At 60.8% G+C, this 54128-nt stretch carries 49 protein-coding genes and 2 pseudogenes; 31 read left to right on the top strand and 20 right to left on the bottom strand.

The annotated features are described in order from the left end of the window. Window positions 1-37: 37 nt before the first annotated feature. The 7 genes and pseudogenes from ACI77I_RS22670 (at window position 38) to codA (ending at window position 5564) form a co-directional block, all read left to right on the top strand. Complete coding sequence (locus ACI77I_RS22670) at window positions 38-250, top strand: AlpA family transcriptional regulator (protein WP_094951227.1); 213 nt, start codon at window positions 38-40, stop codon at window positions 248-250. Between the two features lie 63 nt (window positions 251-313). Beyond that, window positions 314-670, top strand: coding sequence for a 6-carboxytetrahydropterin synthase QueD (gene queD, locus ACI77I_RS22665; RefSeq protein ID WP_003237990.1), 357 nt, complete (start codon window positions 314-316; stop codon window positions 668-670). Between the two features lie 138 nt (window positions 671-808). Then, a pseudogene (locus ACI77I_RS22660) lies at window positions 809-994 on the top strand (GNAT family N-acetyltransferase); the annotation flags it as partial. Window positions 995-1003: 9 nt separating this feature from the next. Next, the gene (locus ACI77I_RS22655; protein WP_406998484.1) at window positions 1004-1627 is read left to right on the top strand and encodes an NUDIX hydrolase; all 624 of its coding nucleotides are present in this window, start codon (window positions 1004-1006) and stop codon (window positions 1625-1627) included. Window positions 1628-1818: 191 nt separating this feature from the next. Further along, the gene (gene codB, locus ACI77I_RS22650) at window positions 1819-3087 is read left to right on the top strand and encodes a cytosine permease (protein ID WP_406998483.1); all 1269 of its coding nucleotides are present in this window, start codon (window positions 1819-1821) and stop codon (window positions 3085-3087) included. Further along, the gene (locus ACI77I_RS22645) at window positions 3084-4301 is read left to right on the top strand and encodes a PucR family transcriptional regulator (protein ID WP_406998482.1); all 1218 of its coding nucleotides are present in this window, start codon (window positions 3084-3086) and stop codon (window positions 4299-4301) included. The genes codB and ACI77I_RS22645 overlap by 4 nt, the downstream gene beginning before the upstream one ends. A gap of 27 nt (window positions 4302-4328) precedes the next feature. After that, window positions 4329-5564, top strand: coding sequence for a cytosine deaminase (gene codA, locus ACI77I_RS22640; RefSeq protein ID WP_406998481.1), 1236 nt, complete (start codon window positions 4329-4331; stop codon window positions 5562-5564). 8 nt (window positions 5565-5572) lie between these two features. Here codA and ACI77I_RS22635 read toward each other — a convergent pair whose 3' ends face one another. The 5 genes from ACI77I_RS22635 to ACI77I_RS22615 form a co-directional block, all read right to left on the bottom strand. Beyond that, window positions 5573-7729 (bottom strand): lipase family protein, encoded by a 2157-nt coding sequence (locus ACI77I_RS22635; protein ID WP_406998480.1) that lies wholly within the window; start codon window positions 7727-7729, stop codon window positions 5573-5575. 15 nt (window positions 7730-7744) lie between these two features. Beyond that, on the bottom strand, window positions 7745-8536 hold the full coding sequence (locus tag ACI77I_RS22630; protein ID WP_094951221.1) for a hypothetical protein: 792 nt from the start codon (window positions 8534-8536) through the stop codon (window positions 7745-7747). Further along, window positions 8529-9365 carry a DUF4123 domain-containing protein gene (locus ACI77I_RS22625; protein ID WP_406998486.1) on the bottom strand — a complete coding sequence of 279 codons (837 nt, stop codon included), beginning with the start codon at window positions 9363-9365 and terminating at the stop codon, window positions 8529-8531. The genes ACI77I_RS22630 and ACI77I_RS22625 overlap by 8 nt, the downstream gene beginning before the upstream one ends. Next, window positions 9365-11383, bottom strand: a complete 2019-nt coding sequence (gene tssI, locus ACI77I_RS22620) for a type VI secretion system tip protein TssI/VgrG (RefSeq protein WP_406998479.1) — start codon at window positions 11381-11383, stop codon at window positions 9365-9367. The genes ACI77I_RS22625 and tssI overlap by 1 nt, the downstream gene beginning before the upstream one ends. Before the next feature lie 303 nt (window positions 11384-11686). Continuing rightward, window positions 11687-12673, bottom strand: a complete 987-nt coding sequence (locus ACI77I_RS22615) for a diaminopimelate epimerase (RefSeq protein WP_406998478.1) — start codon at window positions 12671-12673, stop codon at window positions 11687-11689. 360 nt (window positions 12674-13033) lie between these two features. Between ACI77I_RS22615 and ACI77I_RS22610 the strand changes: the two genes are divergently transcribed. Then, the gene (locus ACI77I_RS22610) at window positions 13034-14185 is read left to right on the top strand and encodes an MFS transporter (RefSeq protein WP_094951220.1); all 1152 of its coding nucleotides are present in this window, start codon (window positions 13034-13036) and stop codon (window positions 14183-14185) included. Between the two features lie 24 nt (window positions 14186-14209). Here the strand turns inward: ACI77I_RS22610 and ACI77I_RS22605 are convergent, their stop codons facing one another. The 7 genes from ACI77I_RS22605 to ACI77I_RS22575 all read right to left on the bottom strand — a co-directional run bounded on the left by ACI77I_RS22605 (window position 14210) and on the right by ACI77I_RS22575 (window position 20937). Beyond that, window positions 14210-14758: a type III secretion effector protein gene (locus ACI77I_RS22605; protein ID WP_406998477.1), complete on the bottom strand. Its 549-nt coding sequence runs from the start codon at window positions 14756-14758 to the stop codon at window positions 14210-14212. Window position 14759: 1 nt separating this feature from the next. Then, window positions 14760-15122 (bottom strand): hypothetical protein, encoded by a 363-nt coding sequence (locus tag ACI77I_RS22600; RefSeq protein WP_141240554.1) that lies wholly within the window; start codon window positions 15120-15122, stop codon window positions 14760-14762. Window positions 15123-15297: 175 nt separating this feature from the next. Then, window positions 15298-15639: a type III secretion protein gene (locus ACI77I_RS22595; RefSeq protein WP_406998476.1), complete on the bottom strand. Its 342-nt coding sequence runs from the start codon at window positions 15637-15639 to the stop codon at window positions 15298-15300. Window positions 15640-15792: 153 nt separating this feature from the next. Beyond that, window positions 15793-16746, bottom strand: a complete 954-nt coding sequence (locus tag ACI77I_RS22590) for a hypothetical protein (protein WP_141240553.1) — start codon at window positions 16744-16746, stop codon at window positions 15793-15795. 196 nt (window positions 16747-16942) lie between these two features. Continuing rightward, on the bottom strand, window positions 16943-19348 hold the full coding sequence (locus ACI77I_RS22585) for a TonB-dependent siderophore receptor (protein ID WP_406998485.1): 2406 nt from the start codon (window positions 19346-19348) through the stop codon (window positions 16943-16945). 108 nt (window positions 19349-19456) lie between these two features. Further along, entirely contained in the window at window positions 19457-20410 is a 954-nt protein-coding gene (locus tag ACI77I_RS22580) for a FecR family protein (protein WP_406998475.1), read from the bottom strand. A gap of 26 nt (window positions 20411-20436) precedes the next feature. Continuing rightward, entirely contained in the window at window positions 20437-20937 is a 501-nt protein-coding gene (locus tag ACI77I_RS22575) for a sigma-70 family RNA polymerase sigma factor (protein ID WP_094951215.1), read from the bottom strand. Between the two features lie 156 nt (window positions 20938-21093). Between ACI77I_RS22575 and ACI77I_RS22570 the strand changes: the two genes are divergently transcribed. From ACI77I_RS22570 to ACI77I_RS22535, 8 genes are all read left to right on the top strand, one after another. Further along, window positions 21094-21894: a glucose 1-dehydrogenase gene (locus ACI77I_RS22570; RefSeq protein ID WP_242155297.1), complete on the top strand. Its 801-nt coding sequence runs from the start codon at window positions 21094-21096 to the stop codon at window positions 21892-21894. Continuing rightward, window positions 21887-23713: a glycoside hydrolase family 15 protein gene (locus tag ACI77I_RS22565; RefSeq protein WP_094951213.1), complete on the top strand. Its 1827-nt coding sequence runs from the start codon at window positions 21887-21889 to the stop codon at window positions 23711-23713. The genes ACI77I_RS22570 and ACI77I_RS22565 overlap by 8 nt, the downstream gene beginning before the upstream one ends. Before the next feature lie 235 nt (window positions 23714-23948). Then, window positions 23949-24428: an isochorismatase family protein gene (locus ACI77I_RS22560; RefSeq protein WP_242155293.1), complete on the top strand. Its 480-nt coding sequence runs from the start codon at window positions 23949-23951 to the stop codon at window positions 24426-24428. Further along, window positions 24425-24973, top strand: a complete 549-nt coding sequence (locus tag ACI77I_RS22555) for a GNAT family N-acetyltransferase (protein WP_406998474.1) — start codon at window positions 24425-24427, stop codon at window positions 24971-24973. The genes ACI77I_RS22560 and ACI77I_RS22555 overlap by 4 nt, the downstream gene beginning before the upstream one ends. A 44-nt stretch (window positions 24974-25017) precedes the next feature. Then, a complete protein-coding gene (locus tag ACI77I_RS22550; protein WP_406998473.1) occupies window positions 25018-25407 on the top strand; it encodes a hypothetical protein in 390 nt (129 codons plus the stop codon). Between the two features lie 13 nt (window positions 25408-25420). Continuing rightward, complete coding sequence (locus ACI77I_RS22545; protein ID WP_406998472.1) at window positions 25421-26053, top strand: BRCT domain-containing protein; 633 nt, start codon at window positions 25421-25423, stop codon at window positions 26051-26053. Next, a complete protein-coding gene (locus tag ACI77I_RS22540) occupies window positions 26053-26412 on the top strand; it encodes a VOC family protein (protein ID WP_406998470.1) in 360 nt (119 codons plus the stop codon). The genes ACI77I_RS22545 and ACI77I_RS22540 overlap by 1 nt, the downstream gene beginning before the upstream one ends. 85 nt (window positions 26413-26497) lie before the next feature. After that, window positions 26498-27403, top strand: a complete 906-nt coding sequence (locus ACI77I_RS22535; protein ID WP_406998468.1) for an alpha/beta fold hydrolase — start codon at window positions 26498-26500, stop codon at window positions 27401-27403. Window positions 27404-27487: 84 nt separating this feature from the next. On the opposite strand, the gene ACI77I_RS22530 is transcribed toward ACI77I_RS22535, so the two are convergent. Further along, window positions 27488-28456: a GlxA family transcriptional regulator gene (locus ACI77I_RS22530; RefSeq protein ID WP_406998467.1), complete on the bottom strand. Its 969-nt coding sequence runs from the start codon at window positions 28454-28456 to the stop codon at window positions 27488-27490. 90 nt (window positions 28457-28546) lie between these two features. On the opposite strand from ACI77I_RS22530, the gene inhA reads away from it, so the two are divergent. After that, the gene (gene inhA, locus ACI77I_RS22525) at window positions 28547-29227 is read left to right on the top strand and encodes an isonitrile hydratase (RefSeq protein ID WP_406998465.1); all 681 of its coding nucleotides are present in this window, start codon (window positions 28547-28549) and stop codon (window positions 29225-29227) included. 50 nt (window positions 29228-29277) lie between these two features. Here the strand turns inward: inhA and ACI77I_RS22520 are convergent, their stop codons facing one another. Then, window positions 29278-29907, bottom strand: a complete 630-nt coding sequence (locus ACI77I_RS22520) for a LysE family translocator (RefSeq protein ID WP_094951207.1) — start codon at window positions 29905-29907, stop codon at window positions 29278-29280. Between the two features lie 506 nt (window positions 29908-30413). Between ACI77I_RS22520 and ACI77I_RS22515 the strand changes: the two genes are divergently transcribed. Genes ACI77I_RS22515 through ACI77I_RS22460 form a run of 12 tightly spaced genes read left to right on the top strand, consistent with a single transcriptional unit; the run spans window position 30414 to window position 45789 of the window. Further along, window positions 30414-31853 (top strand): undecaprenyl-phosphate glucose phosphotransferase, encoded by a 1440-nt coding sequence (locus tag ACI77I_RS22515; protein ID WP_406998463.1) that lies wholly within the window; start codon window positions 30414-30416, stop codon window positions 31851-31853. Beyond that, a complete protein-coding gene (locus ACI77I_RS22510; protein WP_094951205.1) occupies window positions 31853-33316 on the top strand; it encodes a mannose-1-phosphate guanylyltransferase/mannose-6-phosphate isomerase in 1464 nt (487 codons plus the stop codon). Before ACI77I_RS22515 ends, ACI77I_RS22510 begins: the two co-directional genes overlap by 1 nt. 1 nt (window position 33317) lies before the next feature. After that, window positions 33318-34229: a glycosyltransferase family 2 protein gene (locus ACI77I_RS22505; RefSeq protein ID WP_094951204.1), complete on the top strand. Its 912-nt coding sequence runs from the start codon at window positions 33318-33320 to the stop codon at window positions 34227-34229. A 29-nt stretch (window positions 34230-34258) separates the two neighbouring features. Then, window positions 34259-35035, top strand: coding sequence for a polysaccharide biosynthesis/export family protein (locus ACI77I_RS22500; protein WP_094951203.1), 777 nt, complete (start codon window positions 34259-34261; stop codon window positions 35033-35035). Window positions 35036-35049: 14 nt separating this feature from the next. Next, the gene (locus ACI77I_RS22495) at window positions 35050-37041 is read left to right on the top strand and encodes an exopolysaccharide transport family protein (protein ID WP_242155290.1); all 1992 of its coding nucleotides are present in this window, start codon (window positions 35050-35052) and stop codon (window positions 37039-37041) included. Then, window positions 37041-38231, top strand: coding sequence for a glycosyltransferase (locus ACI77I_RS22490; RefSeq protein ID WP_406998461.1), 1191 nt, complete (start codon window positions 37041-37043; stop codon window positions 38229-38231). The genes ACI77I_RS22495 and ACI77I_RS22490 overlap by 1 nt, the downstream gene beginning before the upstream one ends. Further along, entirely contained in the window at window positions 38221-39549 is a 1329-nt protein-coding gene (locus ACI77I_RS22485) for a GH39 family glycosyl hydrolase (RefSeq protein ID WP_406998460.1), read from the top strand. The genes ACI77I_RS22490 and ACI77I_RS22485 overlap by 11 nt, the downstream gene beginning before the upstream one ends. 8 nt (window positions 39550-39557) lie before the next feature. Then, a complete protein-coding gene (locus tag ACI77I_RS22480) occupies window positions 39558-40775 on the top strand; it encodes a glycosyltransferase family 4 protein (protein ID WP_406998459.1) in 1218 nt (405 codons plus the stop codon). Continuing rightward, the gene (locus tag ACI77I_RS22475; RefSeq protein WP_406998458.1) at window positions 40766-41869 is read left to right on the top strand and encodes a glycosyltransferase family 4 protein; all 1104 of its coding nucleotides are present in this window, start codon (window positions 40766-40768) and stop codon (window positions 41867-41869) included. The genes ACI77I_RS22480 and ACI77I_RS22475 overlap by 10 nt, the downstream gene beginning before the upstream one ends. Continuing rightward, window positions 41866-43299 (top strand): O-antigen ligase family protein, encoded by a 1434-nt coding sequence (locus tag ACI77I_RS22470; RefSeq protein ID WP_406998457.1) that lies wholly within the window; start codon window positions 41866-41868, stop codon window positions 43297-43299. Before ACI77I_RS22475 ends, ACI77I_RS22470 begins: the two co-directional genes overlap by 4 nt. 2 nt (window positions 43300-43301) lie before the next feature. Beyond that, window positions 43302-44711: a murein biosynthesis integral membrane protein MurJ gene (gene murJ, locus ACI77I_RS22465; RefSeq protein ID WP_406998456.1), complete on the top strand. Its 1410-nt coding sequence runs from the start codon at window positions 43302-43304 to the stop codon at window positions 44709-44711. Between the two features lie 43 nt (window positions 44712-44754). Beyond that, window positions 44755-45789, top strand: coding sequence for an acyltransferase family protein (locus tag ACI77I_RS22460; protein ID WP_406998455.1), 1035 nt, complete (start codon window positions 44755-44757; stop codon window positions 45787-45789). 109 nt (window positions 45790-45898) lie between these two features. Here ACI77I_RS22460 and ACI77I_RS22455 read toward each other — a convergent pair whose 3' ends face one another. The 4 genes from ACI77I_RS22455 to ACI77I_RS22440 form a co-directional block, all read right to left on the bottom strand. Then, window positions 45899-46480 carry a DUF4174 domain-containing protein gene (locus ACI77I_RS22455; RefSeq protein WP_406998454.1) on the bottom strand — a complete coding sequence of 194 codons (582 nt, stop codon included), beginning with the start codon at window positions 46478-46480 and terminating at the stop codon, window positions 45899-45901. Window positions 46481-46643: 163 nt separating this feature from the next. After that, window positions 46644-47276 (bottom strand): glutathione S-transferase N-terminal domain-containing protein, encoded by a 633-nt coding sequence (locus ACI77I_RS22450; protein WP_094951193.1) that lies wholly within the window; start codon window positions 47274-47276, stop codon window positions 46644-46646. A 13-nt stretch (window positions 47277-47289) separates the two neighbouring features. Continuing rightward, the gene (locus tag ACI77I_RS22445) at window positions 47290-47868 is read right to left on the bottom strand and encodes a GNAT family N-acetyltransferase (RefSeq protein ID WP_406998453.1); all 579 of its coding nucleotides are present in this window, start codon (window positions 47866-47868) and stop codon (window positions 47290-47292) included. Between the two features lie 74 nt (window positions 47869-47942). Next, complete coding sequence (locus ACI77I_RS22440) at window positions 47943-50300, bottom strand: DNA polymerase II (protein ID WP_094951191.1); 2358 nt, start codon at window positions 50298-50300, stop codon at window positions 47943-47945. A gap of 157 nt (window positions 50301-50457) precedes the next feature. Between ACI77I_RS22440 and ACI77I_RS22435 the strand changes: the two are divergent. Continuing rightward, window positions 50458-50833: pseudogene (locus ACI77I_RS22435) on the top strand (hypothetical protein); the annotation flags it as partial. Between the two features lie 54 nt (window positions 50834-50887). Here the strand turns inward: ACI77I_RS22435 and ACI77I_RS22430 are convergent. Then, window positions 50888-51355: an SRPBCC family protein gene (locus ACI77I_RS22430; RefSeq protein ID WP_263274827.1), complete on the bottom strand. Its 468-nt coding sequence runs from the start codon at window positions 51353-51355 to the stop codon at window positions 50888-50890. A gap of 96 nt (window positions 51356-51451) precedes the next feature. Between ACI77I_RS22430 and ACI77I_RS22425 the strand changes: the two genes are divergently transcribed. After that, entirely contained in the window at window positions 51452-51853 is a 402-nt protein-coding gene (locus ACI77I_RS22425; RefSeq protein ID WP_094951189.1) for a GFA family protein, read from the top strand. 1 nt (window position 51854) lies between these two features. On the opposite strand, the gene mrdA is transcribed toward ACI77I_RS22425, so the two are convergent. Further along, window positions 51855-53747 (bottom strand): penicillin-binding protein 2, encoded by a 1893-nt coding sequence (gene mrdA / locus ACI77I_RS22420; RefSeq protein WP_406998452.1) that lies wholly within the window; start codon window positions 53745-53747, stop codon window positions 51855-51857. Between the last annotated feature and the right edge of the window lie 381 nt (window positions 53748-54128).

Here is a 54128-nt window from a genome sequence, read left to right as displayed (position 1 = left end):
TCATTGACTCACGCCGCCCGCGGCACGGAGAATCAACATGGCAGCAGCAGAGAAAATTGATCGCTTCCTTCGCCTCGACGAGGTGCTTTACACCACAGGCCTGGGCCGCAATACAGTTTATAGGCGGATCAGGGAGGGCACATTCCCAAAACAGGTTAGAATAGGCCCCAATTCGGTCGCTTGGCGCCAGTCGGCAATCGCTGAATGGATGACCTCAACAGCGCCCAGCAACGACCAATCAGTACATTGATCAGTACACCATCAACTGACAATATTCCCAAAGCCACGCAACACAAGCCCTACAGGTCACACCGTGGAAATCTTCAAAGAGTTTACCTTCGAGTCCGCCCACCGCCTGCCCCACGTACCGGAAGGCCACAAATGCGGGCGCCTGCATGGGCATTCGTTCAAGGTGGCAATCCACCTGAGCGGCGACCTGGATCCCCATACCGGCTGGATTCGCGACTTCTCGGAGATCAAGGCGATTTTCAAGCCGCTCTATGAACGCCTCGACCACAACTACCTCAACGACATCCCAGGCCTGGAAAACCCGACCAGCGAAGTGCTGGCCAAGTGGATCTGGACTGAGCTGAAACCTCTGCTGCCGGAACTCAGCGCGATTCGCATCCATGAGACCTGCACCAGCGGTTGCATTTATCGCGGCGAGTAAGCCGCTGCGGTAAAAAAACCACCCTTGCGGTGGTTTTTTTATGGCCGCCTACCTTACAGTCGTGGCTCCCCACCAAAACGAGCACGCGTGGATGCGCCCTTCAATACGCCCCGCCACTGCCGGGCCGTCGCCCCTGATTTCGGGCGGCTGTTGATGGGCTTTGCGCAGCAACAGGCGATCGACGCGGGCTACGAAGCGATCCGCCTGTACACCCATGAAACCATGACCGAAAACATCACGCTGTACACCCGCCGCGGCTATGTCGAAACCCATCGCGCGCAAGAGCATGGCCTGCGCCGCGCGTACATGACCAAACGCCTCTAGGAGAAGCCCATGGAAACTATCTGGCTGGCCCAGGCCAAGCGCCTGCAGGCATTGGCGTCCACGGGGCTGCATTTTTGCACCGACGCCTTTGAGCGCGAACGCCTTGAGGAAATCGCCGAGATTGCCCATAGCATGCTGGCGCAACTGGCGGATGTGCCGCTGGAACGTATCACCGGGCTGGTGCCGGATTTCGCCAAGCGCTATTCGACGCCCATGATCGATGTGCGCGGCGCGGTGATCGAGGGCGAGCGCATTCTGCTGGTGCGTGAGCTGACCGATGGCGGTTGGGCGCTGCCGGGTGGCTACGCCGATATTGGTTTGTCGGCGGCGCAAAACATCGTCAAGGAGATTCGCGAGGAAGCCGGGCTGAACGTTACTGCGCGGGCGCTGTACAGCGTCACGCACAAGGCCAAGGGTTTGTACCGCCCGGATGTGCGGGACTTCTACAAGTTGTACTTCCTGTGTGAACGCGTGGATCAGCTAGCACCGATGGCCGGATTCGAAACCACAGACGTGGGCTTTTTTGCTTTGGATGAGCTGCCGCCCCTGTCCCGTGGGCGCACCATCGAAAGTGATCTGCAGGCTGCGTTTGCGTTTCATCGCGGCGAGACCACCCAGACGCTGTTCGACTGATCCAATTTGTATCACTGGCGCACCGCTTTCGTGCCCGACTGGGCACAAAGACCACCCCTTCCGGCCATTCACCCCTGTTTGGCTATAAATACTGTGCACAGTGCACAACGCCCACCGTGCGTGCGCCACTGCTGCTGATTTGGCACGCGCGGTGCAATAAGCCTGCGTCACTCATTCAGGGAGCAAGGCACATGACGCAGCAAGAACCGGGCAACGATTATCCCCTCAGCGAAGTGCCGATGCATGCGCGCAAAGGCTTGGCGTCCACCGCCATGGTGCTGCTGGGGTTTACGTTTTTTACCGCGACCATGTTTGCCGGCGGCAAGCTGGGCGTAGCGTTCAGTTTCACCGACATGCTCGGCGTCGTGGCCTTGGGTAACCTACTGCTGGGCATCTACGCCGCTGGCCTGGGTTACATCGCCTTCAAGAGTGGCTTGAATTCGGTGTTGATGGGCCGCTTCTGCTTTGGCGAAGTGGGCAGCAAGCTCAGTGACTTGATCCTCGGCTTCACCCAGATCGGCTGGTACGCCTGGGGCACCGCCACCGCCGCGGTGGTGCTGGGCAAGTACTTCGAGCTGAGCCAAGGCAGCGTGCTGGGGTTGATGGTGCTGTTCGGCATGGTGTTCTGCGCCACCGCGTATGTGGGGTATCGCGGGCTGGAGATCCTGTCCTACATCGCAGTGCCGGCCATGGGCATTTTACTGTTTGTGTCGATGTGGGTCGCCACCGTTAAAGTCGGCGGCCTGGATGGCCTGCTGGCGGTGGTGCCCACGGCTGAACTGGACTTGTCCACCGCGATCACCCTGGTGTTCGGCACCTTTGTCAGCGGCGCGACCCAGGCCACCAACTGGACGCGATTCTCCCGCTCGGCCAAGGTCGCGGTGCTGGCCAGCCTGATTGGATTTTTTGTCGGCAATGGCTTGATGGTGCTGATCGGGGCGTATGGCGCCATCGTCTATCAACAACCGGACGTGGTCGAAGTGTTGCTGGTGCAAGGCTTCGCCATGGCGGCAATGGCCATGTTGCTGCTCAATATCTGGAGCACCCAGGACAACACCATCTATAACTTCGCCGTCGCCGGCTGCAACCTGCTACGCACTAAACGCCGCAAGACCGTGACGCTCGCCGGTGCAGTGATCGGCACCCTGCTGGCGCTGCTCGGCATGTACGACATGCTGGTGCCCTACCTGATTCTGCTGGGCACGGTGATCCCGCCCATTGGCGGGGTGATCATGGCCGACTTCTTCTACCGCTATCGCGGCCAGTACCCGCGCCTGGCCGAGACACGCCTGCCCGCCTTCAATTGGCCTGGGCTGGTGGCCTATGCGGTGGGCACCGTGCTGGCGTTCCACTCGCCATGGGTAGCGCCGTTGGTGGGGATTGTGGCGGCGTCGCTGACCTACATAGTGCTGACATTAGTACTGCGCATACGTGCGCCGCTGGCTGACGCCCCGGTATGAGCCTGACGGTCGCGGATGTGCTGGCCTTGCCGGGCCTGGAATCGATGCGCCTGCGCGCCGGTGACACCGGCCGCGATAACACCGTGCGCTGGCCCTATGTCGCGGAAAACAGTGGGATCGCCGAATGGGTACTGGGTGGCGAACTGGTGTTCGTCACCGGTATCAACCACCCGCGCGATGAGGCCAACTTGCTGCGTTTGCTGGATGAGGCCTGTCAGCGCCAAGTCGCCGGGTTGGTGATTCTTACAGGGCCTGCCTATATCCAGGCGATTCCCCAACGCTTATTGGACGCCGCCGAAGCCGCCGGTATGCCGCTGATCGAGCAACCTTATTCGCTGAAAATGGTGCTGGTGACCCAGGCGATTGGCTCGGCGTTGATCCAGTCCGAGCAACTGGGCCGTTCGCGGCATGATGTGCTGGAGCGCTTGCTGGCCGGTGATTATCAATCCTTGGAGGTGTTGCTGCATCGCGCCGCGCAACTGGGCATGTCGCTGGCAGGGCATTGGCAGATCGTCCAGTTGCAACTGGAGGGTGGCGAGGCGTTATTTGCCCAAAACGACACGGCGCAGGTGGAGGCGCAGTTGGCGCGCCAGCACGACAGTATTGGCCGTCGGCTGCGGCAGTTTTCGGCGCAGCGTCATGCGCTGTTGCCGGTGCTGGGGCGGGCTGGGCAATGGACCTTGCTGCTGCCGGCCACCGATGCTGTTGCGGCGCTGGCCAACCGTGAGCAATTGGCCGCTTGGCTTAACCCCTTGAACCTGCGCCTGGCACCCTTGAAGCTGTTTATCGGCCTGAGCGCCGCTGCGCACCCTCCTGCGCGCCTAGCCCAGGCGCACGATGAAGCACGCCAGGCGCTGACGGCGGCGCGGCGTTTCAGCGACCGCAACGGGCTCTGTGTGTATGACGAACTGGGCGTGTTGAAACTGCTCAGCGGCGTGCGTGATCGCGCCCTGCTCGACCAGTTTCTTAACGAGCGCTTGGGGCCGTTGCTGCGTCACGACCTGCACCATGGCCCAAGCCTGATGCCGACCCTGGAAGCCTGGTTTCACGAGAATGGTAATCTAGTCGCCGCCGCCCAGCGCCTGGCCGTGCACCGCAACACCCTGACACACCGCGTCCAGCGCATCGAAGCCCTCTGTGGGCTGACGCTGGACAACTCATATGACCGCCTGGACATCGGCATCGCCCTGATGATCTGGCGGCTATCTGCCTGACTGTCTTTAGCCAAGAGGAACTTGCCCATGCATATCATCAACGCCCGCCTGCGCAACCGTGAAGGCCTGCATGATCTGCACCTGGAACACGGCCGGATCGCCAGCATCACCCCACAAACGCGGGTGCCTGCTTTAACGGCCGGCGACTTGGACGCCGCCGGCAACCTGGTCATACCGCCTTTTGTTGAGCCGCATATTCACCTCGACGCCACCCTGACCGCCGGCGAGCCGCGCTGGAACATGAGCGGCACGCTGTTCGAGGGCATCGAGTGCTGGGGCGAGCGTAAAGCCACCATCACTCAAGAGGACACCAAGACCCGCGCCAAGAAAACCATCCAGGCCCTGGCCGCCCACGGCATCCAACATGTGCGCACCCACGTCGACGTCACCGACCCCGACCTCACAGCGCTCAAAGCCATGCTCGAGGTGCGAGAAGAAAGCTCGCACCTGATCGACCTGCAAATCGTCGCGTTTCCCCAGGAAGGCATCGAGTCCTACCGCAATGGCCGCGAACTGATGGAAGAAGCCATCCGCCTGGGTGCCGACGTGGTAGGGGGCATTCCCCACTTTGAATACACCCGCGACCAAGGCGTGAGTTCGGTGAAGTTCCTCATGGACCTGGCCGAACGCACCGGCTGCCTGGTGGACGTGCACTGCGACGAAACCGATGACCCGCACTCGCGGTTTCTCGAAGTGCTCGCCGAAGAAGCCCGCAGCCGTGACATGGGCGCGCGCGTGACCGCCAGCCACACCACGGCCATGGGCTCTTACGACAATGCCTACTGCGCCAAACTGTTCCGCCTGTTGGGGCACTCGGGCATCAACTTCGTCTCCTGCCCCACCGAAAGCATCCACCTGCAAGGGCGTTTCGACAGTTTCCCGAAACGCCGCGGCGTGACCCGCGTCAACGAACTGCTCGAAGCCGGCATGAACGTGTGCTTCGGCCAGGACTCCATTGTCGATCCCTGGTACCCCCTCGGTAACGGCAACATTCTGCGTGTGCTGGAGGCCGGTTTGCACATCTGCCACATGCTCGGCTACCGCAACCTGCAAAGCGCCCTGGACCTGGTCACCGACAACAGCGCCAAAGCCATGGCCCTGGGTGAGCGTTATGGCCTGGAACCTGGGCGCCCGGCCAACCTGTTGATCTTGTCGGCCGACAGCGACTACGAGGTGATCCGCAGCCAAGGCCTGCCGCTGTACTCGATCCGCAATGGCAAGGTGCTGATGAAACGGCAACCGGCGCAGGTGGCGTTTTTATAGGCGCCGTTTCAGACAATCGAATCGAGGTCCAACGGTTGCGCACGCCCTGGGCCGTTATGAGTCGGTGAAGGAATACTGGCAACTTGCGCCAGCACACGGTTTTCGTGGTGGCTGAACCAGCGCTTCAGGCTGGGTTGCAAATAGTTGGAGGACGCGTGACTGCCGTATACGTCGCGCGCTTCCAGACGTCGCCAGCGTAGGGTTTCCAGGCGCTGGCGACTGGTGCGCAACCGATCGATTTCAGCATTCAACGCCTGGTTATGTTCGTGCCCATATCCGCGCTGGTTTGAAGGGCGGCGGCGATCAAGCTCGCGGTTTTTGTCGCGCAGTTGTTGAGTCATGGTTTCGAGCGCATGGTCCAGTAACTCGAACTCTCTTGGCGTGACCAAAGGCCCTTGCCTATCCACGGTTTGTTGCCAGCGACGAAATGTGGCCCAGGCTGCTGGAATATAGCTGGCGGTCATGGAGTGTTGGCTGGCCTGGAACAGTTGTTTCAGCAGGTTGGCGCGGTCGGGCATGTCGCCCTGCAGTTGCAGCGCCCGATTACAGCCGGCCTCCAGGATGGACTCACACGCGGGCCGCCATAACACCGAGGAGTGCGTGCCATCCGGAAGCGTGATCGGCATGAAGTGCTGTTGTTCACCATGATGCTGGTAAGGATTGCCAACGACGCGCACCAGCCCGGCGGCGAATAACAAGCCGCCCGACGCTGGGGCACTGAACAATATCACGGCCCCAGGAACCCAGAGTTTGGCGGTGGTGTTCATCCATGTGGCGGGAACACTGGGGACCGGGTCGTTGTGGTTGACGATGCGGTGGTGGACCAGGGATGAGGCGCCTTCGGTGAACTCGGTGTCGGCGCCGCGAGGCGCACCGTAGGTGTAGAGAAGAATGTTGTAGTGGGCGCTGGAGACTCGACGCAGCCCTTCTGCCAGTAGCAAGGCGATGGCGCCACCAAGGCTGTGCCCACAAATGATAATGCGTTGGCGGTCGTGAAATTTATCGAGGTATTGCAAGACAAATTCGCGCATCGCTCGATAGGCCAGATAGAAGCCTTCATGGGCTTTACCTACGCCATCGGCAAACGGCACTTGGTGAGCGTTTGCGTCTCGCAGTGCGTCAGCGCCACTGGCGGTGCCTCGCACAGCAATCAGGATGACTTCATCGTGGTGAGTAATAAATGCCTGCGTATCAGTGCCGAAATTTTTATCGTCGAAAAAGTGCACGAGAGCAGGATGCTCCTGTTTCGCTCCAAGCTGCGTACGGTTCTGCGAATACAACTCCGGATCGAAGGGCACAATTTCAAAGCGCTGTGAGTAGGCGACTTCCTCATAGAGCGGATAAAAGCGTTGAACCTGCTTACCGTCGACCTTCCAGGCTTCCTGATACCCCGAGAGTTTTTCCGCAAACAAATTCCCTATGCTTGGATCCCGCGGAAAGCTGACTTTATCCACTGGTCGGGTTGGAGGCTCCTGGCCAAATTCGCAGTAACTCAACGTAGACATGAGCGCCAGTTGATACAGGTTCAAGGCACAAAACCGATCCCCCCCGGACAGCATCGGGCGTAGCGCACGCAACGGTCGTACTTCCAGCACTGTGTGCAGGTTAGGGAACAGCACAACGCCTGACAAAGCCGGCTGAGGCGGACCGAACCCAAGCTCAGCCATCATTCTTAGCGCGTGCCGCTGAGGTGCGAAGATCCGGGGCGCCAACGGCGGCAAGTGGGCAACATGTCGGACCAAGTCGCGTACTTCAACCTGATAAAACCGATCCGCTTGCCGCTGTGCGGGGTTACCCTCAATGCGCTGACCATCAGCCGCAACAAAGCGGGTTTGTTCAGCGCGAATTTGGAGTTCGGTGATAGGTAATCTGTAACTCTGGCGCGTACTCAATTCAAAATACGGCTCCTCTTTCCCAGAATACAGCCCTTCCAAAGCAAGCACGACGGGACCGCAGTAAAACCCTTGCAGCTTGGCAAATCCCTCCCCCGTCAGCCTTCCGTTGTACTGCTGCCCTGTACTGTCGCAGATGCTGTACGCGAGCCCGCCGTACGCCTTCCCACAGCCCGTTTCATCAACCAGACAAAAGCTTGCCCAGTGCCCTTTCAACGCGCAAGCAGGCATCTTGCTACTAAAAAAAGGTTGCTTCCATGCTTCCTGTTTCATGAACCAGTTCCCTTGTTATTTACACGTGGGATAGACATCACAAGAGCGTCCATCCGGCATTATTATGGGTTTAAAGTCTGTTGTATCGCTGTCGCAAATGCCCCGCGTATCCTCATAACTTTCCCCCCGGCAGCGTTTCCAGCCGCCTGGTACAGCTATCCACCGTCGGTCAAAAGCCGGCGCCTCCTCGTCTGTAAATGCCAGCACCAGCCTGAGTGTCTTTCCGGGTAGCAACTCGCGCTGTACAAGCCCACCCGCCCGGACTTTTTGCCGCTGTCCCATTGCGTCCAATGCTTTGCATTCCAGCAGTTTCCTGATCGCATGCGACCGCCCCACCGTCCGAAAAAACCACATACATTGCCCAGGTAATTCCTGTACGCCCGAATCCGGCATCCCCGCCACATCCTCAGACTCAATAGGATCCATAAAGTAGATCCCCCCCAGATCCCCACCGACATCACTGCTGCGCTCGCCCCACTTCGCATAAAATTCGAAGATCACACGGTGTAGCGTCGTAGGGCACCCCTCAATGGTTTGAGTCAACGGCAGGTCATAACTCATCCTTCCAGCCACGGGTTTGTATTCAGCAATAATGATCTTGCGTTCAGGCCTGTTGCCTCGACGCTGTGGCAACTTGCACATTTGGTACCTGGCGGGTTCATAGTAAGCCGCGCCTACAAATCTGAATTGCGCCGGCAAGTCCACCTCCAGCGTAAAGTGATTCACCGGCCCCGACGGCACCAGTGCACACCCCGAAAGCCATCCCGTTACAAGCGCAATCAAGGCGCCACGCAGTCGCTTACTCATGCTTACTCCTCAACGTGCGCCACTGCTGCGACACTCGCTCAAAATGATCGCCAGGCGCCTCCTCTTGCAGCGGCTGCCACTGGATCACACTGCTTCGCGTCGCCTCCTCCAACCTCCGAACCACCAGGAATTCAAGTTGCTGCGGCCCACGCCATTGCCAGCCGCGTGCTTGTTCCAGCACCTGGGCCAGCCAGATTCTGGGCTCCTGAAATTCGACCAAGGCGGCCAAGCCCTCGCCGTGCTCGGTCAGCAGGTAGCGCAGGATATTGGCGTGCAGGATGGCGTCGGCCAGGGGGTTGGGCGTGTTCAGCCAGGGCGCGGGCACAGGCGTCGGATACTCACCGGGGGCAGGGTTTTCGCCCTCGCACCAGTGGCCCTCATGCCAGTAGTACACGTTGATCAGTGGCCCGAGAAACACCGGCCAACGTTCGATCGGCAGGTGGGCTAAAGCGCGGGCCACGGTACGGTTATCGTGAAAGCGATACAGCGCCTGGCTGCCTGCGGGCCCTACCAACATTCGCTCGCGCCAGTGTCGAGCCACTCCGGCCAGGTCATCATCGGGCAGGCTGCCCAGCCAGCCCCAATTCGCCTGCGGGTGTTGTAGCAATTGAACCAGCGCGGGCTCCCCTACCTGCTCCAGCAGCAGGATCACCGGGCCAAGAGTTGCCAGCTCGGCCACGGCCGTTTCACCGTAGAGAAAGCAGTACTGCGAAACATTACGAGCCGCCAACAACGGCTCGCGGGCGTCATTGTTTCCCTCAAGGATCAAACAAAGGCGGCGCCCCGCCTGTTGCTGTCGGGCCATCCACAGGCTGGGCATGCGCTCCATCATGCAGCCATCCTTGGGATGTCGCACCGACCTTCACGGCATTGCTCACACACTGGGCAGTAGTCGGCACCTAACTGCCGGGCCGTATCCATGATGGCGCCCTGCGCCGCTGTAAACTTCGGGCCACCCGCTGCAGAAAACGGGTTCGCCGACACGCTTGCAGGCGGGGCGCCGCCGACAGTGATGGGCCGACTGCTGAACACCCCACCCGCCTGGATCATCAGGTGCTCTCCCCCGGCCTGCAAACTCAATTGTGCGCCTGCATCGATGACCAGGCTGGCACCGGCCTTGAGATAAACCTGTTGCCCGGCTTCGATGACCAGCGTGCGCCCCACACGGGTCTCACTGTTACCTTGCACATCCAGGCGATCATTCGCTTGGAGCACCACGTTGCGATTACCCGTGGTGTGATGGTGCTCTTCGCTTTCCAGGCGAACCGTGCTTGCCCCACGAATGATTTCACGGCGCTCTCCGGCCACTTCCAGGCGGCTGTCATGCCCCACCTGCTGCTCCAGGTCCCGTTGGGCGCGCAGGTAGATAAGCTCCTCGCCGCGACGGTCTTCAAGGTGCAGCTCGTTGGCCCCGCCGCCGCCCAGGGCGCTGCAGCTGCGCAACACGCTGCGCGTCTTGTGTTGTGGCAAAGGATAAGCTGGCATGTGCAACGCATTGGACAGGCAGCCGTTGATCAAGGGCTGGTCGGGGTCGCCGTCCAGAAAGGTCACCAGCACCTCCATGCCCACCCGAGGGATCAGCATCGCGCCGAAGCCATCGCCTGCCCAGCCGGAAGCCACTCGGACCCAGCAACTGCTTTTATCGTCGGTTTTGTCCAGCCGGTCCCAGTGAAAACGGACCTTCACCCGACCGTAGGCATCGCAATGCACCTCCTCGCCTTCCGGCCCGGTCACCGTGGCCGTCTGGCTGCCGCTGATCGTCGGTTTGGGATGTTTGAGGGGCGGTCGATGCGTTGCACGCCATGGCGTAGCGGTGAATCGATTGCGATAGCCTTGGAATACGTCAGCCTCAAGCACGGCCTCCTCCAGCACTTGCGGTTGATACCCCTCATGACGCACCGACGTGATCAACCACAGGTCGTTGCAGGCAGGGTCCGGGTGATCACGCAGCTCTAGAAAGTAGCCGCTGCTTAACGCCGGTTGATCACTTTTACCCAATGCACGATGGCGATCGCTCAGATGGCGTTCCAACCCCCGACGTGCCAGTTGCTTGCCACGTGCGTGGCCGGTAAAACCGGCGGGGCAACGGTAATCTTCAAGGGTTTGCAACGCTGCAGCACTGGCCTTTTGTTGCAGGCGCAACGACGGATGTTCGAAGTCATGATCGCGGCGCACCGTTTGGCGGCTGCGGGTTTCCAGGCGCACGTCGAAACGCCGGATCGCTCTTGTTTCAGCCGCCAGGTCGCCCACCGCGCAGTATTGCTGCACAGGCAAGCGTCGAAACACCGTTTGATCATCACCAAACACCAGCAAATGATTATTCGGGCTGTGGCGAAAGTGGTAGTGAATGCCCTCCTCTTCGCACAGCCGTTGGATAAAGTGCAGGTCGCTTTCCGCGTATTGCACACAGAACGTGCGCGGTGGATAGACCACAGGGCCAAGTTCGAAGGCATAGGCGTCGGCAAAGATGCCATGGTGTTCGAGTACCGCGACGATGATCTGCGGCACGCTGCGTTGCTGGAAGATCCGCTGGTCACGCCGATGGGCAAGGCACGCCAGGCGGGGTGCCAGGGTGAGGTGATAGCGGGTCAGCCGGGCGCCGGGGTCATCCCGGCCAATGGCGTAGACCTGCCCATGCAGGCCCGCATCCGCTTCGCCAACGTCTAGATAGGCAGGCTGGTGGAGCAGCGCCTCCAGGTCCAGGGAAGGGTTTTCGCTGACTAATTGCAACTCAATGAAATAAGGCTGGTCCAGGGACTCGCTGCCTTTGAAGGCCAACACCTGAAAGTCGTTGTTCACTTGTGGAAGTATCAATTTAAAACGTGAAAAAACAAACGCATCAACCATCCGCAAGTTACCCATCATCAATGATTTGATTGAAAGGCTTTCTCCCATCGGATACCGATTTAACTGCTGGAAAAAAGCACCTGAACGCCCTAAAGCTTAGCGATTACAGGCGAATTGCGGCGCCGAAAAAAACAAAAAAGAAGTTTCGTACGACTTGGGAGGAAGTGTCTTTTACAAAACAAGACAAACGATCAATTAAACACATTTCCACAACAAGAAACTTCCCACATCAACTTTACAAACTTAACTAGTTGATAAGGAAACAGCCGACACTTATTCAAGATATCAGCCGCACACCAACATTCAGGTTTGCCGCTGTGCAGTCCCGAACAAACTGACGCTCAGCAATATTTCAGCCTGACCCTGCAACCGTACCGGCGCAGTGCCACCTGGCATGACCACGGCCACTTCTCCAGCCTCAACCCAACCGGCCCGCCATGCCGCGCATGCCACAGCAATGGCACTGGTCCCGGAGGACGCAGTTGGCCCCTCGCCCCGCTCAAACACTCGCGCAATCACCCGATTGCCCGAAGACCTTGCGGCCCATTGCAGGTTGACGCCAGCCACACAGGGTTGGCCGCGCCCCACCGGTGGCGCAAAGGCAATCGCCTGCAAAGGGTCAAACAATGCGCTCTGATGCATCGACTGATTGTCAGGTAATGCCCCTGCGTGCTCCGCGAGCGTCACGCAGTGGGGGTTGCCGACACGGACAAACTGGCTGTGCGCCCATTGCGGGTTGATCGCAGCCAGCGCAGCGACATGGCTGAATTCTCGATGCCCCATAGTGATCGGCTCAATACCGCAAGCCGCCACTGCAGATGGCCCGAACGCCGGCTGCCCCAGGGCCAGCCAGAAGCCCGCAACCTGTTCGTTGACCGCAGGTTCCACATGGGTCGCAAGCGGTGACGCCGTGTGCACGTTGTCGTGATGGACGCGCAATTCACAGCCCTGAGTCATCAAGCCTTGATCGGTCAGCGCCTGGGCAAAAATGGTCAAGCCGTTGCCGCTGCGTTCGGCGAGTGAGCCATCCGTATTGACGATCAGCACGTCAAACGGCGGCGCGGCCTGGAATGGCCCGACCAACAAACCATCGCAGCGGTGTGCCTTGGCATCGGCCGCATGGGGCAAGGCGCCCCACCCACATTCAGCGGCGATAGCCGACGGTGTCCAAGCCTTGCGAGTACTCGCGGCCAGGCCCGCGTGCTCGGGCACGTCAACGCCTTGGTTACGCAGATACGCCGGGCTGACCACGCCGTAGATATTGCCCCGCGCGTCGTAGAACAGGGTCATTTTGCCACCCGTTTCAAAACCTTCATCGGCTCGCCTATCCAATTGCCTACACACTGGAGCGGCAGCGTATTACAGAACCGCCAACCTGTGGGAGGTGGCCTGGAAGGTGGTAATCCAGTGCAAGAACCCCGGGGTTCAGCAATTCTCACCAGGATTACGCACCTTCCAGGCCACATCCCGCACGTTCGATACGCTTATGTGTGGCGACTTCGTGCAGAGCGTTCCGAGTTTGTAAAAATAAAAGTCGTTATCCCAAGCGCAATCCGCAATCCGCAGGGAACCTGGCTCGCTCGACAAGGCCTGATGTGCAAGGATGTCGCGCCGGACATCGTTCGTTGAACGCAAAACCAAGGATTTTTCATGACTGCCATCCCCACCCCAGCGCCCGTGGTTCCCGGGCGGCTGGAGCAAATGTCGACCCGTATCGCTTTTTTCATCGCCGGCTTCGGTATCGCCGCTTGGGCACCGCTAGTGCCGTACGCCAAAGCGCGCGCGCAACTCAATGAGGGCACGCTTGGCCTGTTGCTGTTGTGCCTGGGGGTGGGGTCGATCATCGCGATGCCAGTGGCGGGTGCCTTGGCATCACGCTTTGGCTGCCGACGTGTGCTGACTGCCGGTACGATCATGATCTGCCTGGCATTGCCGATGCTCGCCACGGTCAGTTCGATCCCGCTGCTGATGGCAGGCTTGTTTCTGTTTGGCGCAGGCCTAGGCACCGTGGATTCGACGGTCAACCTGCAAGCGGTGATTGTGGAGCGTGCCAGCGGCAAAACCATGATGTCGGGCTTCCACGGTTTGTTCAGCCTGGGCGGCATCGTCGGCGCGGCAGGTGTTTCCGGGCTGCTGGGGTTGGGCCTGTCGCCGTTGCAGGCGACCCTGGTGGTGATTGTCATCATGGCGGCCGCGCTGCTCAAGGCCGGGCCACACCTGTTGCCCTACGGCAGTGAAAGCTCGGGCCCGGCATTTGCCGTGCCTCACGGCGTGGTGCTGTTTATCGGCTGCCTGTGCTTCATCGTGTTTCTGGCCGAAGGCGCCGTGCTGGATTGGAGCGCAGTGTTCCTCAGCGCCGAGCGGGGTCTCGATGAGGCTTACGCCGGGCTTGGCTACGCGGCCTTTGCCTTGACCATGACCGCAGGCCGCCTGACCGGTGATGCGATTGTTCGACGCCTGGGCGCCACCCGGGTGATTGTGATTGGCGGCGCGCTGGCCACCGCCGGCATGTTACTCGCCACACTCTTCCCCGCTTGGGAAACCGCGCTACTGGGGTATGCCTTGGTAGGCGCCGGTTGTTCGAATATCGTGCCGGTGCTGTACACCGCGGTAGGTAAGCAAACAGTTATGCCGGAGCATATTGCGGTGCCGGCCATCACCACCCTGGGTTATGCCGGTATTCTCGCAGGCCCTGCGGTGATCGGCTTTATCGCCCACGGCAGCAGTTTGAGCACCGCCTTTGTACTGATTGCGATGTTGCTGGCTGGTGTGGCCATCAGCGGTAAAATTCTCAAAGTGTAAACCGCTGCTGCTCAAGGCCAGGCGTTACCTGGCCTTGTGCACCTCATGCTGTTCCAGCCAGCGCTCCAGGCTTCGATTGCAAAGCCATCCCTCATGCTTGGGGCGACCTAACAAGCGCATGTTGTTGGCGCGCTCTAACGAACGCAATAAACCTGGGCGTTCAATGATGTTTTTTGCCGTGTACACACAGTGTTCGCTGTACTTTTTCTTGGGTAGCCCAGTGGACGGTTCCAAAATGGGCATGCCATTTGAGTCAGTGTCGTCGGGGTCATTCATCACGGTTCTGAGCAGTGCAATATGCACGTACTCAAAGGTTTCAAAAAAAACCGTGCGGTCCTTGGGCTTATCCCTCAATTGCTTGAAGTAGCCTTGCAGGGCCTGAACCACGTCGGCATTGCCCAGGCCATGGAAAGGATCCTGGCTGAAGGCGCCGGGGGAGCTGTTACCGAGCAAGGCTGATGCGGCTGCGCCCAGGCTGTCGCGGGTGATGTACCCGTCGCCATCAATGATCGAATCGTTCAGTAGCGGGCGACTGATAATTTCCCTGGCCACCAGAATGATGCTGTCGCGCACGTTAATCGCCCCCCAGCGGTTGAGCCGCAATCTTGCGCAGGGATGACAGCGTCAGGCGGCCGTCCTGTAAAAAGTCGTGCAATTCGCCAAAGTGTTTCTGAAACTCGCTCGCTAGTTGGCTATCGGTAAAGCTCGGGCCCGGCGGGGTTGTGTTCGCACGAACAGTCGGCGCGTTCTGCAATGCCTGGCGGCGCGGCGAAAGCGAGGTTCCGCGCCACAGGCCGGGGCGCGGCCGCGCTACCTCCGGCGGGGCGAAATGATCATCGCCAGGCGGCTGAACACTGGGTGGTGACGAAGCCCGACCAGCCTCTGGCACGCCCATGGCCGTTGGCTGTACGTGCGGTATTGCACTCTCAATTTTCATGTTTCATCTCCCACCTTTTCCGGATCTACGCTTGCCTGAAGGCCACCATCGAGGCACCCAAATTCTTCGAATCCATTCCAGGGCGGCTAGCAACCGATATGTGGTGAGTTGAATGCAATCGTTCCGGGCAACCGCTGAATACTAATGACAGCATGTAAAAAAGTGGGCCGCTGGATCAAACAGATTTTTGCCCACGCCACCTGGCTGTAAGGCCACCCGTCAATGCGGCCCATACGCCATTGGAGCGTTTCAGCGACGCAGTGACTGTCGCGTCGCCATCGTCTGGGGCAAGCATGCCACGAGCGAAATCATCGGCAACCGGGGCCTGGAATCTACGCTGTCCCGCGAGCGCTTTCATGCGCAGCTGTTCTGCGGCGTAGTCGTTCGACAGCGCCACACCGAGCACATCTTGCGACGCGCCCTCACCGTTTACCGAGGGTGAGCGTTCAACCAGATGGCTGTTGTGAAGGGTGTCATGGCCACCCGCTTGGCAGGATTGAAACGAAGTTGAAGTCATGTCAGGGCCCTGATTCAGTGTCTGAAAAAGCGACCGGCTCCGTCAAAGCCGCTGGATGTGTATGCCCTGAGTGGCAAATGTGTGGAAATAGTTCCTTGCACAATTCGAAGCACGAGGCGCCGCTACGTGTTAGCAGCGCCTTATTGCACTGCGTTATGCCATCCCGAGGGACAACAACATCAGGCCTTCCTGGCTGATTCGCTTGTCTCCATATTTACTCGCAACGTTGTCCATTATTTCCAGCAAGTCACTGCGATTGACGGCCGTTTTACTCAACTGAAGATAGTGGTCCAGTGAAGGGATGCCCGTCAGGCCTAGACCGGCCAGATATTGGAGATCGCCGATGCCGATCTGGCGCCTACCAAAGTGCTCTGTGAAATTATCGAAATGGCTCAGCAGCTCCTGAACTACTTGCTTATCAGTGCTGTATTTCAAGGGGTTTGGATCGCGGTTGAACGCACTGAGATTGCTGATTTCTACCTGATCGCCAAGCTCACCTGTACCCGGCTGCCGGAAAAAGGCATCCATCACGTCGGGACGCTTTAAAAGCTCGCTGGCCAGCCGAATGTTTTGATTCATCACAGGGTTTCGGCCTGGTTTTTGATACGCCATTTCTTCAATAGCGCTCTTACTGATAGTCGAACGGTTACCCGGCGTTGTAAACGCGCGGGCGTTTCTCAGAAGATCGGTCGCCAGTTGATCGTTGCTTTTCTTCGAATACAGCGGGTCCGGCTTACCCAGCGTGATCGGGTACGGGCCATGCGCATTAATGGGTGGGTTGGGCCTGCCCATCCAAGGCCTCCCCCATTGCTCAAGCTGCTGCGTGCCCCCGTAGTGTGAGGCATGGTGCGTCATGGCAGAAAAATCTTGGGAATGGGCTGAGCTATTGAAATAATTATGATGACTCGCTGCCTGTTGTTGCTGGCCAAACACCGGCCCACCCTGACTTTGCGATGCGTGAAAATTGACGCTTGCACCGTTGTGGCTGTGGTAAGGCGCCGTAGTCGACGCAAAAGCACTGGCCTGGGCTACGGGGTTGGAATTAACCTGCGTGGTGTCCGCACTGGATGAAATTGATACAGAAACAGTGGTATTCGATACCGACATAAGTGCCTCCAGGGCAAGGGGTACGATTATCAACCTGTCGCTGCCCGCTTATGTGGAAGCCGACCAGGTTTGCCTCCTGTGTGGCGTATCTGTCGGAATAGGTTCCTGATCAAGCAGAAAATCGCGTGAACCGGCGTAGGAAACAGGCAAAAAAAATCGCAGCCCTTAGGCTGCGATTTTTCCTATCAACGGCAGATCAGAACCCGACACTCGCCTGTACGAAGAACGTACGTGGCTCGCCCAGGTACAACCCGGAATTGTTGTCACTGGAGCGTGTGTAGTGCTGTTGGTCAAAGACGTTTTTCACGCCCACACCCAGTTTCAAGTTCGACAGTTGCGCACCAAAGTCATACCCGCTGCGCACGTTGACCGAGACATAACCCGGGATGTCGCCGTACTGACCATCGGCGGTGCCTTGGGTGATGTAGGTGGTGCCGGTGCCTGGCGCACGTTGCCTGGACTGGGCATAGACGTCCAGGTTATGGGTCCAGTGGTTGATGTCGTAACGCAGGCCCACAGTCGCCACTTCACGCGAATACAGCGGCAGGTCGCGGCCCTTGAACGGCACATCGCCTTCAGAGGTGGCCTTGGTGTAGGTGAAACCAGCGTTGGCGGTCAGGCCGTCCAGGCTCGGGTCGAGGTTCGACAGGTCATAGTGGGCCGAGGCTTCAATACCCTGGTGCTTGGTCGCCCCCAGGTTTGTCCAGCCCACGTCGTTGCTGACGTATTGCAACTCATCCGAGAAGTCGATGTAGAACAACGTCACTTCGCCGCCCCACACACTGTCGTTGTAGCGCGTACCGACCTCGTAGGTCTTGGCTTTTTCCGGGTTCAGGCCGTTGGCCGTCTGGTCGCCGTTACCGCCCTGCCCGAGCTGGAAGTACTGCAGGCTGCCGAAGGAGGTTTCGTAGTTGGCGAACACTTTCCAGGCATCCGAGACGTGGTACATCACGCTCAGGGCCGGCAGCGGTTCGTTGTTATTGACCTCGCGGCGTTTTTCCTGGGTGCGGGTGCCATTCAAGGCCACTACCGGGCGGTCATGCCATTCGGTACGAATGTCTTCGAAGCGAATACCCGGCGTGATGGTCCACTTGCCAATATCAATCTTGTTATCGATATAGAAGGCGTTGGCCTCAGTGCCACCGGTACGGTCCTGATAGACGTGACCGTCACTCTGGCCGCCCGGCGTCGGCACATTGTTGACCAGGTTCAGGCTGGTGGCCTGCTCGTGCATGCCTTCTTTAAGGTAGCGATAACCGACGCTGACTTCCTGGGTGCTCGGCCCCACGTCGAATACATGTGACACCCGCGGCTCGATACCGAAGGTGTAGTAGGTGCGCGGATAAGAACTGAGAGTCTTGAGGTCGCGGTTGGCGATATTGCTGCCGCGGAAACTGTCGGAGTAGTAGGTCAGCACTTCGGCCTGGGTACGGTCGTCGATCTGGCGGATGTACTTGAAGGACACATCCTTGCGGCGCCCGCTGAAACTGTCCCAGTCACGCACCGATTGGTACGGGTTGGCGCTGAACTGCTTCTGGGTCAGGCCGCCCGGCATATCGGCACTGGCGTCGTAGTAGTGGAAGTTCAGCGAGAAGTCGTCTTGATCGGTCGGTGCCCAGTGGGTCTTGAAGATCACGTCGTCAATGTCGTTGGAGTTGTTGCTGTTGCGATAGCCATCGCCCTTGACCCCGGAATACAGCAACGCCGCGCCGATACCGTTATCCGCCGTGCCGCCGATAAAGGCGTTTTCGATGTGCTTCCAGCCGCCGTGGGCGGAGGTTTGCAGGGTGGTGCCGACCTCACCGGAGAATGTCTCGGGGATAGCGCGGGTCACGAAGTTGATCACACCGCCGACGTTCTGCGGCCCATAACGCACGGAACCGGCGCCACGCACCACATCGATGCTGTCCAGGTTGCCGGCGGAAATCGGCGCCATCGACAGTTGAGGCTGGCCATACGGTGCGAAGGCCGCCGGCACGCCGTCGATCAGCACGGTGGAGCGTGGCGACAGGCGCGAGGTCAGGCCGCGCACGCCCACGTTGAGTGAAATATCGCTGCCACCGGTGCCGTTGGATTCCTGCACCTGTACGCCAGGGACGCGGCGCAACACATCGCCCACGTTCATCGCGCCCTGCTCCACCATGGCTTCGCGGCGGATGACCGTACGTGCGCCCGGGTGGTTCTGCACCACTTCGGCGTTAGCATCGCCCAGCCAGTTGCCGACCACTTTGATATCGGTGACGCCCAGTTCCAGCGGCGAGCCGGCTTCACCGGTGCCGTTGCTTTGCGGGCGCAGGGTCACTGAACCGGCGTCGATATGGTAATCCAGGCCGCTGCCTTGCAGCAACTGGCGCAGGGCTTGTTCGGGCGAGAGGTTGCCGTCCACCGCAGGCGCTTGCTTGCCGGCGACCATGTCGGGGTTGAAGAACACTTGCAGGGACGTTTGCTGACCCAGTTGGCTCAACGCCGCCCCCAAAGGCTGGGCGCGGATATGGATACCGTCGTTAGCATAAGCCGCAGGCAGCCCGGCACTGACAGCAAGCGCCAGGGCCAGGGGCACCCAGCGGGAAATTTTATTGTGGGAGACGGTCAGTTTTTTCACATCGAAGCTTTTCACATCAAACCCCTGTAATCGCAAGAGCGTGCGGCTGTTAATGCAAACCAGTTGCAGTTGCAAGAGAAGACGAAGAACTCGAAAAAAACCTGAACCTCAGCGTGAAATAATTTCCTGGCTGCCGTCCGGCAAGGTACGCAAGGCGACCGGCAGGATGTGCGGCAAGGCTTTGAGCAAGGCGTCGGTGTCGCTGGATTTGAACACACTGGTCAAGCGCAGGCTGCTCACCGCAGCGGTACTGACCCGCAACGGTTGCTCGCGGTAGCGCGACACTTCGCGGGCCACTTCGCCAAGGCTGGCGTTGTTGAACACCAGCTTGCCGCTGCGCCAGGCGGTCAACTCATCGGTATTCACCGCGTACGCCGCAGCCACTTGCCCCACGGCATCGACTTGCGTGCCTCGGCCCGCCGTAAGCGTGACGATCCGGTCCGATGCACGCCCCTGGACCTTGACCGTGCCAGCCTCGACCACCACACGGGTCTGATCATCATCGCGGCGCACATCAAAGCGCGTACCGGTAACTGTCACCTGCCCTGCCCCGGCGGCGACGACAAAGGGTCGACTGGCGTCATGCTCGACGCTGAACATCGCTTCGCCGTGCTTGAGCTCCACGCCGCGCCGGCCTTTTTCGTAATGCACTGCGACCACGCTGCGGCTGTTGAGGTCCATCACCGAACCGTCGGGCAAAGCCACCTGGCGGTGCTCCCCCAAGCGCGTACTGAACTCGGCGTTGTAAGCTTTTGGATGATCAAGGCCGCTGAACAAACCCAGGCCCAAGGCGATAGCCACCACGCTTGCGGCGACTGCATAACGCACAATGGTACGGCGCATGGGCCGCTCCACCGGCGCATCACACAAGGCCTGCAAACGGGCCTTGGGCAACAAGTCGGTGGCGTTCCACACCCCTTGCAGCACGTCGAGTTCATATTGGTGCTCAGGCCGTTCTGCGCGCCATGCGTCGAAACGCCGGCGCTCTTCGATGTTCAGCTCGGCGTCTTGCAAGCGTACAAACCATTGCGCGGCTTCGTCGCGAGCACGGCTATCCATCATGGAAGGTCCTGTTTCATCAAAGCGGGTCATGGGGCCAGCGCATCCAGACGGTCACGCAGATGCCGCAAGGTGCGGATCATATACTTTTCAACCATGTTTTTAGACAGGCCCAGGCGCACGGCGATTTCCTGCTGGGTGAGGCCTTCGATTTTCTGCCAGATAAATATCTTGCGACAGTTAAGCGGCAGCTCGGCCAAGGCCCGCTCGATGGAGTCCGCCAACTGGATCGCGTGCATAAAATGCTCCGGGTCGCCGCTGTGGGGCGAACGCTGGTCAAAGGTCTCCAGCGCCAGCGCCTCACGCCGGTCTTCGCGCCGGTAGGCATCAACGGCGATGTTGCGCGCTGTTTGATGCAGATAGGCGCGTGGTTGCTCAACCTCGCTCGAACGCGACTCAAGCACTCGCACGAAGGTGTCGTGGGCCAGGTCTTCAGCCTGCTGACGGTTTCTCAGGCGGCGTGTCCAGGTGCCGATCAACTCTTCGTAATGCTCGAAAAAGCCTGTTCTGCGGGGCGGCTGAGGGATCATTGCGTGAGCACTGGGGAGGCGGGGGCGTGAATAGTAATGCTTCCTATTAAGTGGGGCAATTGCTTCCCGTCGCCGCGCCTTGGACTTCCCACTGGTGAACTTCCGCCACGCGCCGCCAGTCAGCTGCAAAGACTCTCTTAAAACGGTGGGTGGGCAATGCAGATCTCCTTGCAGCAACAAGTGGCCCTGGTCACCGGTGCCAGTTCCGGTATCGGCGCAGGCGCCGCCAAAGCGTTGGCCGAGGCCGGTGCGGCGGTGGTGCTCAATTACAACTCCCAGGCGGCGCCGGCCGAAGCCCTCGCTGCGCAGATCAACGCCAACGGCGGCCGTGCAATTGCTATCGGCGGCGATGTGTCCCAAGAGGCCGACGTTGAACGCCTGTTCGCCCAGACCCTCGATGCCTTCGGGCATCTGGACATTCTGGTGGCCAACTCCGGCCTGCAAAAAGACGCCAACCTGGTCGACATGACCCTCGACGACTGGAACACGGTGATCGGCGTCAACCTCACCGGCCAGTTCCTGTGTGCCCGCGCCGCCGTGCGCATTTTCAATCGCCAGGGCGTGCGCGATGGCGTGTCGCGCGCCGCCGGCAAAATCATTCACATGAGCTCAGTGCACCAAATCATCCCTTGGGCCGGGCATGTGAATTACGCCGCCTCCAAAGGCGGCGTGGAGATGCTGATGCGCACCCTCGCCCAGGAAGTCAGCGAGCAGCGTATCCGCATCAACGGCATTGCGCCCGGCGCTATTCGTACGGCGATCAACCGTGCGGCCACCGAAGGCGCGGCAGAAAAAGAGCTGTTGAAGTTGATTCCCTATGGCCGCGTCGGCGACGTGGAAGACGTGGCGAACGCGGTGGTGTGGCTGGCCAGTGATGCCTCCGACTATGTGGTGGGCAGCACCCTGTTTATTGATGGTGGCATGAGCCTTTATCCGGAGTTTCGTGGCAATGGTTGATTTTAAAAATGAACAGCAGAGCGCCATCGATGCCCACGGCATTATTGGCGATATGCGCAGTGCGGCATTGGTCAATGACCGCGGCAGTATCGACTTTTTCTGCTGGCCGGAATTCGACAGCCCGTCGATCTTCTGCTCGCTGCTCGACACGCCCGAGGCCGGTGTTTTCCAGCTCACACCCGACCTGAAAAACGCCCGCCGTGAACAAATCTACCTGCCCGACACCAACGTGCTGCAAACCCGTTGGCTAAGCGATGAGGCGGTGGTCGAAATCACCGACCTGCTGGTCATCAGTGAAGAGATTGATGATTTGCCGCTGCTGATTCGTCGCGTACGAGTAGTCAGCGGCACAGCCACAATCCATCTGCGCTGCGCCGTACGCCACGACTACGCGCGCACGCCGACCCAAGCCAGTATCGACGACGGCATGGTCTATTTCGCCGCCGACGGCCAGCCCGGCCTGCGCTTGGCGAGCAGCCACGCAATGCAGATCGAAGCCGATGCCGCCGTGGCCAGTTTCACCCTGGCCCAGGAAGAAGGCGCCGAGTTCGTCCTCGGCGGCCAAGATGATCCACGGGTCAACAGCGGCTGCACCGATTTGGCATTAGCACACACATTGAAGTTCTGGCGCGGCTGGATCGCACAATCGAATTACCGTGGGCGCTGGCGCGAAATGGTTAACCGCTCGGCCCTGGCGCTGAAGCTTTTGACCTCACGCAAACACGGCGCAATCATCGCCGCCGCCACCTTCGGCCTGCCGGAAACCCCTGGCGGCGAGCGCAATTGGGATTACCGCTACACCTGGATCCGCGACGCCTCGTTCACGGTCTATGCATTCATGCGCCTGGGCTTCATCGAAGAAGCCAACGCTTACATGCGCTGGCTCAAAGGCCGCGTCAGCGACTGCTGCGGCCAGCCGACCAAAATCAACATCCTCTACGGCATCGACGGCCGCCAGGAACTGCCGGAAACCACGCTTGATCACTTCAGCGGCCACGGTGGTGCCAAGCCAGTACGTATCGGCAATGAGGCCTTCGACCAGATCCAGCTGGATATCTACGGCGAGCTGATGGATGCGGTGTACCTGGTCAATAAATACGGTGAAGCCATCTCCCACGAAGGTTGGAAACACACGGTGGAAGTGGCTGATCAGGTCTGCGAGATCTGGAACAGCAAGGACGTGGGCATCTGGGAAATGCGCGGTGAGGAGCATCACTTCCTGCATTCGAGGCTGATGTGCTGGGTGGCGCTGGACCGCGCAATCCGCCTGGCTTCCAAGCGCTCGCTGCCCGCTCCGTTCGCGCGGTGGGACCAGACGCGTCAGGCGATCTATGCGGATATCTGGAGTAACTTTTGGAACGAAGAACGCGGGCACTTTGTGCAGCATATCGGCAGCACCGCACTCGACGGTTCGATGCTGTTGATGCCGCTGGTGCGCTTCGTTGCGGCTACCGACCCGCGCTGGCTGTCGACGCTTGCGGCGATTCAGAAAAGCCTGGTGCGTGACGGCATGGTCTACCGCTACCGCAACGACGACAGCCAGATCGACGGTTTGCAAGGCACCGAAGGCGCGTTTGCTGCCTGTTCGTTCTGGTACGTCGAATGCCTCGCCCGCGCTGGGCAAGTGGAAAAGGCGCACTTGGAATTTGAACAACTGTTGCGATACGCCAATCCGTTGGGGCTGTATGCCGAAGAGTTCGATAACCAGGCGCATCACTTGGGCAATACGCCCCAGGCGCTAAGCCATTTAGCGTTGATCAGCGCGGCAACGTTTTTGGACCGTAAGCTCAGTGGCACGAAGACCACCTGGCAACCCTGAGGAGGCCTGAGGGGTAGAAGCAAAAAAACAGCTCTAAAGCCGCCAATCTCTACCTGAAAGTAATGAGATTCAGATGTGGGAGCTGGCTTGCCTGCGATGGCATCGACTGTGGGTCACTGATAAACCGAGGGGGCTGCATCGCAGGTAAGCCAGCACCCACATTTGATTGAGTTCAGCTTCCAGGATCAGGTCTATGGTGCACTATAGGCAGCCCCAAGCCGCCACCAGGAACCCCATGCGCCAGGTACTGCTGATCATCGACGTGCAACCCTGTTTCAACCCGCCGGCGTGGCTGGTCGATGGCATTAACACCTTGCTCGGGCGCCTGCCATCAGTGGCCACCGTGGAGCGCCACGACGAAAGCATCACCCCCTTCACTCGCCAACTCGGCTGGCAACCTGCGCCGGACGACCACAGCCTGATTGCCGCCGAGCGCATCTTCATCAAACACGGCTATGCCCCCACGCCCGAGACCCTCGACTACCTGAAAAGCCTGACGCCGGACCGCGTGCTGGTGTGTGGTATCCAGACCGACACCTGCGTCCTCGCGGCCGGCTTCGCATTGTTTGATGCGGGACTGCAGCCGACATTGATCAGCGACTTGACCGTGGGCTCATCGCTGGATCGGTCAGGCAAATTAGGCGTTGACCTGTGGCGGCATCACTTCGGCAACGTAGTAGATCGCGCCCAAGTAATCGCGACGACCGCCTCATGAATGCATTCCCGACGCTTGCTACCCCGCGCCTGCGCCTGCGCGAATTACGCGCAACCGACGCCCCGGCGTTATTCGCCATCCATGGCGACACCGCCAACATGCGCTGGTTTGGCGCCGATCCAATGATCGATCTGGCCCAGGCCCACGCCTTGATCGACACCTTCGCCCAATGGCGCACCCAGCCCAACCCCGGCACACGCTGGGGGATTGAACGAGCTGGCGAACTGATCGGCAGCTGCGGCCTGTTCAAATGGAATCGCAGCTGGAACAGCTGCGCCCTCTCCTGCGAACTGGCACCGGCAGCCCGCAGCCAAGGTCTGATGAGCGAAGCCTTGCGGTCGATGCTCGACTGGGGCTTTACGCACATGCAATTACATCGGATTGAAGCCTGGGTGCATCCGCACAACACGGCGTCACTGGCGCTGTTGCAACGTTTGGGCTTCAAAGCCGAAGGGACATTGCGAGAGGCGGGGTTTTGGAATGGCCAGCGGCATGACCTTGTGGTGCTGGGTTTGTTGGCGCAAAAGGAGCTAAATCAGCTATAACGGTTTCGACGCCATGCATCACGCCTGATATTCAAGGAAAGAATATGACCTCACGTATACAACGCGACTTCAGTACGCCTCTTCGACCGACTCTGAGCTGGAGTGAAACTTGGGAAAGCGACGATAAAGGTCTTATCAAGTGCTGGGAGACTGGTCGAGAGCTCGCAACGAAGCGACCTGATCTTGCACAAGCTGCTCTCACCCATGAACTGCCCCCACTCGGCTGGAAAGGCGGCGTAAGCCGAAGCCTGAAAAAGCTCGAAAAATTTGGTTCGCTGAATTACCTGGCGCAATGGCAGGGTCTGCGGGGTGAACACCTGGAGATTGACTCGGAACAAGAGGTTCTTAAAACCTGCTCGCGCACTCATATGACGGTTACGTTCACCCCCGACAAAACGAAGTACATCAATCAGACAACGGAAGCTGAAGACTAAGGAGCAAGGACGCATGGTCGATCTTCATCAGGAATTCGAACGAAGTCTCTACTTTCAACAGGCGCGTATTGACCGACGCTCTGCCGATGCGTTGGTGGGTATTACTGCCGGTTTGACCGCAGATGGAAAAATCAACCAACTGGAAGCCGAGTTTCTCAAGACGTGGATCGAAACCCACCTGATACACATTGAAGACCCGGTAGTTAACATTCTGTATCAACGCCTCGCCGATATGCTGAGCGATGGAATACTGGATGAAGATGAGTCGATCGAATTGTTGGAAATACTGCACCAATTTTCGGGAATTTCCGTTGGTGCACCTCAGCGCGCTACCGGCGTCAGTAGTCTTCCTCTAAACGATCCGGTTCCCGATCTTGATTGGCTGAACAGGGTTTTTCTGTTCACTGGGGTTATGGCTTACGGCCCTCGAAAAGACTGTGAATCGCTCGTACTCGAACGCGGAGGTGTGATCGGTAACTCCGTGAGCAAAAAGGTCCATTTTCTTGTGGTGGGTAGCGTTGGCAATGAGCAATGGCTTCACAGTTCCTACGGGACGAAGATCAAGAAAGCCGTAGAATTGCGAAACAGCGGCGTGCCCATTGCAATCATCAGTGAAACCCACTGGCAACAGGTGCTATTCGGTTGATGCCCATCCTCTCCATCCTCATCCACGTCCCTGACTGGCGCATCGCAACAGAGTGGTACGCCACAGCCTTTCCCGCGGCTGCGCGTATTCGTCATGACCCTGATGATTTCGGCCATCTGGAAATAGAAGGCGTAGCCATTGAGATCGTTAACGCCGACAATAAAGTTGCCTGCGGCGCGGCAGGTTCAGTGGTGTATTGGCGGGTGGAAGACCTGCCGCTGACGGTGCGACGGCTGGAGGCGCTGGGCGCGACACTGTATCGCGGGCCTATGGCGATTGAAGGCGGGCATTGGATAGGCCAGGTCCGGGATCCGTGGGGCAATTGCATCGGGTTGCGCCAGTGCGGACTAGACAAGTAAGACGACTGCCTTCATTTGCACCACCTGCCGTCATGGGTTTGGGCTAGAATTCCGGCTACTTTGGCCAGTCGATAAGCCCCCAATCATGACTACTCTCGCCACGCTACTTTACATCCGTACGCCCCTGCTCGAAGTAGCCTACGAAGCCCACGGCCCCGAAGACGGTGAACCGGTGATCCTGCTGCACGGCTTCCCTTACGACCCGCGTGCCTACGATGACATCGCACCGCACCTGGCTGAGCGTGGCTGCCGGGTGTTGGTGCCGTACCTGCGGGGTTATGGCCCTACGCGGTTTATCAACGAGCAGGTGATGCGCTCCGGTCAACAGGCGGTGTTGGCCAAGGATCTGTTGGATTTCATGGATGCCCTGGGCATCCCGCAGGCCACGCTCGCCGGTTACGACTGGGGGGGCCGCGCCGCGTGTATCGTCGCCGCGTTGTGGCCGCAGCGAGTGCGTGGGTTGGTAACCGGGGACGGCTATAACATCCAGGACATTGCCAAGTCGCCCGAGCCTCACGCGCCCGAGACAGAGCATCGCTTGTGGTATCAGTTCTACTTTCACACCCAGCGCGGTGTAGACGGTTTGACTGCCAATCGCCGTGAGTTGTGTGAGTTGCTGTGGCAGCTGTGGTCGCCGACCTGGGCCGAGGGGCCGGGGCTGTATGGCCGCACGGCGCCGTCGTTTGATAACCCGGATTTTGTCGAGGTGGTGATCCACTCTTATCGCCACCGCTTCATGTACGCGCCGGGCGACCCGGCAGTGGAAGCCATCGAGCAGGCGCTGGTAGCGCAACCGCCGATTTCGGTGCCGACGATTTCACTCTGCGGCGCCGATGATGGCGTGGGCCCGGCCCCGGTGGAGGATGACGATGTGGAACACTTCATTGGCTTTTATCGGCGCGACGTTTTGCCGGGGGTGGGTCACAACATTCCTCAGGAAGCGCCGCAGGCGACCCTCGCGGCGATCTGCGAGTTGCTGGACCGCGCGTGAATGTTAGCGGCGCTTAGGGGACCACCCACGGCGCAAGGTCATCACGCCGACATAGCACCTTGATACAAATGTGCACATTTTCGTTCAAGCCGGGTCGTAGAAGCGCTCACGGTAGGCCTGGGGCGTGACGTCCAGGGCGCGCAGGAAACTGCGCCGCAGGGTCTCTTCACAGCCGAACCCGCACTGCACGGCGATGCGTTTGATCGACGCTGTGCTGTCAGCCAACTGCCGGCGCGCGGTTTCCACGCGGATCAACTCCACCGCCCGCGCCGGGGTCTGGCCGGTTTCGGCGCGGTAGTGGCGCACGAAACTGCGTTCGCTCATACCGGCCTGGGCGGCCAGCGTAGGAATGTTCAGGTCGAGGGTGAGGTTGTCAGCCATCCAGGCGTGCAAATCAGCGAAGCGGCTGTCGCCCTTTTGCAGGGACAAGGCCACGCTGAATTGCGATTGACCGCCTGGCCGTTTAAGGAATACCACCAAGTGCCGCGCCGCCTCCAGGGCCACGGCGCGGCCCAGGTCTTCTTCCACCAGGGCCAGGCACAGGTCGATGCCGGCCGTCACGCCGGCGGAGGTCCACACCGAGCCTTGCTGGATGAAAATAGGGTTGGATTCCACGGTCAGCGACGGGAACCTGCGCGCCAGTTCTTCGCAGCGGGTCCAGTGAGTGGCTACGCGACAGCCGTCGAGCAAGCCACTGGCGGCGAGCAGAAAAGCGCCGGTACACACCGAGGTCATGCGCCGGGTGTGCTGGGATTTTTGCTTCACCCAATCGACCAACTCCACGTCTTCGGCAGCGCCGTACACACCCCAGCCGCCCGCGATCACCAAGGTGTCGCAAGGCGTGTCGGCTGCGGGCAGCGCCTCAGCCACCAGTGCCAGGCCGGCGGAGGTCATCACGGGTTCTGCCTGCGCGGCAATCACCGACACCGCGTAAGGCAACGGCAGGCCGCGCTGGCGCGCCAAGTCATTGGTGGTGGCGAACACCTGCAACGGCCCGGTGACGTCAAGCACCTGGACATTATTGAAAGCGAGTACGTGAATAGTCCGGGTCATGATTGGCGTAATCTGTGGGCTCAATGGCGCATACGCCAAAGCCTAGGCCGCTAGAGTGAAGCCGTCCACCCCTTTATCGGAGCTTCACTCATGACCCTGCAGATCGGCTTTCTGTTGTTCCCCGGCATTCAGCAACTGGACCTCACCGGCCCCTATGACGTGCTGGGTTCGCTGCCGGACGTGAAGCTGCACCTGGTGTGGAAAGACCTGGCGCCGGTCACGTCCAGCACCGGCATGGTGTTTACCCCGACCATGACTTATAACGACTGCCCGCGCCTGGATGTGATTTGCGTGCCCGGAGGTGCAGGCGTAGGCGAGTTGATGGAGGACCCGCAAACCCTGGACTTTCTCAAGGCCCAGGCCCAAACCGCACGCTACGTGACGTCGGTGTGCACCGGTTCGCTGGTACTGGGGGCTGCGGGTTTGCTGCGCGGTCGCAAGGCCACCACTCACTGGGCCTACCACGACCTGCTCGCCCCGCTCGGCGCGATCCCGGTGCAGGCGCGCGTGGTGCGTGACGGCAACTTGTTCACCGGTGGCGGCATCACCGCCGGCATCGACTTTGCCCTGACCCTGGCGGCAGAGCTGTACAGCGAGGCCGCCGCGCAACTGGTGCAGTTGCAGATTGAATACGCGCCGGCGCCGCCGTTCGATTCGGGCAGCCCGCACACCGCGCCCGAGCCTGTGCTGGAGGAAGCCAGGAAACGCACGGCGGAATCGCGTCGGGTGCGCGGCGAGATCGTGGCACAGGCGGCGGCGCGGTTGGGGTGATGCAATGAATGTGGCTGGCGGGCTTCGTGTGGCGAGCCCGCTCGCCGGCCTCAGGCTGGCCGAGACATCAGCATCAGCCTAGCGGCCAACAGCATCAGCACACTCGCCAGGCCCCATTTCTGCAGTTTGGCACTGCCAGCGCGCCCGGCAAAAAACCGGCTGAGCGCACCGCCAAAAACCCCTAGCAGCACGTGAAAAACACCGGCAATCAGGGTCAGTACGCCGCCCAGCATCAGCAGTTGCAGCGTGATAGAGCCGGCCTGCGGCCTGACGAATTGCGGCAAAAACACCATGAAAAACAGCAACGCCTTGGGATTGAGCAAACTGTTGAGCATCGCTTGCACAAACACACGGCTCAGACGCACGCGCTTTACCTGGGCAGTGTCCAGCCCGGGGCTTTTCTGCAAGGTCTTGAACACCAGCCACAGCAGGTAAATCACACCGGCATAACGAATCACATCAAACGACGGCGGCCAACTGGCGACCAGCGCCGTTACGCCGGTGGCGGTCAACGCGGTCAGCAGCACGTCCGCCACGCAGATACCCAGGCCCGAGGCCACACCCCCACGCCAGCCGTAACTCACACCATGGCTGATAACAAACGCCATGTTCGGCCCCGGCGATAACAGCAACAGCAAGACAGCGCCCGAGAACACAAGCAAAGTTGAGAAATCAATCATGCTCAAACCACCCACCCCAATAAGAACGGACAGATTAAATGGCCGTCAAAAAACCCACAAAAAATTGTGCTGGATACATTTTTATCTGAGTTTAAAAACAACTTCCACCCGTCTCAAAGGCCGTACTTTCTGGGACTTAGCGTGCCCTCTTTGTCCCCTTTTCCTACCGCCGCTCAAAAAAGCTTTACCCATCCAGCAGGAAAATTCTCATATTTGTTCCTACACTCAAAAACACACCCCCAACATCGAGTGCTCGAACAAGGAACGTCAATAAAATGCCACAAAAAATACCAGTTAACCTGTCTAGCACGCCACCTCCAGAGCATCGTCAACCCACCGACAAAGCAATCCTAAGGAACATTCCTTAAGTCACTGCCCACGTAAAACATTCATTTGGATAGCTTCAGATGAAGGGTCAGTTGCGTTTTAGCCAGAGTAGCCGTCGTTCGTCTTGTGCGTATTCAAGCAAGCCGAACAGAAGTCTGGAGTGCAATGAGGGATGTTTTATGCGAGAGAAGTCGTCAGTCGACAGCCTGTTTCTGACCCGCGCCGGATTTGTTGAGTTTTTTGTTGTTTTCGTCAAATTGATCCACGGCCTGACGGCTATTTTGCCGCCACTGGTGCTGGCGCTTTTCCTCGACCCGATGGCCCCCGAACTGCGTTCTCACTTCCTCGGTTTGCTGCTGTTTTTCGCGATTCTGACCATTATTCTGTTCCAGGCCCTGAGCATCTATTCCGAGGATCTGTTCAGTAATCGCCTGCGCCTGCGGGCCAAGATAGTCGCCTGGTCGGCGGCGTTCTGCATCTTGCTGTTCATGTACCAGATCCTGCTGTTTTTCCCGCAATTGACCCCGCGCAATCTGGTCGCGTGGTACTTCGCCAGCCTAGGGCTGTTCTGCCTTGAGCGCCTGTTGATGCTACGCCTGTACCGCAACCTGATGCGCAAGGGCAAATACCTGCAACGTACGGTAATCCTGGGCTTCACCGACACCGCCGTGCACGTCGCCGACCACCTGCAACGCAATGGCGATATCCGCTCCGGCCTGATTGGTTTTATCGACGACCGCACCGAGCGCATTCCCAAGGAACTGAGCAACCTGCCGCTGCTGGGCAACACCCGCGACCTGGAAAAACTGATCCGCGCCGAGCAGGTCAACCAAGTGATGATCTGCCTGCCGTGGGCTGCCGAGCAACGTATCCACGGGCTGGTCAATCGCCTGCGCCAGATGTCGGTAAACGTGATGCTGGTCCCGGACATGGCCGCCCTACGCTACGGCCACAGCCGCATCACCGACGTGGGCGGCATTCTGATGTTCAATACCTCGCAGTTGCCGCTGCGCGGATGGTCGCCGGTAATCAAGCGCTGTGAAGACGTGCTGCTGGCCAGCTTGGCACTGGTGGCGCTGTCACCGGTGATGCTGGCGACGGCAATCGCGATCAAGCTCGACTCTAAAGGCCCGGTGCTGTTTCGCCAGAACCGCTTCGGCTACAACGACAACGAGATTCGCGTGTTCAAGTTCCGCTCGATGTTCACCGACCAGAGCGACTTCACCGCCGAGCAACAAACCACCCGCAAAGACCCGCGCATCACCCGCGTGGGCCGGATTATTCGTAAAACCAGCATCGACGAACTGCCGCAGCTGTTCAACGTGCTGCTGGGCAATATGTCGATGGTCGGCCCACGCCCCCACGCCACGGCGACCAAGGCCGCCGGTATCCCGTTCGAAGTCGCGGTGAGCGAATACAGTTCGCGACATCGGGTCAAGCCGGGCATCACCGGCTGGGCACAGATCAACGGCTACCGAGGCGAGACCGACACCCTGATCAAGATCCAGAAGCGCGTCGAGTACGACCTGGAGTACATCTCCAAATGGTCGGTGTGGTTTGACTTGTACATCGTCTTTATGACGGTCCCCGCCGTCCTCTCCACCAAGGAGGTCTATTGATGAATGCCCTCAACGGCTTGATTCCCTGCATTATTTCCGGTGGTTCGGGCACACGGTTGTGGCCAGTGTCGCGGCAGAACATGCCCAAGCCCTTCATGCGCATGCGTGACGGCATGAGCCTGTTGCAAAAGACCTTCCAGCGCGCCGCGCGCCTGCCAGGTGTGGAAAGTGTGCTCACGGTGACCAACCGCGACCTGCTGTTTCGCACCCTGGATGACTACCGCGTGGTCAACAAGGCGCACCTGCCGTTGGACCTGTTGCTGGAGCCGTTCGGGCGCAACACCGCGGCGGCCATCGCGGTGGCGGCGCTGCATGTGCAGGAGCATTTCGGCGATCAGGCGCAGCTGCTGGTAATGCCTGCCGACCACTTGATCAGCGATGAAACCGCGTTCGCCGCCGCTGTGACCCAGGCCCGTGAGCTGGCCGAAGCGGGCTACCTGGTGACATTCGGCATCCAGCCCGACCACCCGGAAACCGGCTTCGGCTATATCGAAAAAGGCGACGTGCTGGGCACCGGCAACCGCGTCAAACGCTTCGTCGAGAAACCCGACCTGGCCACCGCGCAAGGCTACCTCGACGGTGGCAAACACCTGTGGAACGCCGGCATGTTCTGCTTCAAGGCCAGCACCTTGGTGGACGAACTCGCCGTTCATGCTCCCGACGTACTCGCGGCCGCGAGAGCCGCGCTGGAACACAGCCAGAACCTGCAGAATAAAACCTCGCGCCAGCGTGAACTGAGCGCCGAAGGCTTTGGCGCTGCGCCGGATATTTCCATCGACGTGGCGCTGATGGAGAAGTCCAAGCAAGTTGCCGTGGTGCCGTGCGACATCGGCTGGAGCGACATCGGTTCCTGGGAAGCGCTGCGCCAGCTCACCCCCAGCGATGCCAATGGCAACCAGGTCAATGGCGAAGCGATTTTGCATGACGTGCACAACTGCTACGTCGACTCGCCCAAGCGTGTCCTCGGTGCTGTCGGCGTGCGCGACCTGATCATTGTCGATACCCCTGACGCGCTGCTGATCGCCGACGCCAATCGCAGCCAGGATGTGCGCTACATCGTTGCCGAACTCAAGCGCCAGGACCATCCGGCGTACAGCCTGCACCGCACCGTAACCCGGCCGTGGGGCACCTACACGGTGCTGGAGGAAAGCAGCCGCTTCAAGATCAAGCGCATCGTGGTCAAGCCGCAGGCGTCGCTGTCATTGCAGATGCATCACCACCGCAGCGAGCACTGGGTGGTGGTCAGCGGCGCGGCACAGATCACCAATGGCGAGCGCGAATTCCTGATCAACGCCAACGAGTCCACCTACATTCCGGCCGGGCACAAACACCGCCTAACCAACCCCGGCATCATCGACCTGGTGATGATCGAGGTGCAGAGCGGCGAGTACCTGGGCGAAGACGACATTGTGCGTTTTGACGACATTTACGGGCGTGCGCCCGCTGCCGACGTGAAAAAGTGATATGCGTACCTCGCTGATCATCCCGACCCGCAACGCGTCCAGCCACCTGGCGCGATTGCTGCCCGCGCTGAAAATGCAGACGCTGCTACCGGACGAGATGCTGGTGGTCGACAGCGCCTCCAGCGATGACACCGTGGCGCGCTTTCGAGAGTTCGGCGCGCGGGTCGAGGTGATCAACGCCCGCGATTTCAACCACGGCGGCACACGGCGTTGGGCCAGTGAACAGGTGAGCGGTGACGCGCTGATCGTGATGACCCAGGACGCGATCCCCGAAAGCCCCGAGACCTTCGCCAACCTGCTCGAAGAATTGCAGCAAGACCCGCTCAACGGCGTGGCCTACGGCCGCCAACTGCCGCACCCCGGCGCCGGCGTGCTGGGCGCGCAATCACGGCACTTCAACTACCCGCAACACAGCCGCAGCAAGAGCCTGGCCGATGCGCCGCAGTTGGGGATCAAGACCTGCTTCAGCTCCGACTCGTTTTGCGTGTACCGACGCAGCGCCTTGCAGGCCGTCGGCGGTTTTCCCGCTGATGTGATCGGCAGCGAAGACGCCTACGTCGCTGCGCGCCTGCTGCTTGACGGCTACAAGGTGCGCTACGCCGCGTCAGCGCGGGTGTACCACTCCCACGATTACCGACTCATGGATGAGTTTCACCGCTACTTCGACATTGGCGTGTTTTACGGCCGCGAGCCGTGGATTCGCCAGGCCTTTGGCGATGCCGGCGGTGAAGGTAAACGCTATGTACAGGCTGAGCTCGCGGCATTGCGCGCAGCCGGTGCATTGCACCGCGTACCCGAAGTACTGGTGCGCAGCGCGTTCAAGTTGCTCGGCTATCGGCTGGGCCATCTGGAACGCCGGCTCCCACTCGCCCTCAAGCGGCGCATCAGCATGTTCCCCGGTTATTGGAGGTGAGCAGCATGACCTACAGGAAGTCCCCCTTGATGAAAAAAACCGTGCTCCTCTTGGCCATGTTGGCCTTGGCCGCCTGCAATACGCCGGCACGCATCGTCCCGCCGGATGACCAGACCGTGGAGGACGGCAAACGCGCCCTCGACCAGCTGGCGCAGTTGCCGCCGGCGGTGGAACGCATCCGCATCGGCGACCAGTTGCGCATCGTGCGCGATGCCGGCGAGATGCCGACGCTGTCGGCGTTCAACGTCAGCACCATCTACGAGCTGACGCTGTACACGGTGCAGACCGACGGCAAGATCAACTACCCGTTCCTGGGCCCGATCCAAGTCGCCGGGCGCCAGCCATCGGAACTGGCCACCGAGCTAAGCAAAAAGCTCGCGCCGGTGTACCGCGAGCCACGCGTCACGGTGAACATCAACCAGGCACCGGGCAACTCGGTGATCGTCGGCGGCGCGGTGAATAACCCGACGGCGGTACAACTGGGCACGGCCAACACCCTGGAGCAAGCGATTGTCGGCGCCGGCGGGGTAAACCCATCGGGCAATGCCAGCATGGTTGCGTTGTTGCGCGAAGATGCCCAAGGCGCCTACCACGCCTACTTCCTGGACTTCAGCCAATACCTCAAGCCCGGCCCCAACGGGCGTAAACCGGTGCACCTGCAACGCGGTGACGTGGTGTTCGTGCCCAAATCCAATGTGGGCGAGCGCATCCAAGGAGTGGATACCTACTTGAACCAACTGATCCCGTTCACCAAGTCCATTGGGGTTGGCTACAACTACACCCGAACCAGCGGCGGCAATAACTAAAGGAGCGACATCCCATGATCGAGATCCGTTCTTTTCGTGATCTTCTGCGTCTGTTCTTCATCTTCCGGCATGAGTTCAAACTGGCGGCCATCGCGGCGCTGGTGATCATTTTGCTGGGGGCCTTTTTGCTGCCGGCCAAGTACGAATCCACCGCGCGCCTGCTGGTCAAGCCGGGGCGCGATTCGACCTTGCCGATCGAGATCAGCAACCGCCAGGCGCTGGTCATGCCCAGCACCCAGCGTGACCCGATTGTCGACGAGGAGCGCCTGCTGACCGGGCGCCCCATCGTGCGTGCGGTGGCCGAGCATTACCTGGAAGCGATCGACAAAATGCCGCCACCGGAAGGCTTCTGGAAGCGCACCAAGTACTACGTCAAAAGTGGCGTCGGCGCCGTGTTCGACGGCCTGCGCGTGGTGTTAGAAACGGTGGGCATCGTTGAAAAAACCACCCCAGTGGAACGCCTGGCCGCGAGCCTGGAGAAGAACTTCGAAGTGAGCCACGCCGCCGGCTCCACGGTGATGGATATCAGCTTCAAGTGGGGCGACCCGGAGATCGCCCAGGCGGTGGTCAAAAGTTGGGTCGAGACCTACATCAACGAACGCACGCAGGCCTTGGGGCGCAAGAGCCTCTACGCCTTCTATGAAGGCCAGGTGTCCAACAGCGCCACCGAGATCAAGCGCTATAAGGAGCAAATCCTCAAGCATTTAAATGAGATCGGCGCGGCGAGCATCACCGATCGCCTGGAAGATTTGTCCGAACGCATCAACGTGCTGCGCGGCGAAACGTTCAACACCACGCGCCTGATCGCCTCTTCCGACAGCGCTCTGGACAGCACCCGCACTCAGCTCAAGACCCAGCCCAAGGAGGTGACCACGGTCCGCCAGATTGCGCTGAACCCGCAGCAGCAAGATTTGCGTCGCCTGCTCAACCAGAAGCTGCTGGAAAAAGCCGACATGATGCGCACCTACACCGACAACGCGCCGCCGGTCAAAGCCCTGGATGCCTCGATCCGGGCGATGCAGGCCCAGGTTGCAGGTGAAAGCAACACGGTGCAAAGCTCGGAAAACCGTGCGCCGAACACCCTGGAAATCCACTTGCAGCGCGTGCTGCTGGATGAGTCGAGTAACAACCTGGCCTTGCGTACCCAGTTGGTGCAGCAGCAGAAGCAATTGGTGAACCTCGAAGCGCAGCGCAAGCAAGCCCTGGAAATAGAGCCGGAACTGGCGCGCCTTGCCCGTGAGCTGAGCGCCACCGAGCGCAACTACGCGCTGTACGTGGACAACCTGGAAAAATCGCGCATCGACCGTGAGCTGGACAACAGCCAGATCAGCAACATCGCGGTGATCGAAGAAGCCACCTTGAACCCAGGCCGCATCTTCCCCAAAACCCTGGTGATGCTGGTGTTGGCGATCCCGTTCGCGATCGTCGTCGGCCTGCTGGTGATCTACCTGTGCTACCTGCTCGACCAGCGCATTCACGACGGCGGGCTGGTAGAGCGCAAGTTCGGCTTGCCCCTGTGGACGACACTGCCGGAGCTGGACACCAGCACCGCGCAGAGTACCAACGCGTTCAATGCGAGCATTTACCGGCTGTATAGTTTGCTGCAATTGGACCGCGTGGCCGAACAAGGCCTGACCCTCGGGCTGACCTCGGCGCGCCACGGCGAAGGCGTGACCTTTGTGGTGGAACAGCTGCGTCAATTGCTGCAGGAAAACGGCATCACCGTGCGGGTCGGCGGCGTCGAGCCGCCAGCCCGCGGCGAAGTGGTGCTACTGGATGCCTCGGCGCTGCTGGACAACCGCGATGCCTTCATCAACCTGCGCCGCGCCGACCTGATCGCCTTGGTGGTGGAAGCGCAGAAAAGCACGGTGCCGGTGGTGGAACACGCGCTGTCGATCCTCAACACCGCGTTCGGCAAGGTGGACGGCATCATCATCAACCGGCGCAGATTCGAAGTGCCGGCCAAGGTGCTTAAAACCATCGCCAAATACCGGGGGGCGTTCTGATGCACATCGCCCTGCTCGCGCCTTTGCCGCCGGAGAAAAATGGGATCGCCGACTACGCGAACCATTTCAAGACGGCCTTGGAACAGCTGGGCGTGACGGTGGCGACACCGTTGAGTGGCGTGCAAGGCACGACGCAAGCGATCAAGCACGCCATCGCCGCGTTCGACTGGCACAGCGTGGACCTGGTCCACGCCGAGCTGGGCGGCGGGCGATTGGGCGAGTTCCTGGCCCTGCGCGAACTGCGCAAGGCTTACCCCCGGCTGCCGCTGACCGCCACGGTGCACGACCCGGAACGCATGGTGTGGCGCCGCGAGCACCTGCCCTTCCCGTTAAACCTGCTGGAGCGTTTGCCCAACCCGCTGCCGCAAGCGGCGGTGGTGCTCGCCGACCCGCTGACCTTGCGTGAAGAACGCCACGTCGCCCAAGGCCTGACGCGGCTGATCACCCTCACCCGCCTGGGTGCCGATTGCCTAGGCCTGCGCATGCAACTGCCGGCGGGCAAAGTGGCGGTGATCAACCACGCCAACCTGGCGATTGCTCCCGCGCCATTACCCTCGCTGGACACCTTGCACCTGCTGTATTTCGGTTTTATCTACCGTGGCAAGGGCATTGAGGACCTGCTGCAGGCCCTGGCCGATGCCTTCAAGCAAGCCCCCCAGTTGCGTGACCGTGTGCGCCTGACCCTGGCCGGTGGCACTGCCGCCGAAATGGCGTTCGGCGCAGGCGGCAATTACCTCGAGCAGTTGAACCGCCAGATCGCTGAACTTGGCCTGGCGGGCTTTATCGACTGGCGGCTGAACCTGCCGGCCAGCGAGATTGCACAGACGATCCAGGCGCACCATGTGATGGTGCTGCCGTACCGCGAATCGAAAAAGCTCAGCCTGCTGGGGCGCCAGCGCGGCACCAGTGGCGCGCTGTCCTGGGCTGCGGCGTGTGGGCGCGGGGCGATTACCTCGGATGCGCGGGCGTTTGCCGAAGAAGTCGCCAGCGGCAATGGCGCGATCTATCCCCAAGGCGACGTGGCGGCGCTGAGCGAACAACTGCTGCGCCTGGCGCGCACGCCGACATTGGCCCGCGACTGGGCCGAACGTGCCGGGGAAATTGGCCGCGAACGCCTGTGGCCGTTGACCGCACAGCAATTCAAGCAACTCTTTGAGCAGGCAATTGCAGGAGCCCCTGATGGCGCGTAAACGCACGTTCCTCGCCCTCCTTGCGGTGGTTGCCGCACTTGGCCTGACCGCCTTTATGTGGGGCCGCCAGGCCGACGCCGAGAGCCATGTGCTCAAGGGCAACAAGGTGGTGGTGTGGAAGGATTTTTTGGGGGTTAACGCGCAATTCCTGTGGTTCAGCCCCGAGCGCTACCAGATGCAGATCGATCACCTCAAGGCCTTGGGCCTGGAATGGGTGCGCCTGGACCTGCATTGGGATCAACTTGAGCCGGTGGAAAACCAGTATCAGGTGGCGACCCTTGATCAATTGGTCGGCAACCTGCAAACCAACCAGCTCAAGTCGGTGTTCTACCTGGTGGGCTCGGCGCCCTTCGCCACCACCGCGCCGGTCGGTGCGCCCTATCAGGACCAATACCCGCCCAAGGACCCGAACGTGTTTGCCAACCGCATGGCGCTGTTGTCGCAGCGCTACCCCAGCGTGGATGCCTGGCAGGTGTGGAACGAACCGAATTTGCTCGGTTTCTGGCGCCCGGTGGCCGACCCGGCCGGCTACGCCAACTTGCTGACAGCCACGGCCGCCGCGTTACGCGCGGTTAACCCGAGCAAACCGGTGGTGGCGGCCGGCATGGCATTCTTCAGCGAAATGCCCAACGGCCAGACCCTGTTCGATGCCCTCGGCGCACTCGGCGTGGCCAGCCTTAACACGGTGATTTCCTACCACCCTTACACGCAGCTGCCCGAAGGCAACGACCCGGCCAACCTGGACTTTATCGCCAAGACCACTGCGCTTAACCAGTCCCTGCGCAACGCCGGCGTGCAAACGCTGTGGAGCACCGAGTGGGGCTGGTCGACCTACCCCGGGCCAAAAGACGCCCAGGACCTCATCACCCTGCAGGGCCAGGCCGATTATGTGGTGCGCCGCGTGGCGTTGATGAGCGCGATGGATTACGACCGGATCTTCCTGTTCACCTTGAGCGACCTCGACCAGCGCGCCAGCGTGCGCGACCAGTTCTATGGCTTGCTCGACATCGACGCCAACCCCAAGCCGGTCTATACCGCCTTGAAGAACTTCCTCGACGTCAGCGGCCCGCAGCTCACGCCCGGCGACCCGCCGACCGCCGACCAATTGCCCAACGGCCTGTTCAGCATCGGTTGGACCCGCGCCGACGGCCACAAACTGTGGTTCTTCTGGTCGGCCCAAGGCGGTAACGCGCACTTGCCCAACCTCGCCAGCGCCACGCTCTACGACCCGCTGCGCGGCACGCAAACCCCGGTGAGCGGCACCAACGGGCTGACCCTCGCGGTCAAGTCGAACCTGCAAATTTTGTTATGGGATTGAAGCCCGCCATGCGTATTTTATGGATCCTGCCTTACTCGCCCTGGCCGGCCACCAGCGGCGGCAAGACGCGCCAGTTTCACCTGCTGCGCAGCCTCGCCGCGCGTGGGCATCGGATTACCTTGCTGCTGCATGACAAGCACCCGGTGTCGCTGACCGATCGCCAGGTGCTGGAAGCGTTCCTGGAGCAACTGATCATCCTGCCGCGCCGCCCGCTGCGCAGCTTGAAAACCCTGGTGGCCGGGCTGTTTGCGCCCTACCCGCTGCTGGCCAGCGTGAATGGCCTGTCGGGGGTGTTGCAGGACACCTTCAACCAATTGCTGAAGGAGCATTGGGACGTGGTGCAGATCGAGCACAGCTACACGTTCCAGCCGTACGAAGACGCCCTGGCGCGCACATCCCAGCCTTTCGTGCTGACCGAACACAACGTTGAATCGGCGCTGGGCGCGGCCACTTATGACCGCCTGCCACGCTGGGCGCTGCCGTTCATTCGCTACGATCAATGGCGCTATGTGCGCTGGGAACGCCGGGTGATGCGCCAAGCCACGCAGGTGGTGGCGGTCACCGACGGCGATGCGCAGGTGCTGGCAACGATCGCCGGTAAACCGGTGCCGGTGGTGGTCAATGGCGTGGACTGCGATCACTTCGCCGCCGCCCACCCCGACCCGTCGACGCGCCGCGTGTTGTTCCTCGGCAACTATGAATACGCGCCCAACGTGGACGCCATCGAGTGGGCCCTGGATGAAATCCTGCCCAAAGTCTGGGAGCGCTGCCCCGACGCGCGCATGAGCGTGTGCGGCTTCGGCATGCCCGGCAGTTGGCGTGAGCGGTGGAAAGACCCGCGCATCGAATGGCAAGGGTTTGTGCCGAACCTGTTGAACCTGCAATCGAGCTGTTCGGTGTTTCTGGCGCCGCTGCGCCATGGCGGCGGCTCCAAATTGAAAGTGCTCGAAGCGCTGGCCGCCGGGCTACCCTTAGCGAGTACCGAGCAAGGCGTGTCGGGCTTGGACCTGATCGAAGGCCTGGACTATCTGGGCGGGCAAACCGCCGACAGCCTGGCGGATGCCGTGGTGCGCCTGCTGCAATTTCCCGAGGCCGCCGCGCCCATGGGCGAAGCGGGCCGCGCCTATGTTCGCCGAGCTCATGACTGGAGTGTCGCCGCCAGCCAGCTTGAGCAGGTGTACGCGCGCCTTGCGCCGCTCAATCAAAAGGAGCCCGCATGCGCATAGGCCTGGATTACCGCACCGTCGGCACCTCTCCGCACTCGGGGATCAGCCGCCAGGTGTACGCGCTGGAAGCTGCCTTGCGTACCTTGCCGCAGGTTGAACTTGAGCGGTTTACCGTGGCGCCGCTGGGCGATGAAACCCGCTTGCAGGCGCACTGCCCGGCCTGGGATTGTGCGAAAACCGCAATGCATCAGCCGCAGAATCGCCTGCGTTTCGAGGCCGGTTTTTTGCCGCGTGCATTGCGTGAACAACAGATCGACCTGTACATCAGCACCTTCAATATGGGCCTGCCGCTGCCTCCCAAACCCAAGGGTTTGCGCACCGTGGTGCTGTTGCATGACCTGTTCCAGATCACCTTGAACAACTACCACGCCAACCGCTTGAAGGCGCTGATCTACAAGACCTGCGATCGGCTGTCGATTGCCTACGCGGTGCACAGCGCCGACCGCGTATGGACGCCTTCGCAGTACAGCTTTGAAGAAACCGCGCGGCTGTTTCCCAAGGCAGCAGGCAAGATTCGGGTGCTGCCCAATCAAGTGGACAGTTTTGTCGAACTGGCGGCCGACCTCACGCCGCGCAAGCTGCCCGAGCAGTTCTGGCTGCTGGTGGGCACCCGCGAACTGCGCAAGAACGTGCCATTTCTGGTCGACGCCTGGCAGCAAGCGCGGCGCCTGTCACCCGACGTGCCGGCCTTGGTGCTGGTGGGCAGCCTTGAGCATTTGCCCGAGGCGCAGCGCAACCTGCCGGGCATTCGCGCCCTCAGCGGTGTGACGGATGCCGAGCTGCACGCGCTGTACCGCCAGGCCTCGCGCCTGTGGCAGCCGTCGTATGCCGAAGGGTTCGGCTTGCCGGTGATTGAAGCCCTGAGCGTCGGCACGTCGGTGGCCGTCGCCAGTGGCACCTCGCTGGATGAAATCACTCCGCCTTCAGCGCCGCGCTTCTCGCCCACTGACGGTCCGGCGCTGATGCAGTTGATGCTCGACCTGGTGGCGCGCCCCGCGCAAGAGTCGCCTGAGCAATGCCGGCTGTGGGCGCAACGTTTCAACCATCAGGCTTATCGCCGACGCCTGGCCGAACTGATCGAGGAATTGAAATGAGAGTCTCCCTGGCAAGCCTCGTCGCGATCCTGTTCGGCCTGCTGTTCGGCGCCCTGGCCTTGCTGCTGTCACCGGCCAAGGCGTTCCTCGCGGTGATCGGCCTGGCCGCTGCCGTGACCATCCTGCGCTTCCCGCTCTGGGGCTTGTTGCTGTTTGCCGGGGTCGCGACGTTTATGCCGTATTCGACGCTCAACCTGGGCATCCGCAGTACGGTGAGCGAAGCCATCCTCGCGCTGACTTGGGGCGCGCTGCTGTGGCACAGCTTTCTGTCGCGACTGCCCGACACGCCGAGCCTGTCGCGCCGCCCCACCGACCAGATGCTGTTGTGGCTGATGCTGTTCAGCGTGTTCCCGTTTATCGTCGGCCAAGTCACCATCCACGCCGACAGCAGCGGCGTGGCCAACTGGCTGCGCTGGTTGCTGAACCTGTCGGGGGTGTTCCTGACCGCCAAGTTACTGGTGAACCAAAAGCAGCGCGAATCCCTGGTCATTGCCCTGCTGCTGGGCAGCCTCGCGATGCTGGTGCTGTCGATTGCGGTGTTTGTGCGCACCCGCTCGGGCGCCGGCATTGCGCCGATTCTGGCGCTGTTCAATTACGGCAACTTCGACATGTTGAAATTCGGCCTGGAGGCAATGGCATCACGCATGGGCTCGCCGTGGATGCACCCCAATGCCATCGGCGGGATCATGGCGCTGCTGCTGCCGTTGGCGTTCTGCTACGGCATGACCGAACAAGGTTGGAAACGCGCACTGGGCCTAAGCGTGGCCTGTCTGGGCGCCGCTGCGTTGCTATTGGCCAGTAGCCGTGGCGCGATGGTCAGCCTGGCCTTGGTGCTGATCTGGATGGCCACGCGCCGCGTGCCCTACACCGGGCGCCTGTTGATGATCGGCGCAGCACTGACGGTGGCGCTGGTGATGGCCTACCCGCCGCTGCAGGACCGCCTGGCGACGATTTTTTCGTCGGACAACGCCAGTACCGAAGTCCGTTTCGACGAATACCGCATGTTCCCGCAGGCCGTGGAGGCGTACCCGTTCGGCATCGGTTTCAAGGTCGACCCGCCGGTGCCAGGTACGCACTTTTTAGGGATCTCGAACTTGTGGCTGAACTACATCTACAAGATCGGCATTGTCGGCATGCTGCTGTTTGTCGCCGTCACCGTGCGCTGGTGGCGTGAAGCGCGCCCGGAGCCAGGCCCAATCCGCCTGACCAAGGACAACGCGTTGTGGCTGGGCAGCACCGCCGGGATTCTCTCGGCGCTGGTCAGCGGCTTGTTTGACCACTACTTCAGTTTTGCCGTGGTGATGGTGTCGCTGTTCTGGTTGATGGTGGGCCTGAATGTGCTGGAGGCACGGCGGCTGTTTCCGGCGCGACTGCCGCAGGCCAAGGCCGTGGCTCTTCGCAAGCCGATGCTTGACGGCGCAAGGCCTTAGCCGTGCTTGGCAGCGCCGTCTGGCTGACCCTGGCGACCTTATTGGGCCTGTGCCTGGGGTTCGCCCGCGAGTGGCTGCTGGTGGCGGCCTGGGGCGCGGGCGAGCGCAGCGATGCGTTCCTGATCGCGCTGTTTTTGCCTGAGGCGTTGCGTATGTCGCTGGCCGGTGGCGTGCTCAGCGCCGCCGCGCTGCCGTTGTACCTGCAACGCAAAGATGGCGAGCGCTTGGACTGGCTGGGCGTGCTGTTCCCGGCATTGATGCTGATTGCCTTGCTCACCAGCCTGTTGCTGACGCTGTTGGCGCCGTGGCTGGTGCAGTTGCTGGGCCCGGGGCTCGCGGCGAGTGCCACGGCGCTGGCCAGCGGCAACCTGCAGATCGTCGCGTGGTGTGTGCCGGGCTTGATGCTGCATGCGCTGTTCAGTATTCCGTTGCAGGCCCGCGAGCGGTTTGTGCTGGCGGGGCTGGGTTCGCTGCTGTTCAACCTGCCGCCGGTGACGTACCTCGCCGTGGCCGGCACCGCCACTCAACCCCATGGGTTGGCACTCGCTTGCCTGGCCGGCAGCCTGTTGATGCCCTTGGCGCTGCTGCCGTCGATCTGGCGTCAGGGCTGGCGGCCGTGGCGCTGGCAATTGAGTGCTGCGCCACTGCGCGAGCTGGGCCAGCGCATCGGGCCACTGTTGCTGAGCAATGGCGCCAGCCAAGGGCTGGCGTTGATCGAGCGGCTGGTGGCCTCGCTGCTCGGCGAAGGCGCGGTGACTTGGGTCAACCTCGCCCGCAAGCTGATGAACCTGCCGCTGATTGCGTTGATGAGCCTCAACCAGGTGCTGCTGGGCATGATGAGCCGACGCCAGGGCGATGAGCGCCTGGCCTTGCTCAAGCGCGGCCTGGAAACCGCCAGTGTGCTGACATTGCCGGCCGGGGTTGGGCTGGTCGCGGCGGCGCCGAGCCTGGTGGCGCTGCTGCTGCCCAAACAATCGGCGGACTCGCCACTGCCGCTGCTGCTGGCGTGGTTCGCCGTGCCGCTGGTGTTCGGCGCCTGGAACGCCTTACTCGCGCGCTATGCCTACGCCGCCGGCGATACGCGCCAGCCGCTGCGTTGCGAGTTGCTCGGCAGCCTGGTCAACGTGCTGTTGCTGGGCGCCCTGCCGTTTGCGTTTGGCTTGGCGGGTATCCCGCTGGCCGCGCTGGCGGGGGTGATCTGCACGGCATTGCTGCTGATGCAGCGTCAAAACCTGCTGGGCGCCCTGCCCTGGGCGCGGCAATGGTTACTCAGTGCGGCTGTCATGGGGTTGGCCGCGCTGGTGCTGTTTCGGATTCAAGGCGTATGGCTGCAACTGGGGCTCAGCACCCTGGCAGGCGTCGTGGTGGTGCTGGGCATGGGGCTGTGGCTGAAGCCGTGGCGCAAGGCGTGAATAATCGTTCGGGGGTGGTCAGGTGAAACATCGTTGGATACAGATGGATATTGCCAAAGGCATTGGCATCCTGATGATCGTGTATGGCCACAGTTGGTTCGTCGCCAACTCTCCGGAGCTGATCTATCCGGTCATCGCGTCGTTCATATTGCCGTTGTTCTTTTTCCTGTCCGGGGTGTTCTTCAAGCCCGAGCAACCGTTTGTGGAGATGGCGATACGCAAGGCCGACGGCCTGCTCAAGCCGTTTTTCTTCACGATGCTGGTGTATGTGATCGTACGCAGCCTATTGCGCGGGCAACCGCTGCTGCCGGATGTTGGCGGCGTGCTGTACGCCTCGGTGGACACCATTCCATGGCAGGCACTGTGGTTTCTGCCGCACTTTTGGGTAGCGATTCTGTTCAGTGGGTTGATGCTGCGGCTGATCCAGCGCCTGAAGCTGTCACTGGCGATGGGCTGCCTGCTGATGGTCGCGCAACTGTTGCTCGGCATCTGGGTGCTGCCGTGGTTCTGGCAAATTCCCGTGACCGTCGGTGAGCACACCTGGACGCTGCCCGGCCTGCCCTTCAGCCTCGAGATCACCCTGATCAGCAGTACCTACTTCGTGTACGGCTACCTGCTGCGCGATTGGCTGCGCCGCCATGAAGGCTCGCTGCTGACGCTGGTGATTTCAGTGGCACTGTTCGCCGCGGTGTTCCTCTACAGCCACGACACCATGGACCTGGCGCAGCGGCGCTACGACCACTGGTTGTGGACCAGCCTGCTGGCGGTAATCGGCGTGTACGCGTGCTGGGCACTGGCGCGGGTGCTGATGGTCTCGGCCGTGATCACGCGGGCGATGACCTACATCGGCCAGTCGACCCTGATCCTGTTGATCTTCCATGGGGAGATCCAGCACAAGACCGTCGACCTGATGGAGCGCCTGGGCCTGCACCCGTTGGTGTCGGCCTGCGTGGGCCTGGTGGTGGCGGTGGTGGTGCCGTTGCTGATCGGGGAAGTGATCAAGCGGGTGGCGTTCCTGCGGTTTTTCTACTTTCCGTTTCCGGTGCGCAAGGCCGCTAGAACTTCAGAGCAACGCTAACACGCCTGTGGGAGCGGGCTTGCCCGCGATAGCGGTGGATCATTCAAAGGTGTTTTGACTGACACTCCGTCATCGCGGGCAAGCCCGCTCCCACAAGGGTTATGTAGGTTCAATCATCGAGTTGCGCAGGGGCTGCCTTGCTGCCGGCCTTGGCAGGCTTGGCTGCTTTGGCGCCTTTGGCTGGCTCGGCGGCTGGCTCGGGTTCGGCTGGGGCGGCGAGTTCTTTTTCAGCCATGGGCATCTGGTCGATGGCGATGAAGAACTCTTTCAGGTCGAGGGTATCCGGTGGCACGGTTTTCTCGACTTTCTTCTCGCCGTCCTTGCCCACCAGAATCACTTTGGTGCCGCTGCCGGCGCCGAGTTTGAGGGCGCGGATCAGCGCGTTGGTTTCAGGCGGCGTGAGCTTTTTGTTGTCCTTCGCGTCCTTGGCGAATTTTTCGCCTTCAGCACCGATGCTGCCGAACTTCACGGTGTAGAACACCATGTTGCGCTCTTCAAAGGACTGCTTGTTGGCAGGCTCGTCCAGCTGTTTTTTGAGGGTCGCCAATGTGTCGTTGCCGGAATCAAGTTCCACCACCACCAGCGGACGGGACTTGCCCACGTCCTGCTTGAGCGGGTTGATATCATCCGCGGCCAACAGCGGCCCCGTAAAAGCCATCAAGGTAGCCAGGGTCAGCGACCGGATGAGCATGCGCACCTCCTTTGAATTCCATGCAAGTTCTTGAGTTTCATGTCTGCGACAGCCAAATTCAAGGATGATTCCTACACCTCGTTAAGAAGCGTAGGTCAGGAAGCCCGCTACGCAAGGGGTTGGACAGGTACAACGGTGATTGTTTCTTCTGATTGCAGAAACATTAGGAGACGCCCCATTCCGGCCAATGCCGAGCAAACACGGGCGCCACGAGGGGGTCGGCATCCACCTGCGCCAGCGTCTGGGCAAAGCCTGGCGCCAGGTCGTTTAACACATCCCGCGCCGCGTCCCAGCGCGACACCGCTGCGGCCATGATGCCCAGTGCATTCGGCACAGTATCCGGGGTAAACAACTGGTCGGCGAACTGCTGGGCGAACACCACCCAGGCGTGATGCAGATAGCGCCGCGTACCGGTGGTCAATTGCGTTTGCAGCGCTTCATCTGCGGTGCCCAGCCAGCGTTGCGGGTAGTCGATGATGCCGATGGCCGAGTAGCAGTTCGCGGCGATGTACACCAGGCCGCGCAGGATCTGCGCGCGGTTGCCGGCGAGTAGATGGGAGGCGGGGAACTCCAGGCCCAGGTGGATCAGGATCGCGGCGCTTTCGGTCAGCACCTGGCCATCGGGCGTGACCAGGGTGGGAATCTGTTTGAGCGGGTTGATGCGCGCCAGGTCTTCGCTGCCCTCGCCGTCCGCCCAGGAACTGGCGTCGATACGACGCCAGGGCACCGCGCAACGCTGTAGGGCGATTTCGATCATGCAAGAGCCGGATTCATCAATGCCGTAGAGCGTGTACATGGGCGTTTCTTCCTTATCGCAGCAGTTTGGCCTGCAAGTTGGCCTTCACCTGCGGCCATTCCGAATCGATGATGCTAAAGCGCACCGAGTTGCGCTTGCGCCCGTCGGGCATGATGCGTTCGTGGCGCACGATGCCTTCTTGTAAGGCGCCGAGGCGCAGGATCGCGGCGCGGGACTTTTCGTTGAGTTCGTCGGTGCTGAATTGCACGCGCACGCACTCCAATACTTCGAAGGCGTAGGTCAGCAGCAACAGTTTGGCTTCGGTGTTGACCGCGGTTTTTTGCGTGGATTGCGCCAAGAAAGTGTGGCCGATCTCAAGCTTGCGATTCACCCTGTCCACCTTCCAGAAGCGTGTACTGCCGACCACCTGGCCGCTGTCGCGACGTACCACAGCGAACGGGATCATGCTGCTGGCCTCACGGCCGATGAGCGCAATGTCGAGGTACTTGTCGACAGTCTCGGGGCCGGGCACGTTGGTGACGTTGAGGTTCCACAGCTCGCCGTCGGCGGCAGCCTCGACCAAGGCAGCCGCGTGTTCACGTTGCAGTGGCTGGAGTTCGACCGTGTTGCCGGTCAGGGTGATCTGAGTCATGAGAAGCTGCGCCGTCTGAGGGTGGTCATCATCAGGCCAAGAGTGCAGGCTCGTATCCCCTCCAGGCAAGCATTTTAGAACAGGCCCATTTGCCCGCCGACCAGGGTGGCGAAATCGTCGTTGACGAACGGCAAAATCGCATCCGCCACCGGCTGCAATTGCCGGGTGACGTAGTGGTCGTAGTCGATCGGCGCCTGCCGCACTTCCAGCGGTTCCGGGCCGTTGACCGTGATCACATAGCTGATCCAGCCACCGCGCTGGTACTGGCGCGGGCGCCCCAGGCGGTCGTTGTATTCATCGGCCAGGCGTGCGGCGCGCACATGCGGCGGCACGTTGCGTTCGTAGTCGTCCAATTGGCGGCGCAGGCGTTTGCGGTAGATCAGCAAGTCGTCGAGTTCGCCACTCAAGGTGCGGCGCACGTAGTCGCGAACGTAGTCCTGATGGGGCTGGCGATGGAAGATGCGCTGGTAGAGCTCCTGCTGGAATTGCCGGGCCAGGGGCGACCAGTCGCTGCGCACGGTTTCCAGGCCTTTGTAGATCATCTCTTCGCTGCCATCAGCGCGCACGACCAAGCCGGCGTAACGCTTTTTGCTGCCCTCCTCCGCACCGCGAATGGTCGGCATGAGAAAGCGGCTGAAGTGGGTTTCGTATTGCAGTTCCAGGGCGCTTTGCAGGCCGTATTCAGCTTGCAAATGCGCGCGCCACCAGTCGTTGACGTGCTGCACCAATTCCCGGCCGATGCGGCTGGCGTCATCCGCAGCATGCGCACTGCCGAGCCAGACGAAGGTGGAGTCGGTGTCGCCGTAGATCACCTCATACCCCTTGGCCTCCACCAGCTCGCGGGTCTGGCGCATGATCTGATGCCCGCGCATCGTGATCGAGGACGCCAGCCGGGTGTCGAAGAACCGGCAACCGCTGGAACCGAGCACGCCGTAGAAGGCGTTCATGATGATCTTCAGCGCCTGGGACAATGGCGCGTTGTGGTCACGCTTGGCGGCTTCGCGCCCTTCGGAAACGCGGGTGACGATGGACGGCAGGCAGTGCCGGGTACGCGAAAAGCGCGCGCCGCGAAAGCCTTCCACCGACTCGCTGTCATCGGGGTGCTTGAGGCCTTCGATCAGCCCCACCGGGTCGATCAGGAAGCTGCGAATGATAGACGGGTAAAGGCTTTTGTAGTCGAGCACCAGCACCGATTCATAGAGGCCGGGACGCGAGTCCATCACGAACCCGCCGGGGCTGGCCTGGGGCGGTTTGTCGCCCAGGTTCGGCGCGACGAAGCCCTGGCGGTGCATCAGCGGCATGTACAAATGGGTGAACGCCGCGACGGAACCGCCGTTGCGGTCGGCCGGCAGCCCGGTGACGCTGGCGCGCTCGAGCAGGAACTTGAGCAGCTCGGTTTTCTCGAAAATCCGCGTGACCAGCTCGCAGTCCTTGAGGTTGTAGCGCGCCAGGGCGGGCTTGTCCTCGGCGAACATGCGGTTGATTTCGTCCATGCGCTGGTACGGCGTGGAGATGTCCTTGCCTTCGCCGAGCAGGGTTTGCGCGACGTTTTCCAGGCTAAAGGACTCGAAGCTCCAAGTGGCCGAGCGCAGGGCTTCGATGCCGTCGATAATCAAGCGCCCCGCTGCAGACGCGAAGTAGTGATTGCGGCTGCCGTGTTCGCGCCAGGCCATGGCTTCACCGCCACGGCCCAGCAACAGCGGCACGTTGAGGCGCTGGGCATGCTCGTGGAGCACGCGCAGGTCGAACTGCACCACGTTCCAGCCGATGATCGCGTCGGGGTCATGGGTGGCCAGCCATTGGTTGAGGCGTTCGAGCAGTTGCGCGCGGGTGTCGCAGTAGTCGAGTTTGAAGTCCACCGCGCAGGTTTTGTTCGGCGGGCCGAGCATGTACACCTGGCGCTCGCCGCAGCCCTCGAGGGCGATGGAATACAGATCGCCCTGGGCGGTGGTCTCGATGTCCAGGGACACCAGCTTCAGCGGCGGGCGGTAGTCGGGCGCGGGTTTCATCTGCGCGTCGATCAGGCTGCCGTTGGCGTCTGGTGTGCCGCCGAACCACACCGGGGCGGTGATGAAGCGCTCCATCATGTAGCGCTCGGGCGGGCGCACGTCGCCTTCGTAGACATCCACACCGGCGGCACGCAGGCGTTTTTCCAGGTCCATCAACTGGCGGTGCTGGCGGGTGTAGAGGCCCAATACCGGGCGGTGATGGAAATCGCACAGCTGCAGCGGGCGCAGCTCGATATCGCGCTCGCCGTTGAGCAACCAACCCAGCGGCTTGCGATAGGCCTCGGGAATGAACATCACCGAGGTTTGCGCGGGTAAGCGCACGCACCGGGGGCCTTGGTCGGTCGCCAGCCAGAAACTGACCTCCGTACCTGCCGCCGTGTCGCGCCAATGCCGGGTCAGGACAAAACCCTGCTGTAAATCCACCGTACCGCACCTCAGGAATCGCTTTCAGGGCGTGATTCTACTCGGCATCCGGGCAAACGCGGCACGTTAACGCGCAGGGCGAACGCAATCTCACAAATTGGCTGAAGAACATTAATAACACTTACTATTATTCGCGCCGGAGTCGTCTGCGCGTTTGGATGTGCCGTTGCGCCGTTTCAGCACGGACATCAGCAGTGATGGGCGGGTTGGCGAACACCTCGACATCGGCGGCTAGCCACTACGCACCGAAATGGGGTTACACCAATATTGAAGACACGGTCGGCATGCTGCGCGCTGAATATGACCTAAGCGACCACTGGACGGCTTACCTCGCGGGCGGCGACAAACATGCCGATGAGGATGGCCGTTATTCGTCAGTGACGCTGACAGACAATCTGGGCAACGCCACGGTGACGGGCTCGCGTATTCACCACTTGGAAGACAACACCCGCTTGATGACCGGCTGAACGGTAGGTGCCGTCAGCCACACACTCAGTGTCGGGCTGACGGGGATCTGGACACAGGCGCGCAACCGGTCAAACGACTGAGCGTTTTGATAACGGGCAGCATCAAGATACCCGTTTGGGTCAGGCGCGACGGGCCTGGCCCAGATAGGTTTCGATGTTGCTCATTTGCTCATCCCAGCCACGGGAATTCTTCTTGAAGGCTTTCTGGCGTCGGGCTTCGGGCACGGCGTCAAAACCGGATTCAACCACCCGCAGCAGAATGCCTGGCGCGCGATCTTCGATGGTGAATTCCACCAGGGTTGGTGTTTCGCTGTCGTAGTCGACACCTTCTTCGACCGCGTAAGGGTGCCACCAGAACGAGAACAGGGTTTGTGGCAAGATGCGTTCGATCTTGGCCTTCCACACCACATGCTCGTAGCCTTTATAGGTGATCGGCGCTTCGATGGTTTGCCCGGGGGCAAAGGTTTTGCCTTCGAGGGCGATGCCGAACCAACTGCCGAATTGCTCGGCATCGGTGAGTGCTTCCCACACCTGTTTACGTGGAGCGTTGAGCAGGACTTTTCGTTCGATACGATCTAATACATGCATAAGTCACCTCCTCCATTGACAGTAGGCGACATTGACCAATGCGCAACCGTCGGTTCTGCGCGATGATGAGCCCATCCCAGATCAGGTAATACGAGTATGACTGACCCGTTGAATGGAAGTTGCTTCTGCGAGGCTGTGCGCTACCAAGTCGACAACCTGGACATGCCCATCAGCCATTGCCACTGCGACAGCTGCCGTAAGGTGCATGCCGCAGCATTTGTGGCCACGGCTGGGGTGATGCGCGAACATTTTCGCTGGACGCAGGGTGAGGCGCTGCTGTCATCGTTTGAGTCTTCGCCCGGCAAACTCCGGCATTTCTGCTCGCGTTGCGGCTCACATCTGATGGCGGAGCGAGGGCATCAGCCCCATGTGATTGTGCGGGTGGCGACGCTGGATAATGATCCGGGCGTACGGCCCACCGCGCACATCTGGACGGCCCATGATGTGCCCTGGCTTGCGTATGCAGGCGTAGAGCACTGGGACGAATGGAAGGCCTGATTTAAACGCGCGGGTCGCCCGGGGCTTTGGCCGGCGTGGCATATTTCGGCTTCAGGTGGCCGTCCTGGTCGAGTAGCCAGGCATCCATGATTTGCCGCACCACAGGGCCCGCTACCCGGCCTCCGGCCTCGCCGTTTTCGATCATCACCGAGATCACGATTGTCGGGTGCTCGGCCGGCGCGAAGCCAACGAACAAGGCGTTGTCGCGATGGCGCTCCAGGGTCTTGTTACGGTTGTAACGCTCACCCTGCTTGATCGCGACGACTTGCGCTGTACCACTCTTGCCGGCGATGCGGTATTGCGCGCCTGCTGCTGCGGCCCGCGCGATACCACGCGGGTCATGCATCACCAGCTGCATGCCATGGTTAACCTGCTCCCAATCACGCGGGTCCTTGAGGACCACGTTGGGCATCGGGTTCTCATCCACTGGCGGCACGCCATTGATGGTCTTGGCCAGGTGCGGTCGGTTCCACACGCCTTTGTTGGCAATCAAAGCGGTGGCCTGGGCTAACTGCAACGGTGTGACTTGCATGTAGCCCTGGCCGATGCCGAGGATCACGGTTTCGCCCGGGAACCACGGCTGGCGCCGTGTCGCGCGCTTCCAGGCCTGGGAAGGCATCAGGCCGGCTGACTCTTCGAACATGTCGAGGGAGACTTTCTGGCCGAGGCCGAATTCGGCCAGGTAGTCGTGCAGGCGGTCGATGCCCAGCTTGTGGGCCAGGTCGTAAAAATACGTGTCGTTGGAACGCATGATGGCGGCGTCCATGTCCACCCAGCCGTCGCCGCTGTGGTTCCAGTTACGGTATTTGTGGTCAAAATCGGGCAACTGGTAGTAACCGGGGTCGAACACGCGGGTTTGCGCGGTGACCACGCCACTGTCGAGGCCGGCGATAGCGACTTCCGGCTTGATCGTCGAACCGGGCGCGTAGAGCCCGCGCAGCACGCGGTTGAACAGCGGCCGGTCGATGGAATCATGCAGCGCGGCATATTCCTTGAAGCTGATGCCGGTGACGAACAGGTTCGGGTCAAAGCTCGGCTTGCTGACCATCGCCAGGACTTCGCCAGTTTGCGGGTCGAGGGCAACCACCGAACCGCGCCGATCGCCCAAGGCCTCTTCCGCGGCTTCCTGCAGTTTGACGTCCAGGCTCAGAACGATGTTTTTACCGGGGATCGGGTCGGTGTGCTTAAGCACCCGCAGCACTCGGCCTTGGGCGTTGGTCTCGACCTCTTCATAACCCACGTGGCCGTGCAGTTCGGACTCGTAGAAGCGCTCGATACCGGTTTTGCCGATGGACTGGGTACCGCGGTACTCCACGGAGTCGAGGGCTTTGGATTCTTTTTCGTTGATTCGGCCGACATAGCCGATTGAATGCGCAAAGTGCGCGCCCAACGGGTAATGGCGAACGAACTGCGGTTCAACGTCCACCCCGGGCAGGCGGAATTCGTTAACAGCCAATACGGCGATCTGTTCTTCGGTCAATTCGTAGAACAACGTGACGGGCACGAAAGGATGGCGCGCCTGTTTCAGCGCCTTGTCGAATACGGCGCGGTCTTCGGCGGGCAAGTGCAACAGATTGACGATGGCGTCCAGTTCACCCTTGAGGTCGGTGGTACGTTCGCGGGTGATCGTCAGGTTGTAGCTGGGACGGTTGTCGGCCAGCACCACGCCGTTACGGTCATAGATCAGCCCGCGGGTGGGCGTAATCGGCAGGACGTGGACCCGGTTGTTTTCGGAAATGGTCGAGTGATAGTCGTACTGCACCACTTGCAGGAAATACATGCGGCCCACCAGGGCACAGGTGATGCCGATGACCAACAGCGCACAGGCGAGCAGGCGCTTGTTGACCAGGCGGTTTTCTTTTTCGTGATCCTTGATCGGTATCGGTTCAGGCATTTCTACAGCATCTCGTTGAAGAAGGTCGACGCCGCGTCCTGCGAATGAAAGATCAATCCTTGTGAAAATGTGCTGCACCATACCAAAAATGCAGAAACACTTTGCATCGATTTCCCCAACGGCATGCTGTTTTGTCAGGCAAGGACCGATTTTGGCTGCTGAAAGGCCTCCAGATCGAAAGTGCCATACTCTCGGCAAGGGTATGGGCTCTTTACAGTCCCTAGGCCCGAGGAAAAAATGTGGGCCTGGAGACCGTAGGGTGTGTCGTTGGCGATGGCCCCAGCCCCAGCGCTTCCTCCCTAAGGGCTTAGGCGCTAGAGCGTGTCAGATACGCGCGTTAACATTGAGATTACTCGCGAGCATGACTTCTTTTACACTTTC

It is taken from the genome of Pseudomonas sp. D47, assembly GCF_045447305.1.
GTDB lineage: Bacteria > Pseudomonadota > Gammaproteobacteria > Pseudomonadales > Pseudomonadaceae > Aquipseudomonas.
This window is presented reverse-complemented; position numbering and strand designations above follow the sequence as displayed.

Excerpts from the sequence above, each read along its gene's own strand:
- ACI77I_RS22670 (WP_094951227.1), top strand. The coding sequence starts at position 38 with ATGGCAGCAGCAGAGAAAATTGATCGCTTCCTTCGCCTCGACGAGGTG.
- ACI77I_RS22655 (WP_406998484.1), top strand. The coding sequence starts at position 1,004 with ATGGAAACTATCTGGCTGGCCCAGGCCAAGCGCCTGCAGGCATTGGCG.
- codB (WP_406998483.1), top strand. The coding sequence starts at position 1,819 with ATGACGCAGCAAGAACCGGGCAACGATTATCCCCTCAGCGAAGTGCCG.
- ACI77I_RS22645 (WP_406998482.1), top strand. The coding sequence starts at position 3,084 with ATGAGCCTGACGGTCGCGGATGTGCTGGCCTTGCCGGGCCTGGAATCG.
- codA (WP_406998481.1), top strand. The coding sequence starts at position 4,329 with ATGCATATCATCAACGCCCGCCTGCGCAACCGTGAAGGCCTGCATGAT.
- ACI77I_RS22635 (WP_406998480.1), bottom strand. The coding sequence starts at position 7,729 with ATGAAACAGGAAGCATGGAAGCAACCTTTTTTTAGTAGCAAGATGCCT.
- ACI77I_RS22630 (WP_094951221.1), bottom strand. The coding sequence starts at position 8,536 with ATGAGTAAGCGACTGCGTGGCGCCTTGATTGCGCTTGTAACGGGATGG.
- ACI77I_RS22625 (WP_406998486.1), bottom strand. The coding sequence starts at position 9,365 with ATGGAGCGCATGCCCAGCCTGTGGATGGCCCGACAGCAACAGGCGGGG.
- tssI (WP_406998479.1), bottom strand. The coding sequence starts at position 11,383 with ATGGTTGATGCGTTTGTTTTTTCACGTTTTAAATTGATACTTCCACAA.
- ACI77I_RS22615 (WP_406998478.1), bottom strand. The coding sequence starts at position 12,673 with ATGACCCTGTTCTACGACGCGCGGGGCAATATCTACGGCGTGGTCAGC.
- ACI77I_RS22610 (WP_094951220.1), top strand. The coding sequence starts at position 13,034 with ATGACTGCCATCCCCACCCCAGCGCCCGTGGTTCCCGGGCGGCTGGAG.
- ACI77I_RS22600 (WP_141240554.1), bottom strand. The coding sequence starts at position 15,122 with ATGAAAATTGAGAGTGCAATACCGCACGTACAGCCAACGGCCATGGGC.
- ACI77I_RS22595 (WP_406998476.1), bottom strand. The coding sequence starts at position 15,639 with ATGACTTCAACTTCGTTTCAATCCTGCCAAGCGGGTGGCCATGACACC.
- ACI77I_RS22590 (WP_141240553.1), bottom strand. The coding sequence starts at position 16,746 with ATGTCGGTATCGAATACCACTGTTTCTGTATCAATTTCATCCAGTGCG.
- ACI77I_RS22580 (WP_406998475.1), bottom strand. The coding sequence starts at position 20,410 with ATGATGGATAGCCGTGCTCGCGACGAAGCCGCGCAATGGTTTGTACGC.
- ACI77I_RS22575 (WP_094951215.1), bottom strand. The coding sequence starts at position 20,937 with ATGATCCCTCAGCCGCCCCGCAGAACAGGCTTTTTCGAGCATTACGAA.
- ACI77I_RS22570 (WP_242155297.1), top strand. The coding sequence starts at position 21,094 with ATGCAGATCTCCTTGCAGCAACAAGTGGCCCTGGTCACCGGTGCCAGT.
- ACI77I_RS22565 (WP_094951213.1), top strand. The coding sequence starts at position 21,887 with ATGGTTGATTTTAAAAATGAACAGCAGAGCGCCATCGATGCCCACGGC.
- ACI77I_RS22560 (WP_242155293.1), top strand. The coding sequence starts at position 23,949 with ATGCGCCAGGTACTGCTGATCATCGACGTGCAACCCTGTTTCAACCCG.
- ACI77I_RS22555 (WP_406998474.1), top strand. The coding sequence starts at position 24,425 with ATGAATGCATTCCCGACGCTTGCTACCCCGCGCCTGCGCCTGCGCGAA.
- ACI77I_RS22550 (WP_406998473.1), top strand. The coding sequence starts at position 25,018 with ATGACCTCACGTATACAACGCGACTTCAGTACGCCTCTTCGACCGACT.
- ACI77I_RS22545 (WP_406998472.1), top strand. The coding sequence starts at position 25,421 with ATGGTCGATCTTCATCAGGAATTCGAACGAAGTCTCTACTTTCAACAG.
- ACI77I_RS22540 (WP_406998470.1), top strand. The coding sequence starts at position 26,053 with ATGCCCATCCTCTCCATCCTCATCCACGTCCCTGACTGGCGCATCGCA.
- ACI77I_RS22535 (WP_406998468.1), top strand. The coding sequence starts at position 26,498 with ATGACTACTCTCGCCACGCTACTTTACATCCGTACGCCCCTGCTCGAA.
- ACI77I_RS22530 (WP_406998467.1), bottom strand. The coding sequence starts at position 28,456 with ATGACCCGGACTATTCACGTACTCGCTTTCAATAATGTCCAGGTGCTT.
- inhA (WP_406998465.1), top strand. The coding sequence starts at position 28,547 with ATGACCCTGCAGATCGGCTTTCTGTTGTTCCCCGGCATTCAGCAACTG.
- ACI77I_RS22520 (WP_094951207.1), bottom strand. The coding sequence starts at position 29,907 with ATGATTGATTTCTCAACTTTGCTTGTGTTCTCGGGCGCTGTCTTGCTG.
- ACI77I_RS22515 (WP_406998463.1), top strand. The coding sequence starts at position 30,414 with ATGCGAGAGAAGTCGTCAGTCGACAGCCTGTTTCTGACCCGCGCCGGA.
- ACI77I_RS22510 (WP_094951205.1), top strand. The coding sequence starts at position 31,853 with ATGAATGCCCTCAACGGCTTGATTCCCTGCATTATTTCCGGTGGTTCG.
- ACI77I_RS22505 (WP_094951204.1), top strand. The coding sequence starts at position 33,318 with ATGCGTACCTCGCTGATCATCCCGACCCGCAACGCGTCCAGCCACCTG.
- ACI77I_RS22500 (WP_094951203.1), top strand. The coding sequence starts at position 34,259 with ATGAAAAAAACCGTGCTCCTCTTGGCCATGTTGGCCTTGGCCGCCTGC.
- ACI77I_RS22495 (WP_242155290.1), top strand. The coding sequence starts at position 35,050 with ATGATCGAGATCCGTTCTTTTCGTGATCTTCTGCGTCTGTTCTTCATC.
- ACI77I_RS22490 (WP_406998461.1), top strand. The coding sequence starts at position 37,041 with ATGCACATCGCCCTGCTCGCGCCTTTGCCGCCGGAGAAAAATGGGATC.
- ACI77I_RS22485 (WP_406998460.1), top strand. The coding sequence starts at position 38,221 with ATGGCGCGTAAACGCACGTTCCTCGCCCTCCTTGCGGTGGTTGCCGCA.
- ACI77I_RS22480 (WP_406998459.1), top strand. The coding sequence starts at position 39,558 with ATGCGTATTTTATGGATCCTGCCTTACTCGCCCTGGCCGGCCACCAGC.
- ACI77I_RS22475 (WP_406998458.1), top strand. The coding sequence starts at position 40,766 with ATGCGCATAGGCCTGGATTACCGCACCGTCGGCACCTCTCCGCACTCG.
- ACI77I_RS22470 (WP_406998457.1), top strand. The coding sequence starts at position 41,866 with ATGAGAGTCTCCCTGGCAAGCCTCGTCGCGATCCTGTTCGGCCTGCTG.
- ACI77I_RS22460 (WP_406998455.1), top strand. The coding sequence starts at position 44,755 with ATGGATATTGCCAAAGGCATTGGCATCCTGATGATCGTGTATGGCCAC.
- ACI77I_RS22455 (WP_406998454.1), bottom strand. The coding sequence starts at position 46,480 with ATGCTCATCCGGTCGCTGACCCTGGCTACCTTGATGGCTTTTACGGGG.
- ACI77I_RS22450 (WP_094951193.1), bottom strand. The coding sequence starts at position 47,276 with ATGTACACGCTCTACGGCATTGATGAATCCGGCTCTTGCATGATCGAA.
- ACI77I_RS22445 (WP_406998453.1), bottom strand. The coding sequence starts at position 47,868 with ATGACTCAGATCACCCTGACCGGCAACACGGTCGAACTCCAGCCACTG.
- ACI77I_RS22430 (WP_263274827.1), bottom strand. The coding sequence starts at position 51,355 with ATGCATGTATTAGATCGTATCGAACGAAAAGTCCTGCTCAACGCTCCA.
- ACI77I_RS22425 (WP_094951189.1), top strand. The coding sequence starts at position 51,452 with ATGACTGACCCGTTGAATGGAAGTTGCTTCTGCGAGGCTGTGCGCTAC.
- mrdA (WP_406998452.1), bottom strand. The coding sequence starts at position 53,747 with ATGCCTGAACCGATACCGATCAAGGATCACGAAAAAGAAAACCGCCTG.